Origin of the sequence: Edaphobacter bradus (assembly GCF_025685645.1) — a bacterium.
GTDB lineage: Bacteria > Acidobacteriota > Terriglobia > Terriglobales > Acidobacteriaceae > Edaphobacter > Edaphobacter bradus.
Genome location: NZ_JAGSYF010000001.1, coordinates 574,182 through 631,852, shown reverse-complemented (window position 1 = coordinate 631,852; position 57,671 = coordinate 574,182). Strand labels below are relative to the sequence as shown.

The 57,671-nt window shown below is 58.0% G+C and carries 36 protein-coding genes and 1 pseudogene (2 of these 37 cut by a window edge); 15 read left to right on the top strand and 22 right to left on the bottom strand.

The features are described 5' to 3' along the window. Window positions 1-128, bottom strand: the beginning of a protein-coding gene (locus OHL16_RS02550; protein WP_263365499.1) for a LacI family DNA-binding transcriptional regulator. Its footprint begins 892 nt before the window's first position; only the first 128 of its 1,020 coding nucleotides appear in the window; the start codon lies at window positions 126-128; its stop codon lies beyond the left edge, outside the window. Between the two features lie 289 nt (window positions 129-417). Here OHL16_RS02550 and OHL16_RS02545 point away from each other — a divergent pair, with 289 nt between their 5' ends. From OHL16_RS02545 to OHL16_RS02535, 3 genes are all read left to right on the top strand, one after another. Further along, window positions 418-3,810, top strand: coding sequence for a TonB-dependent receptor (locus OHL16_RS02545; RefSeq protein ID WP_317891023.1), 3,393 nt, complete (start codon window positions 418-420; stop codon window positions 3,808-3,810). 309 nt (window positions 3,811-4,119) lie between these two features. Continuing rightward, window positions 4,120-7,617, top strand: coding sequence for an alpha-mannosidase (locus OHL16_RS02540; protein WP_263365497.1), 3,498 nt, complete (start codon window positions 4,120-4,122; stop codon window positions 7,615-7,617). A 608-nt stretch (window positions 7,618-8,225) separates the two neighbouring features. Then, window positions 8,226-8,570 (top strand): hypothetical protein, encoded by a 345-nt coding sequence (locus OHL16_RS02535; protein ID WP_263365496.1) that lies wholly within the window; start codon window positions 8,226-8,228, stop codon window positions 8,568-8,570. Between the two features lie 20 nt (window positions 8,571-8,590). Here the strand turns inward: OHL16_RS02535 and OHL16_RS20460 are convergent. From OHL16_RS20460 to OHL16_RS02525, 3 genes and pseudogenes are all read right to left on the bottom strand, one after another. Then, window positions 8,591-8,704 (bottom strand): annotated as a pseudogene (locus OHL16_RS20460) (hypothetical protein); the annotation flags it as partial. Window positions 8,705-9,505: 801 nt separating this feature from the next. Next, window positions 9,506-10,927, bottom strand: coding sequence for an alpha-L-fucosidase (locus OHL16_RS02530; protein ID WP_263365495.1), 1,422 nt, complete (start codon window positions 10,925-10,927; stop codon window positions 9,506-9,508). Window positions 10,928-11,040: 113 nt separating this feature from the next. Then, window positions 11,041-14,526, bottom strand: a complete 3,486-nt coding sequence (locus OHL16_RS02525) for a TonB-dependent receptor (protein WP_263365494.1) — start codon at window positions 14,524-14,526, stop codon at window positions 11,041-11,043. A gap of 574 nt (window positions 14,527-15,100) precedes the next feature. On the opposite strand from OHL16_RS02525, the gene OHL16_RS02520 reads away from it, so the two are divergent. Genes OHL16_RS02520 through OHL16_RS02510 form a run of 3 tightly spaced genes read left to right on the top strand, consistent with a single transcriptional unit; the run spans window position 15,101 to window position 19,664 of the window. After that, window positions 15,101-16,909, top strand: a complete 1,809-nt coding sequence (locus OHL16_RS02520; RefSeq protein ID WP_263365493.1) for a tetratricopeptide repeat protein — start codon at window positions 15,101-15,103, stop codon at window positions 16,907-16,909. Next, entirely contained in the window at window positions 16,906-18,615 is a 1,710-nt protein-coding gene (locus OHL16_RS02515; RefSeq protein ID WP_263365492.1) for a CRTAC1 family protein, read from the top strand. Before OHL16_RS02520 ends, OHL16_RS02515 begins: the two co-directional genes overlap by 4 nt. Beyond that, on the top strand, window positions 18,612-19,664 hold the full coding sequence (locus OHL16_RS02510; RefSeq protein WP_263365491.1) for a tetratricopeptide repeat protein: 1,053 nt from the start codon (window positions 18,612-18,614) through the stop codon (window positions 19,662-19,664). The genes OHL16_RS02515 and OHL16_RS02510 overlap by 4 nt, the downstream gene beginning before the upstream one ends. 12 nt (window positions 19,665-19,676) lie before the next feature. Here the strand turns inward: OHL16_RS02510 and OHL16_RS02505 are convergent, their stop codons facing one another. Then, the gene (locus OHL16_RS02505) at window positions 19,677-21,365 is read right to left on the bottom strand and encodes a CRTAC1 family protein (RefSeq protein WP_263365490.1); all 1,689 of its coding nucleotides are present in this window, start codon (window positions 21,363-21,365) and stop codon (window positions 19,677-19,679) included. A 416-nt stretch (window positions 21,366-21,781) separates the two neighbouring features. On the opposite strand from OHL16_RS02505, the gene OHL16_RS02500 reads away from it, so the two are divergent. Then, window positions 21,782-24,343, top strand: coding sequence for a tetratricopeptide repeat protein (locus OHL16_RS02500; protein ID WP_263365489.1), 2,562 nt, complete (start codon window positions 21,782-21,784; stop codon window positions 24,341-24,343). 35 nt (window positions 24,344-24,378) lie between these two features. On the opposite strand, the gene OHL16_RS02495 is transcribed toward OHL16_RS02500, so the two are convergent. From OHL16_RS02495 to OHL16_RS02480, 4 genes are read right to left on the bottom strand one after another with little or no spacing between them, the layout of a single operon-like run. Then, window positions 24,379-25,392 carry an L-rhamnose/proton symporter RhaT gene (locus tag OHL16_RS02495; RefSeq protein WP_263365488.1) on the bottom strand — a complete coding sequence of 338 codons (1,014 nt, stop codon included), beginning with the start codon at window positions 25,390-25,392 and terminating at the stop codon, window positions 24,379-24,381. Continuing rightward, window positions 25,389-26,645 carry an enolase C-terminal domain-like protein gene (locus OHL16_RS02490; RefSeq protein ID WP_263365487.1) on the bottom strand — a complete coding sequence of 419 codons (1,257 nt, stop codon included), beginning with the start codon at window positions 26,643-26,645 and terminating at the stop codon, window positions 25,389-25,391. Before OHL16_RS02490 ends, OHL16_RS02495 begins: the two co-directional genes overlap by 4 nt. A gap of 17 nt (window positions 26,646-26,662) precedes the next feature. Beyond that, a complete protein-coding gene (locus OHL16_RS02485) occupies window positions 26,663-27,430 on the bottom strand; it encodes an SDR family NAD(P)-dependent oxidoreductase (protein ID WP_263365486.1) in 768 nt (255 codons plus the stop codon). A gap of 1 nt (window position 27,431) precedes the next feature. Continuing rightward, window positions 27,432-28,070 (bottom strand): GntR family transcriptional regulator, encoded by a 639-nt coding sequence (locus OHL16_RS02480; RefSeq protein WP_263365485.1) that lies wholly within the window; start codon window positions 28,068-28,070, stop codon window positions 27,432-27,434. 170 nt (window positions 28,071-28,240) lie between these two features. Here OHL16_RS02480 and OHL16_RS02475 point away from each other — a divergent pair, with 170 nt between their 5' ends. Further along, window positions 28,241-29,602: an alpha-L-fucosidase gene (locus tag OHL16_RS02475; RefSeq protein ID WP_263365484.1), complete on the top strand. Its 1,362-nt coding sequence runs from the start codon at window positions 28,241-28,243 to the stop codon at window positions 29,600-29,602. 136 nt (window positions 29,603-29,738) lie between these two features. Next, the gene (locus tag OHL16_RS02470; protein WP_263365483.1) at window positions 29,739-30,353 is read left to right on the top strand and encodes an SGNH/GDSL hydrolase family protein; all 615 of its coding nucleotides are present in this window, start codon (window positions 29,739-29,741) and stop codon (window positions 30,351-30,353) included. A gap of 102 nt (window positions 30,354-30,455) precedes the next feature. Here the strand turns inward: OHL16_RS02470 and OHL16_RS02465 are convergent, their stop codons facing one another. Next, window positions 30,456-31,886 (bottom strand): amidase, encoded by a 1,431-nt coding sequence (locus tag OHL16_RS02465; RefSeq protein ID WP_263365482.1) that lies wholly within the window; start codon window positions 31,884-31,886, stop codon window positions 30,456-30,458. A gap of 168 nt (window positions 31,887-32,054) precedes the next feature. On the opposite strand from OHL16_RS02465, the gene OHL16_RS02460 reads away from it, so the two are divergent. After that, complete coding sequence (locus OHL16_RS02460; RefSeq protein WP_263365481.1) at window positions 32,055-35,555, top strand: FG-GAP-like repeat-containing protein; 3,501 nt, start codon at window positions 32,055-32,057, stop codon at window positions 35,553-35,555. A gap of 315 nt (window positions 35,556-35,870) precedes the next feature. Further along, entirely contained in the window at window positions 35,871-37,502 is a 1,632-nt protein-coding gene (locus tag OHL16_RS02455; protein WP_263365480.1) for a CRTAC1 family protein, read from the top strand. 1,004 nt (window positions 37,503-38,506) lie between these two features. On the opposite strand, the gene OHL16_RS02450 is transcribed toward OHL16_RS02455, so the two are convergent. Both OHL16_RS02450 and OHL16_RS02445 read right to left on the bottom strand, forming a co-directional pair. Further along, entirely contained in the window at window positions 38,507-40,225 is a 1,719-nt protein-coding gene (locus OHL16_RS02450) for a TonB-dependent receptor (RefSeq protein ID WP_263365479.1), read from the bottom strand. A gap of 204 nt (window positions 40,226-40,429) precedes the next feature. Then, a complete protein-coding gene (locus tag OHL16_RS02445) occupies window positions 40,430-42,169 on the bottom strand; it encodes a GWxTD domain-containing protein (protein WP_396127147.1) in 1,740 nt (579 codons plus the stop codon). Window positions 42,170-42,440: 271 nt separating this feature from the next. Between OHL16_RS02445 and OHL16_RS02440 the strand changes: the two genes are divergently transcribed. The 3 genes from OHL16_RS02440 to OHL16_RS02430 all read left to right on the top strand — a co-directional run bounded on the left by OHL16_RS02440 (window position 42,441) and on the right by OHL16_RS02430 (window position 47,377). Beyond that, on the top strand, window positions 42,441-43,841 hold the full coding sequence (locus tag OHL16_RS02440; protein ID WP_263365477.1) for an efflux RND transporter periplasmic adaptor subunit: 1,401 nt from the start codon (window positions 42,441-42,443) through the stop codon (window positions 43,839-43,841). A 129-nt stretch (window positions 43,842-43,970) separates the two neighbouring features. Next, the gene (locus OHL16_RS02435) at window positions 43,971-44,732 is read left to right on the top strand and encodes an ABC transporter ATP-binding protein (RefSeq protein WP_317891022.1); all 762 of its coding nucleotides are present in this window, start codon (window positions 43,971-43,973) and stop codon (window positions 44,730-44,732) included. A gap of 65 nt (window positions 44,733-44,797) precedes the next feature. After that, window positions 44,798-47,377 carry a hypothetical protein gene (locus tag OHL16_RS02430; RefSeq protein WP_263365476.1) on the top strand — a complete coding sequence of 860 codons (2,580 nt, stop codon included), beginning with the start codon at window positions 44,798-44,800 and terminating at the stop codon, window positions 47,375-47,377. 68 nt (window positions 47,378-47,445) lie between these two features. On the opposite strand, the gene OHL16_RS02425 is transcribed toward OHL16_RS02430, so the two are convergent. From OHL16_RS02425 to OHL16_RS02400, 6 genes are all read right to left on the bottom strand, one after another. After that, a complete protein-coding gene (locus OHL16_RS02425) occupies window positions 47,446-49,047 on the bottom strand; it encodes an amino acid permease (RefSeq protein WP_263365475.1) in 1,602 nt (533 codons plus the stop codon). 17 nt (window positions 49,048-49,064) lie between these two features. Beyond that, a complete protein-coding gene (locus OHL16_RS02420; RefSeq protein ID WP_263366218.1) occupies window positions 49,065-50,588 on the bottom strand; it encodes an APC family permease in 1,524 nt (507 codons plus the stop codon). 117 nt (window positions 50,589-50,705) lie between these two features. Continuing rightward, the gene (gene thiE / locus OHL16_RS02415) at window positions 50,706-51,371 is read right to left on the bottom strand and encodes a thiamine phosphate synthase (protein ID WP_263365474.1); all 666 of its coding nucleotides are present in this window, start codon (window positions 51,369-51,371) and stop codon (window positions 50,706-50,708) included. A 40-nt stretch (window positions 51,372-51,411) separates the two neighbouring features. Then, window positions 51,412-52,770, bottom strand: a complete 1,359-nt coding sequence (gene accC, locus OHL16_RS02410) for an acetyl-CoA carboxylase biotin carboxylase subunit (protein WP_263365473.1) — start codon at window positions 52,768-52,770, stop codon at window positions 51,412-51,414. A gap of 55 nt (window positions 52,771-52,825) precedes the next feature. Beyond that, window positions 52,826-53,335, bottom strand: a complete 510-nt coding sequence (gene accB / locus OHL16_RS02405) for an acetyl-CoA carboxylase biotin carboxyl carrier protein (RefSeq protein ID WP_263366217.1) — start codon at window positions 53,333-53,335, stop codon at window positions 52,826-52,828. A gap of 36 nt (window positions 53,336-53,371) precedes the next feature. After that, entirely contained in the window at window positions 53,372-54,457 is a 1,086-nt protein-coding gene (locus OHL16_RS02400) for a M24 family metallopeptidase (protein ID WP_263365472.1), read from the bottom strand. A gap of 69 nt (window positions 54,458-54,526) precedes the next feature. Between OHL16_RS02400 and OHL16_RS02395 the strand changes: the two genes are divergently transcribed. Continuing rightward, window positions 54,527-55,402, top strand: coding sequence for a metallophosphoesterase (locus tag OHL16_RS02395; RefSeq protein WP_263365471.1), 876 nt, complete (start codon window positions 54,527-54,529; stop codon window positions 55,400-55,402). Between the two features lie 7 nt (window positions 55,403-55,409). Here OHL16_RS02395 and OHL16_RS02390 read toward each other — a convergent pair whose 3' ends face one another. The 4 genes from OHL16_RS02390 to OHL16_RS02375 form a co-directional block, all read right to left on the bottom strand. Next, window positions 55,410-55,967: a DNA-3-methyladenine glycosylase I gene (locus tag OHL16_RS02390; protein ID WP_263365470.1), complete on the bottom strand. Its 558-nt coding sequence runs from the start codon at window positions 55,965-55,967 to the stop codon at window positions 55,410-55,412. A gap of 45 nt (window positions 55,968-56,012) precedes the next feature. Then, complete coding sequence (locus OHL16_RS02385) at window positions 56,013-56,267, bottom strand: helix-turn-helix domain-containing protein (protein ID WP_263365469.1); 255 nt, start codon at window positions 56,265-56,267, stop codon at window positions 56,013-56,015. A gap of 157 nt (window positions 56,268-56,424) precedes the next feature. Next, window positions 56,425-57,468: a 6-phosphofructokinase gene (locus tag OHL16_RS02380; RefSeq protein ID WP_263365468.1), complete on the bottom strand. Its 1,044-nt coding sequence runs from the start codon at window positions 57,466-57,468 to the stop codon at window positions 56,425-56,427. Between the two features lie 109 nt (window positions 57,469-57,577). Further along, window positions 57,578-57,671, bottom strand: partial view of an MBL fold metallo-hydrolase gene (locus OHL16_RS02375; RefSeq protein WP_263365467.1) — the final stretch only. 950 nt of this gene lie beyond the right edge of the window; only the last 94 of its 1,044 coding nucleotides appear in the window; its start codon lies off the right edge, out of view; the stop codon is at window positions 57,578-57,580.

The following is a 57,671-nucleotide window of genomic DNA, read 5'->3' as shown; positions in this document are numbered from 1 at the left end:
TTCTTTGCTGTCTCTTCAGAGACATAGGGATGCCCGTTGATGGTGCGAGAGACTGTCATGGCCCCAACGCCTGCTGCGCGTGCAACATCTTGCAACGTTGCCCGTTTTGAGAGAGGCGCTCTTTTCACGTGTCCCTTTCCGAAAAGCGGTTTCTGGGAGGGCTATCATCCCAGCACATATCAAACGCTAATATTTCCGTGGAAATTTAAGCAGTTCTCATATTGACAGCGCAATACTGATGCGCGTAGACAGGTGTGCGTTGTGATAGCGCAATCATGATGCACGCACGTTGTGCACCTCTAAAGAAAAAACAAGTCAACGATCATTTGAGGTCATTTTTCATTCAAAGGAGTCGCCATGCGGAAAGCCATAACCATCAAAATATGGTGCATTTGCGCAATCCTATCGATTGCCGTATTGTTTCCGAGACACGGAATCGCTCAAACCGATACCTCATCGCTTTCAGGTACGGTCTCCGACACCTCCGGAGCCGTCGTCGCAAACGCAAAGGTCATTGCGCACAACGACGCGACCCGAACTGACAGGGATGTGGTCACCAACGAAGCGGGTAACTTCACAATTACCAATCTGGCACCGGGTAGCTACAACGTACGTGTGGAAGCTCCAGGCTTTCAGACGACGACCCTCAGTGGGGTGCAGGTTGATCCCAATATCGGCCGCCGCATTGATGTCACGATGAAAGTCGGCGACACCACCACTTTGATCACTGTGGAAGCCAGCGCCAACACCGTGCAGACGGAGAGCGGTTCAGTCGGCCAGCTGATCACGCAGGAGCAGGTGAAAAACATCCAGCTCAACGGCCGCAATCCGCTTTATCTCGCGCAGATGGAGCCAGGCGTTGTCCGTAACAACTCCATGGCGGCCTTCGCCTTCGGTCTCGACAACGGCATCAACGTCAACGGCGCGCGCTCGCAAGAAAGCGTAATCACTTTCGACGGCGCTCCGATGGTGCGCACGCGCTCAAACGGCACCAGCGTAGGCGTTGCCGACGTGGACTCCACCTCGGAAGTGCAGGTGCTGACCACCAGCTACTCGGCAGAGTATGGACGCACTTCGGGTGGACAGATCCGAATGGTTCCAAAGAGCGGGACAACCGACTTCCACGGCAGCGCCTTCGAATACTTCCGCAATAACGCACTCAATGCCAATACCTGGAGCCGTAACCTTAACAGACTAAAGCGCGGAGCATTCCGGTACAACCAGTTCGGCTGGAACCTCAATGGTCCAGTCTACATTCCCGGCCACTTCAACAAGAATCGCGACAAGCTATTCTTCCTCGTCGGACAGGAATGGGTAAAGTACAACCACGATGACACCTCCAGTTCCACCCTCAAGGTCCCCACGGCCCTCATGCGGCAAGGTAACTTCAGCGAGTTGCTCGGGCCAAACATCTTTTACAGCGGCCCCATTCAACTCGTGAATCCTACGACTGGCGTTCCCTATTCCAACAACGTCATTCCTCAAAGCCAACTCAGCCCTAACGGAATCGGCCTGCTCAACGCGTATCCGGCGGCCAATCTCACAGGAAATGCCTCCAGTAACTGGACTGATACCGCTCTCTATACCGAAAGACAACGCAAGGACAGTGTTGTCGTCGACTACATTCCCTTCGAAGCGCACCACCTGCGCTTCAGCCTTTTGGACTACAACTACGACGACTACGAGCCGCATTTCGGCAACTTCAACACCAACCCCCGCATCTTCCATCGCCCCAATCAGATCGGCGTTCTGCACTGGACTTGGACGATCAACCCGAGCATGGTCAATGACGCATATGCGTCCGGAGCCGCCGATCACGTCGACATCAACATCGACACTTCGTCGGGCCGGTACGACCGCACCAAGTACGGCATCAATTACCCGTACCTCTTCGGGTCCGCCACCAAAGTGGTTCCCAATAAGATTCCGACCATCCAGCTCCAGAACTTCGGGACGCTCGACGGCGGCCCATATCCATCGCGTTCAGGCGGTATTGTCTACGATTTCGGTGACAACATCACCAGGGTCTGGGGAAACCACACGATCAAGGCCGGCTTCCAGTGGGAGTATGCCGGCGAAAACAACTACGACCAGATCAGCGTCGATAACACCCGCCCCGGCACCACCAACAACCAGAACGGCCTCTTCACCTTTACCGACACTCGTGGCGGCAAGCCCAACCCCACATCGAACGCTGCGGTGGCAAACGTCGCCCTCGGGCTCTTCGATACCTACGGCGAGATCGGAACACGCTCCTACACCCTGTTCCGCGGCAACATGTACAGCATGTTTGGCCAGGACCAGTGGCGCGTAAATCCGAAACTCGTACTCGAGTACGGTATCCGCTACGACATCATGACGCCGTACCACGCGCTATGGGGCAACCAGGCGTTCTTCAGCCCGAAGGACTACAGCGCGTCCCTTGCTCCTGTCGTCAATCCAAACACCGGTTTCCTTACCGGTGGGGATCCCTATAACGGTGTCGTCATCCCCGGTAGCGGGTTCCCTAGCAAAGCCAAGGGCCACGTGCCTGACTCCATCCTCAACGGCAACTATCAGCGTCTCTTCCGCGGATATAACTCTGGCTATTCGCCGACGGTCTACACTGACATTCAGCCTCGTCTTGGTTTTGCCTATCAGTTCAATCCCGGCACCGTCGTACGCGCCGGAGCCGGCCGTTACGTGCAGCGCCTCGGCATCAGCGATACAGTGCACGTCGGTGGCAATGCTCCCTTCCAACCGGCATCCACGGTGACGCTAGGCAGCGTCGATAATCCTGGCGGTCTCGGCCAAAACGCTCTGCCGCTCGCCTTCACCTCTCATGCGCATACCTACCCAAGCCCTGAGGCCTGGGGATTCAATGTGACGGTTGAGCATGAGTTCACGAATGTCGCAACGTTCACCCTCAGCTACGTCGGACGCCGGGGCTATCACCTCGAGCAGCTCGCCAATATCAATCAGCTCCAGGCGGGGACGAGGCAGGCAAACCCCACCATCAAAAACGCGGATGCGCTTCGTCCGTACAAAGGCTTCTCGACCGTCATCGAAGCCGAGAACGTCGGCAGCGCGATGTATCACTCCATGCAGGCGAACCTCAAGCGCCGTCTCACCAAGGGACTGCTCTTCGGTGCTGCCTATACTTGGTCCAAGAGTCTCGACTTCGGGTCCTCCAACGGCACCAACATTCCCAACGCCTTCAGCAACAGAAACTTCTATGGCCCCAGCGACTTCGATACTCGGCACGTTCTCGTGATCAACTATGTCTGGGATATTCCCTTCGCCAACAATGCGAGCAATCTGTTTGCGCGGACAATGCTCGGCAACTGGCAATTCTCCGGAACCATCCAGGCGCAATCTGGCCGTCCGCAAACAGTCTCGCAGAACAACGACGTCGCGGGAGTTGGGCCGGGGTCTGGCAACCAGCTCTGGGTCGTTTCCCGCAGTCCGAATCTCCCCCACCAGTTCTCTCGTGCCGGAAAGACCCCCAACCAGTGGTTTGAAGGCGTGGGTTCAGGAATATGGTCGACGGCGCCGGCAGGCACCTTCGCTCCGCGCGGCATGCGTGGCCTGATCTACGGACCCGGCTTCCAGAGCTTCTCGGCTGCACTCCAGAAGGGCTTCCACATCGTCCCCAACCATGAAAACCATCAGCTGATCTTCAAGGCAGAGAGCTTCAACTACACAAACCACCCCAACTGGGATAACCCCGATGTCTCTCCAACCAGCAACACCTTCGGCCGTGTGACTCAGAAGGGAAACACCTACGCGTCTGAACGTCAGTTCCAGTTCAGCCTCCGGTACGCCTTCTAAGCGCAGCTTGGCACGCACTCGATGAGCCGCTTCCCTGTCGAAGCGGCTCATCACTTTGAAACAAAGCAATATCAACCTTGAGCTAAGAGATCCTGCAGTAGCTTTTCCCTACAGGATCTCTCTCGCGTCACATCAAGTTCAAATCACTCCGGCCACTTTGGCTGCAAATGGATGGCTATAAGCATGCGACCTGTTGAATCCCCCGCGTCTTCTTCTAGAAAAAAATCCGCCCACCGAAGCTTCCAACGTTCGGCAATCTACGCTACAGTCGCGGGCCTGCTTCTCCCCGGCGCAGTCCGCAGCCAGACCATGAAGGCCCCTGACATCACCAGAGATCCCACCCTCTACGTTGTCCCCTACGCGCACCTCGACACCCAATGGCGATGGGAGTTCCCTCAGACCATTAGCGAATATCTCCTCAAGACCATGCGCGTCAACTTCGACTACATCGATCGCTACCCGCACTACGTCTTCAACTGGACCGGGGCAAATCGCTATCGCCTTATGAAGGAGTACTTCCCCTCCGACTACGCAAAGATGAAGCAATACGTCGCCGCTGGACGTTGGTATCCGGCGGGCTCCTCCGTCGAAGAAGGAGACGTCAACCTCCCCAGCGCCGAAGGAATCTTCCGCCAGATCCTCTACGGCAACGAATACTTTCGCAAAGACTTCGGCAAAGCGAGCGCGGAATATATGCTGCCCGACTGCTTCGGATTCCCTGCATCTCTCCCCAGCATTCTCGCCCACGCCGGTGTGAAAGGATTCTCCACTCAGAAACTCAACGCACAGTGGCAGCCCGCTCCAAAGATTGGAGGGCCCGGCTCGCCTGAGCAAACGCCCGAAGGCATTCCCTTCAATGTAGGCATGTGGATCGGCCCTGACGGCAAAGGCGTCATCGCTGCTCTAAACCCCGGCGGCTACGGCAGCAACGTCTACACCGACCTCAGCAAGGAGCCCACTGAGGTCTCCGCTTCAGCGCCGCAACTCACCAGCGAAGAGCGAGCCCGCCTCACACCTCAACAGGCCGCCGCAGTCGCGAGACAGCGCCCGCAGGAACAGGATTGGGTCAAACGCATCGACGTCAACGGAAAAGTCACCGGAGTCTTCGCCGACTATCACTACGTCGGCACCGGCGACATAGGCGGAGCTACTCAGGAATCCACCGTAAAGCTGCTCGAAGCCATCGTCACAAAGAGCGAAACCACTCTGCCCTCTCCGCCTCGCGCCGCATTCGCCATGGGTGAAACCCCGACGGCAGAACCCACCGGTGCGTCAATTAAAGTCGGCGACGGCCCAGTCCACGTAGTCGAATCTGCCGCTGATCAACTCTTCAACGACATCCCTGCTGCAATGACCTCGCGCCTCCCGCAGTACAAAGGAGACCTCGAACTCATCAATCACTCCGCCGGCTCCCTGACTTCGCAGGCGTATCACAAGCGCTGGGTCCTCAGGAACGAACAACTCGCCGACGCCGCCGAAAAGACCTCCGTCGCCGCCGAATGGCTGGGAGGCCGAACCTATCCCCAGCAACGCCTCAACGATGCTTGGATGCTCGAACTGGGAGGCCACTTCCACGACACTGGAGCCGGAACAGCAACCCCGCGCTCCTATGAATTCGCATGGAACGACGACGTCATCGCAGCGAATCAGTTTGCTGGCATATTCACCAACGCCAGCGAAGCCATCGCCTCCGCACTCGACACTCAAGTCGCCGGAACCCCCGTCGTCGTCTTCAATCCTCTCAACATCACACGCGAAGACATCGTCGAAGCCGACATCGATCTGGCTGGATCGTCCAAGTCCGCCCGCGTAACCGACGCGACAGGAAAAGAAGTGCCTTCACAAGTGGAGGGCGGTAAAGTTCTCTTCCTGGCCAAGGCGCCCTCTGTCGGCTACGCAGTTTACAGCATCGCTCCCGGGCAAACGTCGAACTCCAGCTCAGAACTCAAAGTAACGGAATCCTCCCTCGAGAACGCCCGCTACCGCGTCAGGTTGAACTCCGATGGCGACGTTTCCAGCATCTACGACAAATCGCTCAACAAAGAACTCCTCTCCGCTCCAATGCGCCTCGCCATCTCCAACGACAAGCCCAAGGTCTATCCCGCATGGAATATGGACTTCGATCAGGAGCAGGCGCCTCCACGCGCTTACGTCAGCGGTCCAGCCAAAGTCCGCATCAAGGAGAACGGCCCCGTCCGTGTCTCTCTCGAAGTAACCCGCGAAACGGAAGGCTCAAAGTTCGTCCAAACAGTTAGCCTCTACGCAGGAGACCCCGGCAACCGAGTCGAATTCGGCAACGCAATCGACTGGAAGACCCTCTCCGCCAACCTCAAAGCAACCTTCCCGCTCAGCGCCTCCAACGAAATCGCCACCTACAACTGGGAGATCGGAACCATCCAGCGCCCCAACGCCAACGAGCGCCAGTTCGAAGTCGCATCGCACCGCTGGATCGACCTCGCCGATAAGAGCGGTACCTTCGGAACCACCATCCTCACCGACTACAAGAACGGCTCTGACAAACCCACCGACAACACCATCCGCCTGACCCTTATGCGCTCACCAGGGATCGAGCCTCCAGCCAACGGCCGTCCCTCTCCCTACAGCGATCAAGCCAATCAGGATTGGGGGCACCACGAGTTCGTCTTCGGACTCATCGGCCACCCCGGAGACTGGCGCTCTGCGCAAACCGATTGGCATGCCTACCGGCTCAACACGCCACTCCTCGCCTTCCAGACAGCCAAGCACAGCGGCGCACTCGGCAAGAGCTTCTCTCTCATCCACCTCAACAACTCACGGATCCGCGTGCTCGCTCTCAAGAAAGCCGAGAACAGCGACGAGATCATCCTTCGCATTGTGGAACTCGACGGCAAGCCAGCGCACGACGTACACGTCTCATTTGCTGGTCCCATCGCCTCTGCCCGTGAAGTAAACGCGCAAGAGCAACCAGCGGGAGACGCCAGCGTCAACAACGGCGTTCTCGTAACATCGTTCACTCCCTACCAACCACGAACCTTCGCTCTGTGCCTCGGCACGCCATCCACAAAACTTAGCGCAGTAAAATCCCAACCTGTCCCGCTGCAATACGACCTCGCCATCGCAAGCAACGACGACACCAAAACCACCGGCAGAGGCTTCGACGGCACCGGTAAAGCAATGCCCGCCGAAATGCTTCCCTCGAAGCTCCACTATAACAACGTAGAGTTCGAACTAGCGCCAGCCAAAACCGGTACTCCAAACGCCGTAGTCGCCAAAGGCCAAACAATCACCCTCCCTGCAGGCCACTACAACCGCGTCTACATCCTCGCCGCCGCAGCCGTCGGTGACCAGAACGGCACATTCCAACTGGGCGACAAGAACGTCAACCTCACCATCCAGAATTGGACGGGCTTTATCGGCCAATGGGACACGCGCCTCTGGAAGAATCAGCAGGAACGCGACTGGGCGACCTCAGCCAATCACGCTCAGTGGCCGCCGGATGACCTCCAGCAGCGCGAACAACGTCCCGTCGCACAGCGCTACCCGGAGGACTACGCGGGCCTCAAGCCCGGATACATCAAGCCCGCTGGCCTCGCCTGGTACGCCTCGCACCAGCACACCGCCGACGGCCTCAACCAGCCCTACCAGTACTCCTACCTCTTCGCCTACTCGATCGATCTCAACGGCAACGAGCGAACCCTGACTTTACCGAACAACGATAAGATCAGAATCCTCGCAGTCTCAGTCGCCGAGGAGAACCCCCAACTCACCCCGGCCCAGCCGCTCTTCGACACGCTCGGCCGGACCGAACCTCCTCTTCTTTTGCACTAAGTGCAAGCATGAAGTTGCGTTCGATTTATTGGTTCGAACCGTGAATGAGAAGCCCCGAAAAATTCCGGGCCTTTTTGTCTGAATTGTTTTGACGTAATGCTAGTTCGAGGGGTAGGTGCTGCACCAAAGCTCGCTCGGATTTCTATGCTAGGATAACTGTTTTGCGAATAGAGTGGCCGTCCTCGCTAAACTGCGGCTTGAGCACGCGCGCGAAGTAGCCAGCCTCGGTTTAGGACCCCTGAGCCACGAGGCGCAGATTTTCCCTTAAGCTCCTCTGTGAGGACCTTTCTCAGTGACACTGGATTTACTCGGGAGACGGAAGAATAGACTGCTCTCTCTTTCAAAGATTCCCCTGATCTGCCAATACTCGCAAGAGACGAACCTCATGGCTTCGGCAAACGAAGCCTCAGCCGTCTAACCATTATTTTTTTGAGATCTTCCCCTCGCGAAGCTTTTTCTTGCAGGTCCTTTCTAGTCGCATACGACTAAGAAGGAGGACCAATAAATGCCAACACTCAACTCACAGTGCCATTATTCTTTGGGCGCTTAGATCTACTCCAGATGCAAAACAATTTATCAGGGATGCAGTTAGTGACATAGAGATTCGCATGTTCGGCCGTATTTCCAATACGAGATCAGCGGAGATCAAGGTTTCTGTCGAAAGGCAACTGGCTTTGGAACTGCACAATCTCGCTCAGTTCGAGGACGCCGACCGAGTGCAGAACGTTCTTCCATTCATTGAAGAACCAATAATCATGTTCTCCGCCAACCAATCGGAAACTAGAGAGAACCCAAGCTTGCACCTCCATTTCTCGGTCGGATTGAATTTTGGCGAGCGCGACGAGACTTCAGATGGAAATCTAACAAAATACAGCACGACGAAGTCTTGGCGAGGCACAGGCTTAGGCGCGAACTGTACCTCGCGTCCGGGGCCGGCCGCGCGCAGGATCTGACCGAACTGCGCGTCTTGTACGCCGTTATCCGGCGTGCTGTAGTTGGTGTGGTTGAAGAGGTTGAAGAGCTCCGCTCTGAACTGGAGATTCATCCTCTCGAAAATCGGGAACGTCTTCGATGCATTAAAGTCCACATTCTTGAAGGTTGGCCCCACCAGATCATTTCGGTCCGGATGTCAATTGCTGCATAATCGCCGAGTCACTCACTGACAACGCGCTTGGGTCACCGAACAGACTTCCGCCATCTAGAGGTACACCAAACTACCTGGAGGTACCATTTTGATTGCGAGTCTCGGTCTCTTCTGCCTTCCGAACCCCTAAGAATTTGCAAGAGATTTGCAAGAGGAATTGGGCATTCTGGCACTTGTGGCACTTTCTCCACCATTTAGAATCTGTAAGTTATTGATTCCATTAGCCAATCGAGAGACCGATCCCGTCTCTGGCCACCTTTTAGAATCAACAAGCTACCGACATAAACCAGAAAGCCTCCGCATGCGGAGGCTTTTCTTATTTCTTCTAACCAATTTATTTCAACATTTACCTGGATTGACTAGTTATGGCAGAAAAAGGCTGGTTGGGACTCGTAAATTACCTAAAACATGCCGTAAATTCCACTCTAATCGCAGGAACAACGCAGGAACGTCCGAAGCGACACCATATTATTTATATGGATATGGTTGCGCGACCTGATACTCCTAAACTCCGCCTGGGCAGCCTACTACCAAGTTATCTAGGACAACCCGCTCGCCCGGCGTGCTGTGGCCTATTTTTGTCCGGCTGCTCACAGCATGCTGGAGCGGTGCGAATCACCCGCAAACGCCTCTACCTACCATTCCAGTGTACCCCTGTGTCTTCCACTCGACCAACGCACCTCCAGTCCAATAGGACTCGGGGAACGGCTCCTGCGACCCCGGAGATAGAATGAATTAATTAGATCAATCCCCGGGCTGCAGTTGAAGCACATAGGCATAGTTGCCGGGTAAGACTGACGGAAACTGCACGTGCAGGTCAGCTCCCTGCTGCGACCATTTGAGGGGTTTGCTCTCTCCTAACAGGAAGATTTGAGAGCCCGGCCTAGCCTTAACCGAACGAACCACGATGGCTGAGGATTGCGGTTTTCCCAGCAGCGTGGCGTACAGGTTCGCGTCTTTCCGGGTGAAGCGGACGCCGATCCCCTGATCCGTTTCGCCCGCAGAACGGGTCCAGGGCCGCGTCCCGTAGATAGCATCGCCATTCTGTTTAAGCCAGGCACCCAAAGCTTGCAGCCGTTCCATCTGCACCGGCGGAATCGTCCCATCGGCCTCCGGCCCCACATCGAGCAGCAGGTTGCCATTCTTGCTCACGATATCCACGAGCAGACTGATGAGTTCAGCCGGAGCAATCGTCTCGGCCTCGCCTTCGGCTCGATTGTAGCCAAAGGATTGGCCCAGGCCACGGCACTCCTCCCACTTCGTCGGGCTGATCTCATCGAGCTTAGCGTATTCGGGTGAGGTGAAATCGGAGTGCTTGACGCCATACCTATCATCCACGACACCGTCTGGCACGGCGTTGTAGTAGTCCGCCATGATCTTCAACGGATGACCGGTCTTCGGCCAATCGATGTCGTTCCAGAGAACTGAGGGGTGATAGCGATTGATCAGCTCTTCGATCTGGGCGTCCGCATATCTGCCGTAGGCAATACTTTCAGGTTTGACCGTCTCATAGTCCGAAGGGTCAAGAATCGGACCGCGATTGAAGGTCCAGTCGTATCCTCCCGAGTAGTAGAGTCCCATCCGCATCCCCGCCTTGCGGACCGATTCTGTAAGGTCCTTGACGAGATCCCGGGACGCGTGCAGATTCCTCTGATTAGGATTCTCCACCTCACTGGGCCACAGGGTGAAGCCATCGTGATGCTTGGTCGTCAGCACAACATACCTCGCCCCAGCGTCCTTGTAGGCCTTGGCCATCTGGTCCGCATCCCACTTCTGCGTCTCCTTGTCGAAGATGGGAGCGAAGTCGTAGTAACTGAAGTTGGCGCCAAAGTGCTCTCGATGATAGGCCGCGGTGGGCGAGCCAGGGACACGCATGACGTTGTAATACCACTCGGCGTAAGGATTGTTTTTGATGTAATCGGACGAAGCGAAGTCGTGGTTGGGGTGCTGCAGCGGTGCCCAACCCGGCACCGAATACAGTCCCCAATGAACGAATATCCCGAGCTTCGCGTCGGCGTACCACTGCGGAAGGGGATGGCTATTGAGAGAGCTCAGCGCCGGCTCATAATGTTGCTTACCGGACGACTGCGCACCGCCCGCGACACTGGTAAAAAACAGGCTGCCGGCCACTATCCCGCATCTCCAGGCTGCACTACGATTGAGCATCGGCCCCATCCTTCTAAACACATTCGTTAGTTTAACTTAGGGAACTTAAGAGGGCCTGCCTCCATGTTGTTGGAAGGCAGGCCCTCTATCAGTCAGAGACCAGTTAAAAGTGCCTAGAAGATGAACTTTCCGCCTAGTTGTAGTTGTCTGGCTGTGCTTGAGGTACTGTTAATCAACCCGAAACGCGTTCCATTATTCAAGTCGCTATTGGGTGTACCCAAGGTTGGATGGTTGAACAGGTTGAACGCCTCAAGCCGGAACTCGAATCTTGTTTCTTCCCATGCTGGGAACTGGCGGAAGATCGACGCGTCCATATTGATATAGTGCGCGGAACGCAACGAGTTTCGACCAGCAGTGCCGAAGGTATATTGCGCCGGAGCCGTGTAAGCCGCGGGATTGAATCCATCGCCCTTGGGAACATTCTTGTGAGGATCACCCACGAGATTGGCATGTTCATATCCAGACCACCCAACGTTCCCAGTGTTCGCGATGTCACTGCTGATGGTGGGAGTGTATGGAAGGCCGGACCGGACCGTGAGGAAATTGTTGAGCTGCCAACTCCCAAGGAGATAGTCCGCCCAGCCGCTGCCCGTGGACCAGCGATGTCCCTTACCGACTGGAATCTGGAAGATCGTGTTTTCCGTCAGGACGTGGGTGAGATCCGTACCAGACACTGAGCGGCTTCCGAATTTGTTGGGATGATAGGGGTCAACCGGAGAACCACCTTCTGCACCGAACCATCCATCGCCACCGGCGTTGATCGACTTGGAATAGGTGTAGCCGACGGAATAGGACAGTCCACTTGAGTAACGCTTATCCAACTGAAACTGCGCAGCGTTGTAGGAAGAGGTCCCGGTGCTGCGGTCGTAGAAAGTCGGCGCAATATAGGGGTACAGGGACCGTGTCCGCGGATCGCCCGGTCCAGGTGTCAAGGCGGTGTTGTAGTAGCCGCCTGTAACCACCCGATGATCACCGGAGCCTACGTAGTTGGCCGTGATGGCTGTGGACGAGTTGAGCTGACGCTGGATACCGACGTTCCACTGCTCCGAGTAAGCGTTCTTGATATTGGGATCGTAGAACCACTGCACCTGGTCGAATGGGGTGGCGGCCGGGAAGAGCCCGCCTCCCACACTGCCAAACGGATTCTGCACGGTCCGGTTCGGAGTGGGTGAAGCCGAAGTTGGCTGGTTCAGGCCGTTAGCGAGCAACTGACCGATATCGGGCCAGGAACCTTCGATGTTCTGCGCCATCTGGGACACAGCAGCCCAGTTGTCATAGACGATGCCGTAACCGCCATGAAGCACCGTCTTTTCTCCCAGGCGATAGGAGAAACCGAGGCGCGGCCCCCAGTTGCCGGTGAAGTTGTGAGCGATCTTGCCGCGCGGATCGACGACCACGTGAGCGGGGAGTTGACCGCTGGGGTCTGGGATGCAGGGCGCGTAGCCTCTGGCTGCACAGGTTGGTGGAAGCTTCTGCAGAACATAGGTTCCGTTGGCGAAGTTCATGTCGCCGGTCTCGATTCCTCCATTCTGACCGATGGTGTCGTTGGTACCATACGGAGGAAGGAAGGAGTAGTCGTAGCGAAGGCCGTAGTTGACAGTGAGCTTTGACGTCGCCTTCCAGGAATCCTGGAGAAAGAAGTCCATCACACCACCCGGCCGGGTCTTTTCGTTTACATTGCGGCGGTTGGCTCCGTCCGGAACGCCCAACAGGAATGAAGCTACCGGGTCACCTGTCGCTATCGGGTGACCGCTTGCATCCAGCACTTCCTCTTGGCTCGCGGTCTGCTGTGCCAGGAAGTGCAGACCGATCTGCCCGAGGGGGGCTTCGAAAGTATTGCTAATGAAGCCACCGCCAAAACGAATTTCATGATTGCCTAAAATCTTGGTGAGGACGCCGCTGACCTGATGGCTGTCTGTGGCCTTCGGTGTAAGGTTAATGCTCTCGCCACCATCCGAATAACCATTGATTCCCGTCCCGGGAAGCAAGTTTCCACCTCCATTTGCAGCAAAGCCGCCAGCAAATGCAGAGCTAAATCCGACCGTAGTGAAGATGTCGTTGATCGACTTGGTCCAGTGGTTGGTGGAGTCGGACCGGACAGTCGTTCGAGCGTACTGCAACTGCAGAATAAGGCTTGGCCCAAAGACGTGCACGTAGCTACCTCCCCAGTTACGGGCGGGGACGGAGTTTGCGCCCTGCAGCCCCGGAAGTCCGCCTGACTTGCTCACCACGTTGTTGATCATGCTATAGCGGAACCACGCGGAGTCCTTTTTGCCAAAGTTCTGGTCTACACGGGCAGTGAACTCGTTCTCGGTTTGCACCAGCGGGGTATTGTCAACGGCATTCGTTCCTTTTACAAGGGGGCCGGCCGTGGGATACACGAACTTGGCAAAGGCCACCATACGCTGATCGATCCTACTTGCCGGTATCTGGTTTCCCGGGAAGGGATCACGAAGGTACTGGCCTGGATGTGCAGGGTCGGGTCTGGTAGAGTACGGATCGTAGATTTGGTTGGCACCAGTCTCATCGCCGGCCAGCTGTGCCGCTGTCGGCACCAATATGTTATTGGCAGCCACTTCATTGTATCGAAATCCTTGGTAGGCCACGAAGAAGAATGTCTTGTCCTTCCCGTTGTAAACCTTCGGAATCCAGACGGGGCCCCCCAAGGATCCGCCAAACTGGTTCTGATGGAAGGTTGGCTTTTTACCGGGCAGAGAATTGCTTGGGTTGTTAGGATCCGGGATCCTCTTCAGAAAAGTTGCACGGGCATCGAGCGCGTCATTGCGGAAGTACTCCCAAGCCGACCCATGGAAGGCGTTGGTGCCGGTCTTGCTGACGACATTGACCACGCCACCCAGGACTGAACCATATTCGGGGCTGTCGGTGTGGGAGACGACCTTGAGCTCCTGAATTGCATCGATGATGGGAGGAACCGCGTAGGTGCTCAGAATGCTGCCAAAGTTATTGAGGCCGTCTGTCAGGAAGAAGTTGCTGCGGTTCGTCTGTCCATTGACTGCAGGAAAACTGAACGACGAGCCCTCTGCGACCGGCGCGGAGAATCCGCCCCCGCCCTGGCTGCCGTTTTGACCTGTGCTGACCGGAACGACGCCTGGCGTCAACGAAAGCAACGAGGTAAAGTTGCGACCATTCGTGGGTAACTCGTTTATCTGCTTGGTGGCGAGCACCGTGCCCAAGTTCGAACTGGTTGCATCAAGCTGTTCTGCCTGCGCTTCAACGGTAACGACGCTCGATTCAGTGCCGACGGCGAGCGTGAAGTCGATTGTTCCCGTCTGGCCTACGGCCAGCAGGAACGCAGAGACTTTCTTTGTCTCGAACCCCTTTGCGGACGCCTGGACGGTGTACTTACCCGGCGTGAGACTGGTGAAGACGTACTCGCCGGCGTTGTTGGACAGGGTTGTGTGGTCCACCGCGGTGTCCACCGCGGTCAGCGTAACCCTTGCATTGGGCACCATCGCTCCAGTCGAGTCGCGAACCACTCCGTTGAGGGCCGCGGTGGAGAGTTGGGCAAACATCTGCGCCGAGAACAGCAGAACAACGCAGCTCAACAGACCCGCGCTTCGAAACACTTTTTTCGCCATTCTCATGCGTCCCCGATTTATTCGTTCCACGTCCAGCCTCCCTAAAGTCTTTCCTATCCGCATGTTTTCCGTGCCAAACATCCCAGAACAGTATTCTCCGTCAAAGCTGTTTTTTCCTTTACTTTCACGCTAACTGGACTCGGATGCCCTTGTAGTCCCCTAGCCTGCCGTTGTCAAGAATAAAAATCAACTTTCATGACAACCCCGGATCTCCAAAGTCTCTTTCCTATCTGCAATGTTTTTCGTGTCGAACATTCCAGAACAGGATTCTCCGTCAAACGTTTGTTCGTTACTTTCACGCTAACTGGATTCGGATGCCACTTGTAATCTCCCTAACATGCTGTTGTCAAGAATAAAAATCAACTTTCATGATGACCATGATCTCCAACCAAAGGAGGAGTGCCGCTTCCTTCTGTTCTTGGCTGCCAGCCAGCCTCTCATTTTGTTCTTGGCTGCCAGTTACTGTATCTCCATGTCCTCCGAATGAATCCCCCGGCGCGCTGTCGTGAAACGGTGTGGGAGAATGTTTCGAGTTCGCATCTGCGTCTGGCTGAAGCGAACACACAGCAGGTATATGAAGACTGAACAGCGACGGTTGCAAAAGTACGCAGGATGGATGCTGTGCAGCGTCTCAACCCTCCTGCTGCTGGAAGGCTTCGGCCAAACCCAGAAAGCGGCCCCTGCCGTAAAGCAACGCCAAGGGGCAGCCATCCAGCTCCCGGCCACCCCGGACGGCGATGGCTACGTGGGGTCAGCAAGCTGTTCCCGGTGTCATCTCGGAATTTACAAGCAGTTTTCGCGGACGAGCATGGGCCGGTCCATGTCTCCGATCACTCCAGAGCTCTTGCAGACTCTGCCCGTCTCGGCCGACCTCTACGATGACAAGTTGGACCGGCACTTTGAAGTGCATTCCAGGGATGGAAAGCTGTACCAGAGCGAGTACCAGACGGATGCGGGTGGGAAGGAGATATTTCGGGACTCGCACGAGGTCGATTGGATCATTGGAGCAGGAGCCAACGGCTTCGGAGCTCTGTTGCAGCGCGACAACTATCTCTTCCAGGCACCCCTGTCCTTCTATTCCAAACCAGGCACTTGGGGGCCGTCCCCGGGGTACGAGTTCGGAGATTACGGCTTCAACCGCCCTATCCTCGCCGGTTGCATCTCCTGCCACAGCGGCCGCCCGCGGCCGGTCGCCGCAACCAATGGACGCTTTGAAACCCCGCCGTTTACCGAGATGGCCATCGGCTGTGAAAACTGTCACGGGCCAGGAGCGGCGCACATTCGCGCGATGGATTCGGGAGACTCACCCGAGAGGGGCCAGGGCCACTCTATCGTAAATCCCGCCAGGCTCAGCATGGATCTGGCGAACAACATCTGCATGTCGTGCCATCAAACCGGCAATGTGCGCGTCTTCAAACAGGGCAAGACGTATCAAGACTTCAGGCCGGGCACGCCACTGGACGATGTCCTCTCGATCCTGATGGTTCCTCCAACCCGGGAGTCACCCCCGCAGGCCGATCATCTTGAGCACTTCTACTCGATGTCTTTGAGCAAGTGTTATCGGGCCAGCGCAGGCCGCATGGGATGCATCACCTGCCACAATCCGCATGTGGAGCCCTCGCGGGAAGAGGCGCCGGCGTACTTCAACGCAAGATGCCTGACCTGCCACACTCAACAGAGCTGCAAAGGGTCCCATGCCGCACGCGAGCGCAGCAAGCCCGTAGATAACTGCATCGGCTGCCATATGCCGAAGCGTGATGTGCAGGTGATTTCGCACTCAAGCGTCACTAGCCACAGGATTCTCGCCCGACCTGACGAAGGCTTTCCGGAAACCGCCTTACATCAGACCACCCCGGCTTTACCGGATCTGATTCATCTCAACCCTATACCCGGCAGGAAAGATGATGTCGTCCCACCGCTCACCCTCTTGCAGGCCTATGGCGAGCTTGCCGCGAGTAAACCGGAGTATGTTGCTCCTTATCTCAAGGTCCTCGCACAACTGGAGCAGACCGATCCCGACAAGGCCATAGTGCAGGCTGCTCTGGGTCGCAGAGATCTCAAGAGTGGCAAGCTGCAGGAAGCGGCCGACCATCTGCATCGCGCGTTGCAGCTCGGACCTCCACAGGCCACGGTCTATGGTGATCTTGCCGAGGTCATGACAAAATTGGGCCGCGCCGAGGAGGGGCTCGCCCTGCTGCAGAAGGCAACGGTGCTCGATCCCTTCAATCCGGTGCTGCAGAGGGCGCTGGTTGTGCGCCTCATCAATATGAAGCAATACTCGAACGCTCTCGCCGCAATGGAGCACTACCTGGAGATATTTCCTCAGGATTCCTATATGCGGAAGATGCTGGGTCTCGCTAAAGGAGAACCTTCACAGAAATGATCAACCGCAGTCTGCAGCGAGTCCGTTTCCAACCATCCACCTGCGCCGTTACAACTGGGCTGCTGCTGGCCTTGTGTACTCAAGGCCTGTTCGCCCAGAACGAGGCCGAGATTCGCTTTGAAAATCGCCAGCCGCAGTCAGGCGTCGATTTCGTTCTGAACAACGGAACCACCAGCGATAAGCCGATCATCGACAGCATTCCGGGCGGGGTCGCTCTGCTGGATTATGACAACGACGGCTACCTCGACATCTTTTTCACCAACGGCGCACAGATCCCCACTCTCTCCAAAGAGGGGCCTAGCTTCTATAACCGGCTCTATCACAACAATCACGACGGGACATTTACCGATGTAACCGACCGTGCCGGCTTGCGCGGCGCAGGCTACAGCATGGGTGCGGCTGCAGCGGACTTTGACAATGATGGATGGACCGATCTCTATGTCACCGGGATCAATCGGAACATCCTGTACCGCAACAATCACGACGGGACATTTACCGATGTAACCCAGCGCGCTGGCGTCTCCGGAGTTACGCCCGAAGGCAAGAAACTGTTGGCGGTCTCCTCCGCGTGGATTGATTACGACAACGATGGCCGCCTCGATCTCTTTGTAACGAACTATCTGGACTGGTCGCCTGAGACTTCCAAGGTCTGTGGCGCACCCGGCAAGCGCCTGTCATGCCCGCCATCGCTCTACCCCGGCCAGCCGAACATCCTCTATCACAACAACGGCGATGGTACCTTCACCGATGTCTCAACGGCGACCGGCATCGCCAGTCAGATCGGCAAAGGCATGGGCGTAGCCATCGCGGATTACGATGGAGATGGATGGATGGATATCTTCGTCGGGAACGATAACGAGAGAAACTTCCTGTTCAGGAACCGTAAGGGCAAGGGCTTCGACGAAATCGGCGTTGAGGCCGGCGTGGCCTACACGGATGATGGCCTTCCCCTCTCGAGCATGGGCGTCGATTTTCGTGACTATCGCAACGACGGCCGTCCCAGCCTCTTCATCACCGCTCTCGGTGGCGAGACCTTCCCCCTGTACCGGAACGAAGGGAATGGTTTCTTCAGGATGGACACCTATCCCGCCCGGATCGGCTTCCCCACATTCAAGATGAGCGGCTGGGGAGCTGGTATCTATGACTTCAACAACGATGGTTTCAAGGACCTGTTCAGCGCGAACTCGCATGTAAGTGAGAACGCCGATCTCGACCCGCAGCAGCACTACCGGCAGGCCAACGCCGTCTTTCAGAACTTGCAGAACGGCACTTTTCAGGACGTAAGCGCACAGGCAGGCGCTGCTCTATCCCTACGGGCAGCCCATCGCGGTTGTGCCTTCGGCGATTTGAATAACGATGGCAGGATCGATGTCGTCGTCTCGGCGATCGGAGGTCCAGCCGAGCTCCTCTACAACACATCCGCAAGCGGCAACCATTGGCTGCTGATTCAGACCATCGGAGTCAAGAGTAACCGCGATGGCATCGGCACGCAGATCAAGCTCATCTCGCAGTCCGGCGTCGTGCAGTATAACCAAGTGACGACCGCCGGAAGCTATGCGAGTTCCTCGGACAAGCGGGTCCACTTCGGCCTCGGTCATGACAAGCTGGTGAAGGAGATCGAACTCCGCTGGCCGAGCGGGACGATCCAGGTTCTGCACAACGTGAAGGCGGATCAGATTCTTAAGGTGACCGAGGGCGCGTCATGAAAGCGATCTGGTTCTATCTTCTGTGGATGGCAGTCGCCTTGCCTGCTGCCTTCGCGGATACCTGCAGCGGGGCGGAGTCTCAGATCAAGACCATCTCAAGGGATCTCGCACGCAATGCGGTCACTGCTGCCGAGAGTCTGCTGGCTCCGCTCCAGGGCGCTTATCCCGATTGCGCTCAACTCCTGCTTGCGCGTGCACGGATCAAGGCGGCGCAAGGATCCGCCGCAGAGGCGCAAGATCTGTTCCTGCGCTACCTAGAACAAGTGCCGGACGATTCCACCGGCATGGCGTACTTCGCCCGTTTCCTCATCGATCAGGCCGAGTACCAGAGGGCCGATGATCTCTCGGCCGGCGCGCTTGATCGTAGTCCCAGCGATCCTGCCGCGCTGGCGGTGCGTGGTCAGATTCTGGATATGAAGCGGCAGTCCCAGCTAGGCCTAGAACTGCTCAAAAGGTCCTGCGAGCTTGATCCCGACGATGCCGACGCACAGTTTCAACTCGGAGCTCTGTACGATCGCGCCAAGCGTCCCGCCGAAGCAGTAAAGCATTTTCAGAAGGCAGTGGATCTCGATCCCGGGTACGCTCCTGCATGGGATTACCTCGCTCTGAACCTGGAACCGCTCGGTGAAATGGATCGCGCCGACGCCGCCTATAAAAAAGGTCTTGCGGTTAACCAGGATGGACCACAATTCGACGCATTTCTCGATTACAACTACGGTCGCTTTCTGGCCAAGCGTAACCAACTCGTCGAGAGCAAGCGGCATCTCGACCGCGCAGTGGAACTCGTGCCTGATTTCCGCGCCACCTGGTACGACCGCGCGAAGCTCAACCTGCGGCTGGGCAACTATCCGGAGGCGCGAACGGATGCCGAGAAGGCTGCCAGCCTCACCGCACAGATTGGCGGCATCATTGATCTCCAGATCTATGCGCTGCTGGAACAGATCTACCGGCGGCTGGGTGAAACGGAGCTGGCGGAGAAGTATGCTGTTCTGACTCGGGAGACTCCTCCACCTGTGCGCAAGGGATACGAACAGGCCCCACCACAATGAATCGGCGGTTGGCTACTTTTTGGAAAGCGTGTAGGGCTGCTTGCGGACGATGCCCTTGCCCTCTTGAACCGTAACGATCTGCCCAGCACCGACCTTCGGAAAGGTCTCGGTCTTGCCGCTGAGCCAGCGGACCGTGAGCTCCGCCTCGGACGACTTGCCTAGACCAAAGTGCAGGCGCAGGTCGCTCTGCGACATAAACGAGCCACCGCTGCGGACCTCGTCGATCTGTTTATGCCCTCCGGCGCTCAACGTAACCCGTGCGCCGATCGCATCCCGGCCAGTAGCGGTCAGCGCCCGTACCGTTAGAGAACTCCCGCTCACAGGGGCAACGTTTTTGAGCAGCGTGGGCGCCTCTCCCATGTTCACGATAACGATCTCCTGCTCGCCGTCGTTGTCCAGGTCTCCCACTGCGAGACCGCGCGACGAGTGCTCGTCGGATATACCCGGTCCGCCCGCCCCGGAGAGGTCGAAGAACTGGCCGTCTCTCCGGTTCCAATAGAGGAGCCGCTGCTGCTTGAAACGCTCGCCCGTGTGTCCGTCTTCCACCTCGGGATACACGTGCCCGTTGGCGACGATCAGGTCAGGCCACCCATCATTGTCGATGTCGAGAAACGCGGTTCCCCATCCCAGATAACGCGTGTTCACCGCGAGACCGCTATCGATCGTCGCATCCACGAAATTGTTGTCGCCCTCGCTGCGATAGAGCGTATGTGTGTCGTCTGCGAAGTTGGTCTTGAAGATGTCCAGTTGACCGTCATGATTGAAGTCTCCAGCACTCACTCCCATTCCAGCCTGTTCGCGGCCATCTTCGTTGTAAGCTACACCGGCCTTCGCAGCGATCTCCTCAAAGCCCTTCCCGCCCAGATTATGGTAGTAAAGGCTTGCGGTCGAGTCGCAAGCCACGTAGATATCCGGCCAGCCGTCGTTGTCGAAGTCCCCCGTCAGTACGGTGAAGCCATAGTAGTTCTTCGGGGTCGTCACATGGAGTTGATCGGAGACGTCCTTGAAATGGCCGTGCCCATCGTTCTCGTACAGCGAGACCGTCTCTGCCGGCAGTCCCCGAGGACCGCACAACACCGGCAGGCCTTTCCACCGGCACTGCGACTTATCTCCAGGCCGCGGCGTCTTGGCCGGATCGAATTCGATATAGTGCGCCACTACCAGATCAAGAAAACCATCCCGATTGAAGTCAATGAAGGCACAACCCGTGCTCCATCGCCGCTGCTCGGTTGCCAGTCCCCTCTCCTTCGCCTCGTCACGAAACGTTCCATTGCCGAGGTTATGGTAGAGAGCGTTCTGCCCCCATTGCGTGACAAACAGGTCGACGTTTCCGGAGTTATCTACATCGCCCGCGCACACCCCTTGCCCCCAACCCGTGTGTGCCAGCCCTGCCTTCGCCGTAACATCTTCGAATTTCAATCCACCGAGGTTGTGGTAGAGATAGTGCGTCGGAGCTTGACCATCGTCCAGCCGCCCGCCGTTCACGACAAAGATGTCCGGGAGACCATCGTTGTCATAGTCGATGATCGCGACACCGGTCCCAGTGGTCTCAATGATGTACTGTTTGCCCTTCTCCGCACCGGAGATGTTGACGCCCTTTAATCCCGCAGGGGCCGCGATGTCCTGATACCGCACAACAGGCGCCTTCATTCCCGGAGGCAACGGTTTGGCGGGAGTAGATTTCCCATTACCCGTCGCCATTCCCATCCCTTGCGCATGAGCAATACTGCTCCCGCACCAACCCAGCAGCAGGCCGGCGCACAAGAGAACAAGAGAGAGACTGGCATAGCGGGCAAAAGAGCAATTCCTGATCACCTCGCGGATTTTAGCATCCTCAATTGCAGGCCGCAGTTTGCATCTCGCTCATGCTGCGGAGTCGCAACGATGGCGGCCCACGAGCGGAACGGCAGTAACAGAGACCCTTGTTGTTTGTGCTAGACTTCTGACCGAGCGACGCCCCGCGACTGCGAACGACCGCAAGGCAGGCGTTACGGCTCCCCGTCAGACAGAGAAATTTTCTCGCGAGATTAACCACGTGGCTGCGTGATTACCGCAGCCAGTCGCGGTGAACTCGGAGGCGGGTATCACTGACGTGGGGCGCACCAATGCTTGCAGCAATGATTGCTCGCTTTACCTCTTCCGGTATATTTCGTTCCACCGTAACTGTCCTGTGTTGCTGCGGCTACGCCATCGCTCAATCACGGACGCCGCATTGCAAAGGTCCGGCCGAGTTGGAGCGCGCCATCGCCGCGCATCCTTCAGCGGCTGCCTACGATGCGCTCGGCGCTTACTTTGGGCAGCAACAGCGGTTCTCTTGCGCCCTCTCCGCCTTCCGCTCTGCGCTCCATCTTGCCCCCGGGTCGTGGGAGGCTCACTATGATCTCGCGATTGCCCTCCTGCAACACGGCGATGCGGAACAAGCAGTGCGGGAACTTCGGACCGCGTCAGGTCTGAAGCCGGGAACCCCACGTATACAGCTCGCGCTTGGAGTCGCACTCAATCAGTCGAACCAGCCCGACGCCGCCATCGATGCATTCAAGGCCGTTCTGAAGATCGATGCAAAATCCATACCTGCCCTGGACGGTCTAACCAAGGCGCTGATTGCGGAGAAGAGATACTCGGCGGCCATTGCCTATCTGAAGGATGCACCACCTGACGAAGTGTTGGCATTGAATCTCGCCATCGCCTACTCAAAGAACGGAAATCTCGAGGAAGCGCTGCAAACCCTCTCTGCAATCGTGAAAGATCACCCAGACTACGCGCAGGCGCACGTAAACCTCGCTATCCTCTATACCCAGCAGAGCCGCTACCGCGATGCGGCCGACGAGTTTCAGCAGGCGCTGCGGCTTGATCCGACAGATGATGTTGCTCGTGCCTCTTACATCAAAGCATTGATCATTCTCGCGCAGCTCGATACCGCACTGCCGCTGGCTGAAGACTACCTTCGCCGCAAGCCCAACGATTTCGAGGCTCTCTATCTTGTGGGAGCTGTAGACCGTGAACTCGGTAGATATACCGAGGCGGAAAGGACGCTATCCAAGGCCGTAGCGCTTCAGCCGGATCACTATGACGCCCATTACGATTTAGGCTTTGTTCTGGCTAAGCTCGATAAGTTTGCTGAAGCGCGAGTGCAGTTTGAAAGGGCGCTGCAACTCAATCCCGGCTCCAGCGAAGCCCGGTTTCAGCTCGCCTCTGTCCTGCGCTCCCTCGGCCAGAAAGATCAGGCCAACGAAGAGTTGAAAGTCTTCCAGCAGAAGAAAGCAGAGACCGTAAAGCAGGACGTAGCCGGCGTCAAAGTCAACCAGGCTAATCAATATCTGGTCACAGGTGAGGTGCAGAAGGCCCTTGAACTCTACCGTGAAGCTCTTGCCGAAGATGCGAACAATTCACGCACCTACTACGATTACGCGCTGGCTCTTGATCGAGCGGGAGATCTTGCTGCCGAGCGCGACGCTCTCGCCAAGTCGATCGCTTTAGACCCTGCATTCGCTCCCGCCCACAATCAGCTTGGGCTGCTCAGCCTGCAGGCAGGGCAGATGGCGGATGCCGAGCAGCAGCTCAAACTCGCCATTTCGCTCGACCCGCAGTACTCCGAGGCGCAGGGCAATCTGGGCGTCCTGTATGGCCAGCAGGGAAATAATCAGGAAGCAGAACGCCTTTTCCGGCAGGCGACGGAGAACAATCCCAAATACACCCGGGCCTTTGTGAATCTCGGACTCGTCCTGGCAAGTCAGGCACGCTTTGCAGAAGCGGAAGAGGTGCTGCATCACGCGGTGCAACTCGAGTCCAACAACACCTCCGCTCTCACCGCCGATGCAATGGTATTGACCCGTCTCAACCGCCACGCCGAGGCCATCGCCTCCTTTCGCAAGGTGATCGAACTCAATCCTCAGGCTGCGGAGGCTCATCTGAATCTGGGAATTGCCTTGGCAGATCAGTTCAATCTGAACGATGCTCTCGCCGAGTTCTCTGAGGCGGTGCGCCTTGCTCCTGATAGTGCAGTCGCCCACTACAACCGAGGCAGAGTCCTGCTCGATCTCCAGCGCAATCAGGAGGCAAAGCCGGAGCTGGAGGCAGCAACGAAGCTTGACTCGAGGTCGACAGAATCCTGGTATCTCTTGGGTCTGATTGCCCGGCAATCCGGAGATACCGAGACGGCCATCGGGCAGTTTTCACAGGCCGTCGCCTTGAAGCCCGATTACGCCGAGGCGCGGTACATGCTCGGCCGCGAACTGCTGCACAAGGGGGATAGTGCCGGCGCAACTCAGCAATGGCGCAAGGCCATTGAGATTCAGCCCGATTATGGCGAGGCCCTCTATAATCTCGCCCGTCTGCTTGCCAAATCCGACCCCGAGGATGCGAAGCGCCTACAGACCCGATTCGATGATCTGCAGACACAGAAGCACCTCATGGATCGCGCCCAGACGCTGGGCAACTTTGCCTTGGCCTCGGCGGAGGCTCACGATTGGCCGCAAGCGATCGCCCAGTTGAAGGAGGGCATTGAGCTCTGCAAAGACTGTAGTGCGCTGCCGCTGCTTCACAAGGATCTTGGGCTCATCTACTGCCGCTCCGGTGAACTGAAGAACGGACGCGCCGAGTTACTCGTAGCACAGAAGCTTTCGCCTGCCGACCCGGATGTGGCAAAGGCGCTCCAGATATTGGACTCAATGCAGAAGTAGCAATTTCGCTGCAGACAGTGGAATTGATATCGTACCTACCGGTTGCCAAGCGCGAGCAGGATCGTCGCGCCCGTCAAACACGTCAGTCCCACCCCCAGGAGCGTTATCGCCCACCCTGGTGCCTTCCTCCATTCACCCGCCAGAACTCCCGACAATGTCGCAGTCATAATCATGAATATCTGAAAGAGCCCCCATCCGATGGACGTTCCGAATGCTCCCAGATAGCTCGCGCTCATGCCGTACAGCGCAAACGCCCCCATCCACAGGATCCCCATCAGCGACGACCAGAAAAAGTCCTGTCCAGGCAAACGAAACGATTGCCACGTCCCGTTCTTCGAGAGTAGATAGAAACAGTACGCGATGTTCGGAATAAATCCGCCCGCCAGCGCAATCGGCCACACGGCATAGCCCGCGTGTACTGCGGTGACCCCAAGCCGGATTGCCTCCTTCGCAATATCCTGCCCGAACGCAAACGAGTAGTTCAGCATCGGTGCCATGATCCCGCAGATCAGTGCAAGCAGGATCGCGGCAGCGTACCCTTGGCGCGATGGCGTATTCGCCGCAACGGACGATCCGTGCTCTCTTATCTGCCCGCCCCAAGCCGTAAAGAACATCCCCGCCACCATGATGATGACGCCGCTGAAGATGTAGTACGCCGCGTGTCCGATCGCGGACGCATTCTGCTGGAGCAGCAGCGGGACCAGCGTTCCCAACACCGCTCCCAACCCAACGATGATCGCGTACGCCACTCCTAGTCCCAGACGCTTTACTGAGATGCCGAACAATATCTGCGCAACGCCCCAACCCGCTCCAAGCAACAGGGGAACGGCCAGCCGTCCCATCCCTAGCCCGCGATAAATATCCAACAAGTGGTCCACCAGAACGACCGCGAGCGCCCACGGCAGGACCAGCAGCGAGACCACGCTAAAGATCAGCCAAACATTCTCCCATTTCCACGACCGCGTAAACTTCATAGGCAACATACAGTTGCCTGACATCAGCCCGGCGATCATGGTCAGGGTAACGCCATACAAGAGATGTTCCGTCACTTAGCTCTTCCGCAGGAAACTGGTTTGAGATCGCAGGAGGCGCCAGGTTCCTGTGGTGTCTTGTAAACCCCGCCGCTCACCTGCGCAGGCAACACAAAGTGAGAGCGCAGGTGCGGAATGTGCTCAAGCAGCAACGCCTCATGTCCCATCGCGATATGGTTGAAGAGCACCAGGTGTTGATGCAGTTGGCCCATATCGCCTACGTGCGGTGCGATCGGCAGCCCAAACTTCTTCGCCACCAGACTCACCGTGAGAAACTCGCTCACTCCCGCCAATCGCGTGCAGTCGGCCTGAACGTAATGCACTGCCGAAGACTGCATGAAATTCTTGAAGACCACGCGGTTCGGTATGTGCTCTCCCGTTGCGACCTTCACTGGCGCTATCGCATGCGCCAGCATGGCATGACCATGTATGTCGTCAGGATGGGTGGGCTCTTCAATCCAAAGCGGCCGGACCTTCGCGAGCTCCCTGCAGCGGCGAAGCGCCACCGGCAGGCTCCAGCGCTGGTTCGCATCGAGCATCAATGTTCCCGCGTCTCCAACGCACTCCCGCAGCATCGCTGCACGGCGCAGGTCACGCTCCGCGTCGGAGGAACCCACCTTTAGCTTGAACGCGTTAAATCCCTGGTCGATCGCTCGCAGCGTGAGTTCACGCACCTTATCGTCGTCATACGCCATCCATCCCACTGAGGTGTCATACCCTGGATAGCCATTCGCAAGAATGTGTTCCCGCTCCGGACGGGTGGCCAGTTTGTTGCGCAACAGCTCAAGCACGTCCTGCGCGCTCATCTCATCTTCCACATAGCTCAGATCCAGCAGCCGAACCACCTCTTCCGGCTTCAGGTCAAGCAGCAGTTTCCAAAGCGGAACCCCACGGCTTTTCGCCCATAGATCGAAACAGGCGTTGGTAATGGAGGCCAGCGCCAGATGAACCACGCCCTTGTGCGGACCAAGCCAACGCAGAGACGGATCGTTGCCCAAACGCCGGGCCATGCTCCCGAAGTCGGCCATCAACTCTTCGATCTCCAGGCCTGCAAGCGGTCGCGCGAGCATTTCAATCGCCTCGCACACCAGCCGGTTGCCCTCTCCCAGCGTGAGCGCGATCCCTGTCCCGCAGAGGCCGTGATCGCTCCCCAGCAGGGTCACTGCCATGCAGTATTCAGGATCCGTGTGGACAGCATCCGTCCCCGCCCCTGCGGGTAGCTTGTATCTCGCATCGTGAGTTGAGATTTTGTTGATTGTGTAACTCGGCATCGCCTCTCCGGTTGGCGTTATCTTCTGTAGCCCAACTCAGCTCCGCCGCTCACCGGCAGAATGCACCCGGTCATAAACCGTGCTTTGGCTGAGAGTAAGAACACTGCGGCGTCAGCAATCACGTCACCGCGCGGGCAGTAGCCCAGAGGGTGGATCTCATCCAGGTATCGCCGGATACTGTCCGGTTCCGGCTGCTCGGCGCACCACCGCTCCAGCATCGGCGTCCATACGCCAGCCGGACAGATTGCATTGACCCTAATCGGATGGCGCGCATAATCCGCCGCCATCGCCTTGGTCAACGAGATCATCGCGCCCTTACTTGCCACGTAAGCTGCGTGGTCTGTCTGCCCGATCAGCCCCACCATGCTCGCAGTATTCAAAATGCAGCCCTGGCTTGCCACCAGAGCTTCGAATGCAAACCTTGTCGTCCAGTAAACGGATTTCACGTTCGTCCGCTGCAGATCGTCCCACTCCTGCTCCGTGGTCTCGTGCAGCGGTTTCGAAGGACTCGCTATGCCGGCGTTATTGTGGACCGCATCGATGCGCCCGAACTGGCTCACCACAGCCGCTATCGTGCTACGGACCGCTTCTCCATCGGAGACATCCGCACCAAGCGCGATGCTGCCGCCGCCGAGCTCAGCCGCCGTTCGCTGTGCCGCGTCCAAGTCGCGGTCAACAATCGCGACCGTCGCACCTTCGCGTCCATAGGCAAGCGCGCACTCGCGGCCAATCCCGTCCGCGCCTCCCGTAAGCACAATCACCTTCCCCGTCAGTTCATCCGCCATATCAGGCGCGCCTTTCCCAGTTGCCGTAGGCCGCCTTGCCAAAGCGCGCCATCGCCCTCTTCACATACTGCTCGGCAACCTCACCCTCGCCCTCGCGCAGCAGGTCTACGATTCGCTGGTGCGCTTCCAGGTCCTTGTCCCACACCGTCGTCTGCTGCCCGCTGACAGTCACCCGCATGCGCACGAAGGCGAAGAACGGCAGCAGGATGCGGCGTGCGTGCTCAATGACATAAGGATTCTGCGAGAGCCTGCAGAGCTCCAGATGAAACTGCAGATCGCAGTCCAAAAGCCGCTCGCGGTTCCCTGCCAGGGCCGCCTCCCGCATATTGTGTACAGCTGCCTGCAGGCTCCCGAAATCCGGCTGTGCCACTGCCGCCAGCCGCGCTGCCAGACCCTCGATCGCGCCTCGCAGGTCGTAGAGATGTGCCACATCCCCTTCGCTCAGGTTGATCACCCGCGCGCTCCGCCCGGACTCCTTGGTGATGAACCCATCCTGCGTCAGAATGTTGATCGCCTCCCGTATCGAGCCCTGCGCCACGCCAAACTTCATCGCCCACTTGCCTTCCACAATTCGCTCCCCGGGAGCCAGGGAGCCTGTCACGATCTCTCGCCGCAGCCAGTCGGCCAGGTTGGTCTTCACCAAACCATTCGTTGTTAGTGATGAAGGCGTCGACATAATTTGAGTACTTAAATTATTGCGTCCCTCACAATAGGCCCACGCGCTCGCCGCTGTCAATCAAAAGAAAATATGGCAATTTCTTAATTTATCTTGACATCACTGTTTTCGCTGTCATAGGGTTTTCGCCAGATATGAGCGCTTATATTTACCCCCGTAGGCAGTTTCTCCAACTTGCCCTCGCCGCCTCCGCCTCACCTCTCTTACCCACCGCGGCATTTGCATCCATCTTTGAGGACGACCGGACAGCTTGGTACCGCAACGCCAAGTTCGGCATGTTCATCCACTGGGGACCTTACTCCCTGGCTAGTGTCGAGGCCTCCTGGCCCATCATGAGGCCCAAGGCAGGCGGCATTACCGAAGCGGAGTACCGCGCCCTTCCACAGCGCTTCAATCCAACCAAATTCGACCCGCAGTCGTTCGTCGATCTGGCTCGAAGTGCAGGCCAGCAGTACATGGTCTTCACCACCAAGCACCACGACGGCTTTTGCATGTTCGACTCCGCGTACACCGAACACAAGATCACCAGAACTCCATACGGAAAAGACATCGTGGCGCAATTGGCTACGGCAGCAAAGCACTCGGGTATGCCGCTCGGGTTCTATTACTCGCCGCCCGACCTCTACCACCCCGGTTTCCGTGACACATCGAAGTTGGTGAAGGAGAACTGGGAAGGCGAGCCCGAACGCCCAGAGTGGCCACTCTACCTTGACTACATGGAATTGCAACTTACCGAGTTACTTACCAACTATGGCCCGGCTGCCTTGGTCTGGTTCGATGGTCTCAACGACCAGAAAAAGTACAACGGCGCCCACGTTCTGAATCTCATTCACAGGCTGCAGCCACGCACGCTGGTCAACGATCGTATCGGAGTACCGGGAGACTATCAGACCCCAGAACAGTTCATCCCCAACGCGATTCCCACCCGCGACGTTGTGATCACCGGCGTCGACCCCAGCGTCGAGAAGAAGTTGAAGCCCACCGTGCCCAAACCCGAGGACTTCCAGCTTTGGGAGACCTGCATGACCATCAACGACACATGGGCTTACAACATGCACGACACCAACTACAAGTCTGCCCAGTTCCTCATTCGAAGCCTGGTCGAGGTGGCGAGCCGGGGCGGCAACTTCCTCCTCAACGTAGGCCCGCAGCCTGACGGTGTCATTCAGCCGGAGTTCCAGCAACGCCTTCGCGCTATCGGCGATTGGCTCGCTGTCAATAGCGATTCCATCTACGGGACCACCTACGGCCCTGTGCAGGGCATCAAGGGTCTACGTACCACTGCGAAGGAAAATACTATCTTCGTCCACGTCTTCGACTGGCCCGCCTCATCCTTGGAGTTGAAAGGTGTCGATCCTAAGATCCTCTCCGCGCATCTGGTCGCGACCGGACAGACCTTGAAGGTCCTGCAGACCGAAGGCAGATTGCAGATTGACCTTCCTGCACACGAGCCCGACGCAAACGTCAGCGTCATCGCCCTCAGAACTTCAGCATAGCGACGGAGAAATAGTGACACAGTCTCGCTGTAGGCACCAATGCTCTAGCCGAACACGTCTGCCGCTCTATAACGTAATGCTTGCCCTTGTTGCAAGCATATTTTGGATGTCGGGACCTGCTAGTATCCTAGCGCAGATGTCCTCTTCGATCCCGGAGGAGATCGAGTGGACGTGGGAGGTTCGCCCACCGCATCCCAACCCCAAGCTCCCGAACGTTCTTCTCCTCGGAGACTCCATTACGCGGAATTACTTTCCGCAGGTAACGAAGGATCTTGAGGGCATCGCCAACGTCTACCTCATGGCATCGTCTACCTCTGTCGGTGATCCTCGCCTGCCCAGCCAGATCGCGGAGTTCTCAGCGATGGAACATGTACCGTTTCGTGTGGTCCACTTCAACAACGGTATGCATGGATGGGGCTACACTGAGGCACAGTTCGAGTCTGGCTTTCCCGTCTTCCTTGGTGCCATCCAGGCACTTTCCGGGAATGGCAGGCTGATATGGGCCACTATCACCCCAGTCAGGCAAGAGGTGACCAGCGGTGCCACCAATCCTCGCATCGACGCCAGAAACGCGATCGCTAAAACATTCGTCGAAGCCCGGAAGATTTCCGTAGACGACCAGCAAGCTCTTATGGGCCGCCACCTTGATCTCTACGAAGACGACGTGCACTTCAACAAGACCGGCTCAGCGATCATGGGCGACCAGGCCGCTGCGATCATCAAGCAGGCTCTGCAAGCGCCGACAAACTGACATCTCGAGGTTTGCGTTAAGCAACTCACTTCCGCACTGAGCGAGCGCTGCACTATGAGCAGTACCTCATCTAGATTCGTTTCCGCTCATTCAGAAGCGCTCCTACCTAGGTAGTGAATTGGGGTGACAGGCGGTTGGCGGCACTTGGTAGCCAAAATCCTGATCCAGCATTTCTGCGACGGCGAGCACCACCTCATCCCTATATGGCAGGCTCGCAATTTGGACGCCTATCGGCAAGCCCTCCGGTGATCTGCCTACCGGAACAACCGCTGCAGGCGCAGCCAGAAGATTGAACCACTGCGTAAATCGCATAGCGCTGAAATACTCCACCTTGCAGCCTTCCACGAACCATTCTCGCTCTCCATGCCTGAATGCGGGAATGCTGCACACGGGCGAGAGCAGAACGGAGTAGGGCGAAAGCTCTTCAAGTAGCCGCGCGCGAACCTGATCGCATCGAGTCCACGCCTCGATCAGCTCTTCTCCGCTTAGAAGCGGCTCACTTCGAGCCGTATCCAGGAAGTAGCGGAACGTGGCGCTTAGCTCTGTTTCTCGCCCTTGTATTAGTGGCTCCAGAAGCATGCGTCCGCACCGTATAAAGAATTTCCACCAGAGTAGACGTGCCTCTTCGAGCATCCTGGATTGAAATGGCCTGATCTGGAAACCTCTTTCCTCAAGCGCTATGACCGCGGAACGTACGGCGTTCCGGGTCTCTATCGTCACCGGTATGAATCCGTCGTCTTCGAGTACGGCGATCGGCTGGGAACGAAGCCGCTCGTCCGCGATTGGTCGCAATGAGACTAGAGCGCCTGCCGGATCGGCGATGTCTTGGCCGGAGAGTATTTGAAAGAACAGACTGACGTCGCGAACAGTTCTGGCCATCGGTCCTACGGCTCCAAGCATAGAGAAAGGCCCGACACATGGAGGAAGGTGCCCCTTACCCGGGATACGCCCGGGCGTTGGCTTCAGTGAGCAAATTCCAGTGAAGTGGGCGGGTTCGCGTACTGATCCTCCGCTATCGCTACCGATGCCGCCCGCTGATATTCCCGCAGCAATCGCCGCTGCTTCGCCACCGCTGGAGCCCCCTGCTGAATGCCCGAGGCTCCATGGATTCACAGTCGCTCCGTAGAGCAGATTGTCAGTCTCGTAGGCCATCAGGAATTCAGGGCAGTTCGTCGTTCCCAGTAAGACCGCTCCAGCCTGGCGCATGCGCTGGACGACAAGGGCGTCCTCTTCCGGGATGAATCCGCGATTGAGAATACTGCCTATCTCGCATCGGTGACCAGCCGTTGCAATTGAAGACTTCACAGTCATGGGGAGGCCCAGTAGCGGGCTGCTGCGTGTGTGGGATTGCTGGTCGGCCTGCCGCGCTGCGCGCAGGACCCTATCGGGATCAAAGTCGGCAAAAGCGTGGAGAAGCGGGTCCAGCCGCTCAATTTCGCGGACGTGCTCTTGTGCAAGCTCAAAAGAGGAGATGCTACGCTGCTGCAACATGGCAAGCAGATCGACGGCCGGCTTAATGGTTAGTTCACTCACTCGTTGCTCTTACGTTCGTCCGACCTGCATGTGAACCACATTTCATATCGCCTTTTGACAGTATCAAGAAGTGGGAAGCCATTCATAGAGGGAAGTATAGATGTTCATCAAATCGCGGTGCCGACGGAATTGCTCCCCAGCCACTGCGCTATACTCGCACACACAATCATGTGTGCTCATTTAGTGCGGCCTGCCGCCACGCCATCGCTCGGGTTGGCCTACAGCCTCCTCTTCTGCCTATTATTCACGGGTTGGACTGCATATCCCGCCAGCACACCTCACGGCACAGACGACAGTGCCCGGCTCAATAATCTCGGCGTCGCTTACCTGAACCAGCAACTTGGTGAGCAAGCCCTGGCGCACTTCAAGGATGCGATCGCCATCAATGATTCATTGGCTGTTCCACATTTGAACGCCGGCATAGCGCTTCTTTCTCTACAACGCTTAAACGAGGCGAGGGTCGAACTGGTTCGGGCCGCAAGTCTCGACCCAAGCAATCCACGAATCTCGTACAACCTTGGGCTCCTTTATCGAGAGCTGGGTAGCAGCGATGAAAGCATTCAGGAGTTCGAGCATGTACTCAAGATTGATCCCTCTGCCGCAGACGCACATTACTTTCTTGGCTCCCTTTACTTTGAACGCAAGGAATACCCTCGTGCTATCGAGGAGTACCTTGCAGCACTCCATCTGAATGCGATGCACGCGTCTGCGGAGTTCGGCCTTGCGCGAGCCTTGCAGCGATCCGGAAACGTCGATGAGGCTCGAGAACACTTGAAACGCTTCGAGCACCTGACTCACGAGAAGCTCGCACCCGTCCTTGCCCGAACATACGGTGATCAGGGCGCATATTCGCTGGCCGAGGAGATCAAGTCCAATCTGTCTCCAGTGGGAGCAATGATCCCTCTGTCCTTCACTCGAATGCCGCTGCCTGCCTCCTCAAATGAATCCTCTATTCACTCCGGCGCGCATCCAGAGTTAAGCGGAGGTATGTGCGTCATCGACATGGAGGGCCGCGGGCGGCCTGACCTGATCGTACTGAATGAGGGGGCGAACGCTGTAACCTTCTACCATCACCTCCCTGATGGGGGCTTCGAGCCTGCCCCCGGGCGGAACCTTGGACTTGGTGCGGAAGGGAGAGCGGTGGCATGTGCCGTCGGTGATTTCGATAACGATGGTCACCCGGATGTGGCGCTTGCCATGAGCGATCGTTTGATCCTCTATCGTAGTCTTGGGAACGGGCACTTTGCGGACGTGACGGAGAAAGCGCAGCTTCGGCAGCTCAACGCCCCAGCTGGTCTCACCTTTGTTGACTACGACCACGACGGCGATGTCGATTTGTTCGTAACCGGGTCCGCACGCGCTTCCGACAAATCAGGATCCGCGAACGTTCTATGGCGCAACAATGGCGACCAGACTTTCACGGAGTGGACTACCGAGACGGGGCTCGGCGGGCAAAGCAGCACCACGACAGCAATGTTATCCGATCTCAATAATGACCGCGCCGTCGATCTCGCCGTGGCAGGGCAGGATGGTGTGATGCTTTATATGAACCCTCGGGAGGGGCACTTTCTCCCGGCTCCTTTGTATCCGAAGTCTGCTCTTCCTCCGGCTCTTGGTCTAACGATCCTCGATTTCAATAAAGATGGCTGGATGGATATTGCTGTTACCCATGCGGGAGCACCTGGCATCACTCTCTGGAAGAACATCGCCGGCAATCACTTCGAGAGAGTGGCTCTCCCTCTACGCGATATAAAGCGAGCCTGGGGAATCACCTCCATCGATGTAGACAACGACGGATGGATAGACCTGGCAGCTGTCGTGGAAACGTCACACGGAACTGAAGTCCGCGTCTTTAGAAATACAGGAACAGGATCCTTCGAGGATGTTAGCGAACGCTTGGGCCTAGGCAAGCTCAAAACACAGGGTGCTCGTTCCATTGTTGCTGTCGATCTCGATGGCGACGGCGACGCGGACCTGATTGTCTCAACACTCGACGGGCCTCCGCTCCTTCTACGAAACGACGGAGGCAATCGTAATCACTCCATCCAGATAGTCCTCCATGGCAACGCAGACAACAAATCTGCGATTGGAACGAAGGTCGAAGTCTTTGCCGGAGGACTTTGGCAGAAGTGGGAGGTTGCCGGTGCGAGCGGCTTTCTCACTCAGGGCGCGACGAGCATCCTCGCAGGCCTGGGCGAAGCGAAGCAACCAGATATTGTGCGGACGCTTTGGCCCACCGGTGTTCCGCAGGATGAGATCAATCTAGCGGCAAAAGGATCACTGGATCTTACAGAGACCGATCGCAGAGGCAGTTCCTGTCCGGTGCTCTTCGCGTGGGACGGTACCCGATACCAATTCATCAGCGATACGATTGGCGCAGCCGTGATCGGTCACTGGATATCTCCTAACGCGAGAAATATTCCAGACCCGGATGAGTGGATTAAGGTAGATGGCTCGCAGTTGAAGTCGCAAAATGGCTACCTCAGCCTGCGGCTTGGCGAACCCATGGAAGAGGTCAACTTCGTTGATCAGGTGCGCCTTCTTGCAATAGACCACCCTGCCGATTCTGTGGTCTTCCCGAATGAGCGCTTCAAGGATGACCCACCATTTCCCGAGCGGAAGACAATCTTCTCGCGCGCCGGTCACCCGCCATCCGGCGCGTGGGACAATGACGGGAAAGATGTTCTGGCGCTGTTACGCAGCCACGATCATGAGTACGTGCGCGACTTCACCAATCTGTCCTACGCTGGATTTGCAAATACACATAGCCTCACTCTCGACCTTGGCGAGTGGGACGAATCAAAGCCCTTGCGGCTGCTGATGACTGGCTTCATTGAATACTTCAGTGCTTCGTCTCTCTACTCCGCTTGGCAGTCGGGGCTCACGCCCATCTCGCCTTACGTTGAAGCTCAGATGGCCGATGGCACATGGAAACGCGTCATCGACGACATGGGCTTCCCTGCAGGTCTGCCGAGGACTATCATCACAGACCTGACCGGCAGAATACCCAGCAAGGCGAGGCGTATCCGAATCACCACGAATCTCCAGATCTACTGGGACCAGATCCTCGTATCGAATGAAGATGACCACCCCGAACTCGTGAAGGAGACGGAACTGCCCATCGCTTCGGCTTCTCTCGCCTTTCGCGGGTATCCGAGACAGGTGGATGGGAAGACTCCGGGTGACCTGACCTACTACTATGACCAGGCGAGCGTCGCTGGCCCTTTTGCGCGTCAGCGTGGTTCCTACACACACTACGGCGACGTAACTCCGTTAGTTACCGCGCTGGACAATCAATTTGTCATCTTCGGAAGCGGCGAAGACATCGACCTGGAATTTCGCGACTCCCAACTGCCTGCTCTCCCTGCGGGTTGGAAGAGAGACTATTTTTTCTACGCAAATGGATACGTCAAAGACATGGACTTCTACGAGGCCATGCCCTTCACGGTCTCCGCGATGCCATTTCATGGAATGAGCAGCTACCCATATTCAAGCCCCGAGCACATCCCGGACGACGCAGGCTATCTTGAATATCAATTGTTTTGGAACGATCGTTTCGAACCAAGTAATCCGCAGCAGCAGTTCCGCTTCGACTACAAGCCCCGTCACGCAATCCCGGATTTGCCCCCAGCATGCTGCACCAGCACAACGCATGGAGCAGATCGCTGAGAAGAGTCAGCTAACATGCTGAACAGGCTTCCATCTTTAGTTCCTCGACTGGTACGGTGTTCGATGCGAAACAGAATCTCTTCCCATTCACTAGTCCGCGCTCTCGTCAGCTGCCTTCTACATTTTTGTTTCTTAACGCTCAGTGTCACAGCTTTAGCTCGGACGGAACCTGCAAATGGCGCAAAGTCGAAGAACATTTCGGAGCCGCGCCAACCTGCCTCCACGCAGGGTCGCTTTATCGATATCACGACCAAGAGCCACCTTGCTTTTGTAGGACAAGCATCGCACACGTCAAAGAAATATCTTCTCGAAACAATGGGATCCGGAGTCGCCCTTCTCGACTACGACAACGATGGGCTTCTAGATGTCTTTTTCGTCAACGGAGCCCCGCTAGCCGATCCCACACCGAACGGAACTATTCCGCAAAAGACCGCCCCTAAATATTGGAACCGCCTATTTCATCAAAAGAAGGATGGCACTTTTGAAGATGTTACCGAGAATGCTGGCCTGCAAGGTTTTGGCTATGGCATGGGTGTTGCAGCGGCGGATTACGATAACGACGGTTATGAAGATCTTTACGTAACGGCTTACGGTGGGAACCGTCTCTATCACAATAATGGCGATGGAACCTTTACAGATGTAACCGACAAATCCGGTACAGGCGGCAGCGGATGGTCCACCTCCGCTGCCTGGGTCGATCTAGACAATGACGGACTTCTCGATCTCGTTGTCTTACGCTATTTGCGGTGGGATTTCGATGACGTCTGGTGTGGAGAACACCGTGAAGGTTATCGCGCTTACTGTCACCCAGACATCTTCCCTGCAGTTTCCCCTCTCGTCTACCATAACGACGGCAACGGGCGTTTCACGGAAGTCGCGGCCAAAACGGGTCTCGACAAACCTGGCAAGGGGCTCGGTATTGCGATCGCAGACTTCGACCGCGACGGTAAGATCGACGTAGCGGTGTCCAATGACTCTATGCTCGAGTTTCTCTACCGCAATAAAGGTGATGGCACATTTGAAGAGGTCGGCCTGACTGCAGAGATTGCAGTTGACGGCGACGGAAGGACCTACGCCGGAATGGGAGTTGACTTTCAGGATTACGACAATGATGGTCTGCCCGATCTAGTCATCACCAACCTTGCCAACCAGAAATATGCCCTTTATCACAACAGCGGAGACTCCAGCTTCACCTACGACAGCTACATGAGTGGCATAGGGGGCATGACCCTATTGCACTCTGGTTGGGGGATTCGATTTCTCGACTATGACAATGATGGGCTCAAGGATCTGCTCATCGCCCAGGGGCATGATTTAGACACAATTGAACTGAACTTCCCCCAACTCAGGTACAAGGAGCCGATGCTTCTGGCGCATAACACCGGAAAGGGATTTGTAGACGTCTCCGCGCAGTCGGGGAACGTCTTCCACCAGGCCTGGGTGGCACGCGGGATGGCCGTCGGAGATGTAGACAATGATGGGCGCCTCGATGCCGTCGTCACGACCAACGATGGCCCCGCCTATTTACTGCACAATGAAACACTTACCGGAAATCACTGGCTTACCTTGCTGCTCGTCGGCCATCGTAGCAATCGCGACGGAATTGGCGCTGTGATTACGGTCAACACCTCCGCTGGCCCGCAGTATGTCACGGTTACGACCGCAGGCGGTTATCTGTCTTCTAACGACAAACGCGCTCACTTCGGTCTCGGGGCGGATACTGTAGTGAAGTCGATTGAAATCCATTGGCCTAGCGGCATTATCCAGAGGCTGAATGACGTTCGTGCTGATCAAATCCTTACAGTCGATGAGCCTGCAACTGCCCCCCCTAAAGCCCTCCTGAAGGAGTTTTGGTGCAGCTCTTTTGCTTGGGGGGATTGTGGTGTTTTGTTGAGGGTTTTGGCGAAAATGAGGGAAGGACGTGGTGTTTTGGTGGTCAATTTGTGATGGCTGTGTTTTCGGGTAGGAGAGATGTGACACGGATTCCGGATTTATTTTGGGGGATTTCCATTTTGGGAATTGGCTTGCTGCGGGGCGGGTGCCGCTAGTTGCAGACGAAGTGGATCATGAATGGTAGAACTTCTTCAAACATCCTATTGCGTGCTGGCCGGTGAGCAAGCTGTCGTAGAAGAGGTTCGTCCGCTTCTGCAGCCCATGTGCCGCGAAGCAATTGGAGTGCCCGGCTTGAATTGTGCCAGTGAATAAGAGACACACTGGAACGAGGAGAGCAAATGGCGATAGGCAAGCGGTATCAGCCCGAGCAGGTGGTGAGCTGATGCATTCCCTGATGGGATACTTTGGCAGCGAACAGTTCCGGAAAGAAGATCATCTTCGAGGAGCAACGGCCTCCAAGGCCAACCACTCTCACCAGATCGGGCCGGTTTTGCTCTTGAGCTCTCTGCCAGCCACATGTCGAACTCGATGCCGTCAACAAGATATTCGGAATCCAGGACTCCGCGGAGGCGCTCTGCATGTGGAGGACAACGAGCCCTCTGAAACAGCTCGTACATGACGAAGGTACACATCCCGACCCCGAGTCCGGGCACGTTACTAGATCAATCTCGAAACAGGATTTGTTGAACAGATCTCGCCCGCGAGAGGTCATTTCTTTCCTCCGCAGCGAAGCACCTGGTCGAATCCGTTCCCGGAGCATTTTCGGTCGAAAAATACCCGAATAGTGGGGTGCGATTTCCACAGCCATAACAGCGTCCCAGTACCGCGAAACGTCTCGGTTATCTTCTCTGCGGCGCCGGGCGTTGCTTCAGGTCAGGTCGCAGAAGGTGTCCGTCAGGTTGGTGGTGATCGCGGTGTTCCCCGTATCAATGGCGACAGCCGAAGCCGTTACCTCGACGGTCTCACCCACATCACCTACCTGAGGCGCGCATCCAGGTCGCACTAAACCATTGTTTTAACTGTTAGGGCCTCAGGCGGAGCAACCGAGAGAGTCAGCCTTAGAAGTTGAAGGCGAGTCCGGCCTGAATGGTTCTTGGTGTCTGGGCAAGATAGAGTACATTGCCGTCGCTCGACAAGAATGGCCTATATCCTTGGGCGAGCAGGTTTGAGACATCTACGGTGGCCTCCAGTCCGGCCGGCAGCAGAGAGCCGCACCGCACGGGCTGGCGAACAATGAAGCTCAGGTAGGCCTGATCGCTAAACGCTGCAAAGGGATTTACGGCTGTCACCAGCTTTTCGGGCTGCCAGCGATAGCTCGCCCGTACTCGCGTTCCGCTGCCGACAACTCGTCCCTTGACGGCGATCACCGCCGCCTGCGAGAGCCTGGGCCTCAGATCGGTCGAGAGCGTCTGCAAGGACAGCGTCCTGTCTTCGCCAGCCGAGAGAGCAGTCCCCGTCGTGTACTCCAGCGCAAGCCACAGTCCTGAAGCAATCGGCTCAGTCACCATCAGGTTGAATCCCTGGGTAGAGTATCCTCTGCCCAGGGTGCGGAAGGTGTCGGTTGCGCTGTCCGTCAAGACCCCCACCGAGGCTGCCCCTGGCCCCCCCGCGCTCGTAAGGTCGGCAACGCTTAGCTGACCAGTTCCCGCGACCGCAGCATGGCCTATGTGATCCTGGTAATAGGCGGCTTCGACAGTTCCCCGCCCTGTCTTGCGGCCGAGCGCCCATTCCTGATGCAACCCGCTCTCAACCTGCATCTTGCCCTGGGAGGCGACGGCAACCGGAAGATCCAGTTCAATCGAATCGAGTCCGGCAAAGCTCTGCAGGTCGCGCGAGGTTGCCATACGATACCCCACCGACCACGTGTCCGTGGGGTGCGCAGTAATCTTCAGGAACGGCCGCGAAGCCATGGCATTGCCAGTCGTCCGAACGACGTAGACCAAGCCGCCAACCTCGAGGTCAACCATATCTCCAAGTTCGGTCTTCTGAGCGCTGGCCAGTTGGATTGCCTGAAGGCTGACCGCCCCCGCCGATCCTGTTATCTCAGGATGGAACTGGTAACTCACTACTGTTCGGCCGGCTCCTACAAAGCCCAACTGACGCTGGTACCCCGCCTGGAAGTCAGTGGACGGGGCCCGATTCGGCGCGCCTGTGGCGGTTCCAATGTCTGACCGGACGGTCATGTCGGACCCATCGGGCAAGATACGGTCCACCAACAGTACGTTGTGCACTCCCCCGCTGCCGAAGCCGCCGTCGCCGGCCATCACAGTTGCGCGGGCGCGATCGACATGGTTTGCTGACTCGGCGGCGCTCGAGGAGACGAGGACTAGCTGTCCGTCGTCACCGACCATCCGGAGAATCGGTCGGTTTGCCGCCGAGCGCAGCGTCCATTTCCAGTCATCGCTCGGCTCATCTGCCTTGCGCCTCTCGGCCGGCAACCATGAGGCGGCGTCGTAGATAGCACTCAGCGTCAGGTTTACGATCGCCCTGGCTCCGGGTCCCAACTGAAGATTGTCGCGCAGCGCCGGCACAAACAATGCCGCTGTCGCCCGCACCTCATACTTGCCAGGTACCAGGTTGGAGATCAGATAACGGCCGTGAAGATCAGTAAACGCCGTGCCCACCATCACGGAGTCGTTCGTGAGCACCTGAACCAAGGCGCCCATCTGGGCTACACCCTGTGAGTCCCGCACAATGCCCGAGACTGCCGCAGCCGGAGAAGCGGCCCAACCGGAGGCGGCGGCCGTCAGCATCAGCGACAGGATCGAGATTTTCAACTGAGTTCGCAGCACAGTTTTTGCACCTGGGCGTCCACGGTTGCTCCACAAGGAACGCGCCCTGCAAAAATGGGGTAACGCGTAAAAGGCTCGCCTGGGTAGGCCATCGCATACCTGAATCTGCGTGACCCTTCGCCACTGAATGGCTCACCTAAATCTCTACAGCTAAAATCCACAGCCTTATCGGCTCACCTAAATTTACACCTAATCTACATTAAATGGAGCAGATTCTGCGATCTGTTGCTTACTGATACCGTCATTTACCTTAATCGTGATCTTATACTTTCCAGGCTGAAGGCTCGCCAGCGGCATCGTCCTTTCCAGCGTTACCTGGTCTGCATTCGGATTGGTCTTGCCCGTCTGCTCTTCCGTCTGTAGAAGCGTCGTATTCGTTGCTAAATCAATCACTTGGTATTCGATCGTCGCATCGTTGTGCTTGCTCTTTTCGTCGATACCGAGGTTGTAGACCTGCATCCAGAAATTCAAATTCTGCCCGCGGTGGAACGTCACCGGCACAGCGACCCCGGTGGGCACCCGTGGCCGGATACGGGTATTGCCGATGACGAAGTTTCCGGCGCCGATGTCCTTCGACGGCACGCGCTCCATCTGGTCAGCCAGAATCAGCGAGGACGCTGCCAGACGGTCATCGTCATACTTCGGAACATTCATACTTCTCTTCCACGTTCCGATATGGTCGGGATTGTTGACGTCCTTAATGACGATGTCGATCTTATAGAGACCCGGGCGCAGCGGAAGCGCTTTCCAGTAAACCGAGACGTTGTTCTGTGTCCGAGCCAGCAGCTCGCTCGGAACTGGCACGGAGACAGTGTCCTCGAAGGTCTGGACTGCTTTGTGATTCAGGTTTGAAATACGCCCGAGGATGTTTACCGTTCCTGTCGAGACGCCATCTTTAGTGTTGAATGTGATATCGCGATTTCTAATCTGCAGCGTGACAGGCACCAGAACCGTATCGTTCGTCACCTTCACATAATCGGTCCGGACGTCGAAAAGGAACGGTGGTCCGGTGAGGATCTTCGAAGACACCATGTACGCCTCAAGATCCTTGAACTTGATCTCGGGCGCCGCCATCAGCTTCGCGTATTGATTCAGGCGGTCAAACTGCTTGCTCTGGTTCTGCTGCGACATCGGTCCCGCGCCGAGTTGCTCCAGTCCGCCGCCGGTGAACCGGTCGGCCTTCGTGGACTGCCCCATCTGCTCTGAGAGCGTCGCGCCGGCGCCGGGTACATGCTTCAGTGCGTCTTTCTCCGAGCGGTCGATCGTCATGTGGTAGTCGCCGCACATGCACGAGTCCACAAATTCGATATCGATGTTGTCGCCGATGCCCTGGATATACCGGTAGTGCCATACCTCGAACGGGAATGTAGAGGTATTGCCGCCGCCCTCTTCAATCGGCCGCTCGTAGCTTCCGCCGCTGGGATGCGAGTCGATGCTGTCCGGCTTGCCGAAAGCGATATAGATGTGGCCACGATCGGTCTTCCATCCTGGCTTGCCCGCAGCAAAGTGCTCGTTGGTATAGGCGATGCGGCGGTAGTGCTCGTCCCGGAACTCATTCTCAGGGGAGTCCGGATTCGGGTTCCGGCGCTGCCAGAACGCCTCTATGAACTGGTCCCGCTCCTCATCGTTGCTCAGGCTCTTAAAGGCCTGCAGCTCCTGGTCGGTGATGATCCAACGTGCGTCCTCATCCACCCATTTCTTGTACTCACCGTGGAGCTCGCCCCTGAGCGCCTTCTGCTGGGCAAACCGTTCCTTGTCGCTGAGCTGGCGCTTCAGCGGATCAGGCTTCTCGGTGGTCGGCTGGCTCTGCGTTACCCCGTCGGCGGAGGTCGCGGGAGGAGCGGCGTCCTGAGCGCGCAGCGCGCACGTCCCTGTCATCGTCAGAGCAACAAAAGCCAAACCAGAAAGGAAGTGCGGGGACGTCTTCATAAATGCGGGTGGGTGCTCCTGATACCAGCCAATATTGTAGTGCCGGTTTCCTGTTGTTACAAGTTGACTAAAGCCTGCTTTCGCCCCTGCTACGATTCCCAGAAACAATGACATCCCCGGCAGCCAATCCGCCGAAAATCCGAGGTACACTGGGCACGACTTTAGAAACTGCAGTGGAACCTGTACCGTCTTACCGACGTAGTTACTCTCCGAGGGATCGAAATTACGGATGCGCGGCCCGGCACGCCCTGGCAGCGCAGAGAAAGCGTCCATGAGCAGAAAGAAAATCCTTCTTATCGTCCTTGGCATTCTGATCCTGGGTGGAATCATTGCGGGTACCATCCTCCGTAGCCAGTCCTCCGTCACCAAGGTCGCGACTGGTAAGGTCGTGCGGCAGGACCTTGTCTCCATCGTCAACGGCACAGGCCAGATCAAGCCCAAGACCTACGTCAACGTCGGGGCGACAGCTTTTGGACGTATCACGCACCTTTATGTCAAAGAAGGCGACCACGTAAAGGCCGGTCAGCTGGTTGCTACGGTTGAGAGCGAGCAGCCTGCCTCCGCCGTCGCGGCCCAGCGCGCCACCATCGCCTCCTCAAAGACAGACGTCGAATCTTCCGCCGCCGCCGAGCGCACCGCCGAAGCCAACGTAGAGCAGGCCAAGGCAGATCTCGAGCAGAAGAAATTCGACTACGACCGGGCCAAGGCGCTCTATGGAGCTCAACTGATCGCCAAGCAGGACTTCGACGCCAAGAAGGCCGCCTATGACGTCTCGGCTGCGACGCTGCAGCAGCGCATCGCCGCCGTGGCGCAGACAAAGGCGCAGACCGCCTCGGCCCGCGGGCACGTCGAACAGGCCGTCGCGACCCTTCGCGGAAATGACTACAATCTTGGCCTGACCCAGAGCCGGGCCCCCTTCGACGCGCTCGTCACCAATGTGCCGGTTCGCGAGGGAGAGACGGTCGTGGTCGGCATCCAGAACGCCGAAGGCTCGACCCTGATGACCCTCGCCGACATGAGCGTGATCACGGCCGAGGTCAAGGTCGACGAGACCGACATCGTCAACGTAGCCCTCAATCAACCAGTCGACGTAACCGTCGACGCCCTTCCCGGCCGTGTCTTCAAAGGCCACGTCACCGAAGTGGGAGACCAGGCGCTGCTGCGCACCACCGGCATCGCCACCAGCCAGTCCACCACTGGAACCGAAGAGGCCAAGGACTTCAAGGTCGTCGTCACGCTCGACCAGCCCTCGGATGACCTCCGCCCGGGTCTCTCAGCGACTGCCAAAGTCACGACAGCCCACCGCGCCAATGCCCTGACGATCCCCATCCAGGCACTCGTCCAGCGCAACCCTGACTTGGAAAAGACTCTCGCAGCCAACGGCGGCAAGCTTCCCTCGGGAACCGCTCAGGCTGCCACTACCCCCCCAGCTAAGTCGCAACTTGTGCAGGGAGTCTACATCCTGAAGACGGACCACAAGAAGCTCCGCGCGGTCTTCGTACCAGTCACCACCGGGGTCACAGGAGCTACGGACATCGAGGTGCTCAGCGGCCTGCAACCAGGCGACGAGATTGTGACCGGCCGCTATAAGATTCTGCGTGCCCTTAAGAGCGGTACACTCGTCAAACGGGACAACACGCCTGAGGGCGGCTCGGAAGCGGATAAGTCGTAAACTGTCTCTGTCTGCAGACCGGAGAAATCCGGCCAAATTCAATCAGGTGCAGATCATGGTTCGTGCCATGGGAACCATCCTGCGCTAGCTAACGTACCACTCTGCAACGTGCACGTACCGGAGAACCGGATGGCTATCGAAACAGCAGTCGTCGAACCCAGCATCAGCAGCAGCGCTTCTGGCCCTCAACCCGGCGAGGTCATCGTCACCGACAATCTCTGGAAGACCTACGAGATGGGCGACCAGCAGGTCCACGCGCTTCGGGGCGTCAACCTGCGCATCCGTCACAACGAGTACGTCGCCATCATGGGCCCCTCGGGCTCAGGCAAGTCCACGCTGATGAACCTGATCGGCTGTCTCGATTCGCCGTCGCAAGGCAAGTACTGGCTCAACGGACACGATGTCTCCAAGCTGAACGACGACGAGCTTGCCCGCATCCGCAACAAGGAGATTGGGTTCGTCTTCCAGACCTTTAATCTTCTCGCCCGGGCCACCGCACTCCATAACGTCGAGCTCCCGCTCATCTATAACGGCACTCCGGCCGCCGCACGCACTGAGCGCGCTAAGGCGGTCCTTGAATCGGTCGACCTCGGCAGCCGAATGTTTCACAAACCCAACGAGCTCTCTGGCGGTCAACGCCAGCGCGTCGCCATCGCCCGCGCTCTGGTCAACAACCCCTCTATCATCCTCGCCGACGAGCCCACCGGAAACCTCGACTCTAAGACTGGCGAGGAGATCATGGCACTCTTCGACGAACTTCACGCCAAGGGCAACACAATCGTCCTCGTCACCCACGAGGCCGACATCGCCGAATACGCCCATCGCGTCGTCACTATCCGCGACGGCGTCATTGCAAGCGACCACGTCTCGACTCGTATCCGCAACCAGTAGCAAGGCTTACACCTCGCGCCCGGGTTGCACCCGCTCGCGGCGTTCAAGCCGTCTAAGATGGAATGATGGCAAAGATATCGGGCCGCATCCGCGCCACCTGCACACTGCTTGCAATCTTCTCCGTCTGCACCCTTCTTTTCGCGCAGGGTACGGGCCGCTTCGATCTCGCCGGCCCCAAGCTCCAGGTTCGTGTCGCCCGCGGGGGCAAGGTCCTACCTATCGCCTCGGTCCCGAATCTACAGCCCGGCGACCGGCTCTGGCTCTATCCAGACCTGCCGCCCACACAATCGGTCCACTACCTGCTGGTCGCGGTCTTTCTGCGTGGAACAACCAACCCTCCACCTGATAACTGGTTCTACAAAATCGAAACGTGGAACAGAAAGGTTCGCGTCGAGGGTGCCTACATCACCGTTCCCGACGAAGCCCAGCAGGCGATCCTCTTCCTCGCTCCAGAGACCGGTGGTGACTTCGCAGCACTGCGCTCAGCCGTGCAGGGACGCCCCGGAGTCTTCGTCCGCGCCTCCCAGGACCTCTCCGAGGCAGGCTTTGAGCAGGCACGCATCGAAAAATATCTTTCTTCCATAAAGCTTGCTCCGCCGGGAGATTCCAAGGCGCTGCTCAATCACTCAAACCTGCTCGCCCGGACGCTCAACCTCAAGCCCAACGAGGAGTGCTTCACCCGCCCCGTCGATCAACAGTACAGCTGCCTCACCCAGACAGGCTCTCAGACCCTTCTCGATGACGGCCACGGGCAAAGCGTCGTCTCGATCCTCACCAACGGATCAGGCTCGGACCTGATCAACGCCGCCTCCTCCACGTCGCTCGCAGGCGGAGGTGTCTATAGCGCCTACGTCGGTGCCGTCGTCGATCTCGTAAGGCTCACCAGCGGATTGCACACCGCTCACTACCAGTACATCCCGGCGATTGCCTTTCCTGAGGCCGAGGAGCTCAATCTGCGCCTCAACGTCGCTCCGTCCTTCCACAATCCCAAGTCAGTCATTGTGATCGGCCTGCCTTCGATTCAGGCCGCGCTTCCACCGCCCCTGCGCCCGGCGGATACCAAACACGTCACCTGCCTACTCAAGCCCTCAGTTGTACTTCCGGTTGAAGGTGCGCCCCTGGTCTTCTCGACGGCCTTCGCCCACGATCTCGTCCTCCACATCAACAGTGGAACACCCCATCCGGACATTCCTCTGACGGCCGATGCTTTTCAGGGCGGCCTCGTCCTCGCCACAGGGCCCGTCCGCAGAGATCTGTACTTCAGCGGAGCCGGCGAGGGGGAGGAAAAATCCCATCCCGCGAAGACGGCACCTGCCCAGGCTCAGGCGACCCCTGCCAAGCCTGACTCGGCCAGCGAGATTACCGGAACCATCAAGGGCTACTGGGGGTTCGATCCCTTTATCGGACCCACTCTACGGCTGCAGGACGTCCCGGGCCATGGTTGGAAGCTCGCTGCCGACGATCTCCTCATCGCCGGACGCGAGAACCACCTATCGCTCTCGTCCTCCGGCACCGCCTGCATTCAATCGATCAGCCTCGAGACAGCTCCAGGCAATCAGATTGATGCGCAGTGGAGGCCGTCCGAAAAGCCCAATGTCGTCGATGTCACTCTCTCGCTCAAATCCTTCGACCCGGGCGCGCTGCATCTCAACGTCCGCCAGTACGGAGACTTCGAGGCTGTGGCGGTCGCGGCGCAGACCTACTCCGAACCGGCAAAGCTCGCCTCGCTCACGCTCCACGCCGGCGATACCTCCGCCTTTCTGACCGGAACCAGCCTCGATCAGGTACAGCATCTCAACCTTGAAAACCTCGTGTTCACGCCATCCGCGCTCACGGAGCTCCCTGCCTCCGCGCACGATGACGACCACCAAGAGAGCCTTACCCTCACGCTGCCGCCCGACGCGGCCGCTCCCAGGTTCCCTGCCGGCGAAAAGTACGTCGCCCACGTCGCGCTGAAGGACGGCCGCACGCTCAGCCTGCCCGTCACGCTTGCTCCCGCGCGTCCCGTCGTCACCCTTCTCAGCAAGAACATCAGCCAGCAGGCCGACTCGCCCATCCATCTTGCAAACCCCAACGATCTTCCTGTCGACCAGCAGGTAAACTTTTCTCTGCGTTCTTTACCCCCGTTTCCCCGCACTGGACAGATCGAGGTCGCCACAGCGGATGACGCGCTCCACACCTACCTCAGTGTTGCCAACGGTGGCCTGGTGCTGCAGAATCCCCATACCCTGCTCGGCACGCTCGACCCGATGAAGACATTCGGAACCTCCACCTTTGGCCCGCTCCATCTCCGCGCCGTCTCACCCGACGGCACCACCGGCGACTGGCTGCCTCTCGCGACTCTCGTCCGCCTACCGTCCCTGCGAGACATCCAGTGCGCGGCTGACGCTAGTGCCCCCTGCACTCTTACCGGAACCAGTCTCTATCTGGTTGAGTCCATCGACATCACCCCGGCTTTCTCAAATCCTGTTGCCGTCCCAGAAGGCTTCGTCGGCACAACCCTCACCATGCCTCACCCCGGCACGACGGGCTTCTACCTCAAGCTTCGCGACGACCCCACCGCAGCGAACACCGTCACCATGCCGGTCCTTGTCCAGAAACCCCCAGCCCCTGCAACTGCCGCGACGCGTGTTTCAGCTCCCTGAGCTTTCTTTGCAAAAGAAGAGAGGCCCTCTACTGGAGGGCCTCTCTTCCTTTGAAGCTCTGTGGTTCCTCAGTGTGCCACTGGCTCACCAGCACGTTCACGCACCTTGCTGTGCTTCACGCCATAGGTGAAGTAGACAACCAGCCCGATGATGAGCCAGATGATCAACCGGGCCCAGTTCAGCCAGCCAAGCTTAATCATCATATAGCCGTTGAACAGGATTCCCAGGATAGGCACCAACGGAACCAAGGGCGTACGGAACGGCCGTTCCCGGTCCGGGTCCGTCTTGCGCAGCAAAATAATCGAAGTGCAGACAATGACAAACGCCAGCAACGTGCCGATGTTCACCATCTTGCCGATGTCGTCGATAGGAGTGACCGCTCCTACTACGCCTGCCAATATGCCAACAAGAAACGTATTCTTGAACGGCGTGCGAAACCGCGGGTGAATCTCGGCAAAAAACTTCTTCGGCAACAGGCCATCGCTCGCCATGGCGTAGAGCACACGCGTCTGCCCCAGCAACATCACCAGCATCACAGAGGTCAGGCCAGCCAACGCGCCGACCACGATAACGTCGCTCGCCCACCCCAGTCCGCGATCAAGAAATGCGCGCGCGATCGGCGCTTCAATGTTCACCGACTGCCACGGCACCATGCCCGTCAGCACCGCTGCAACTCCAATGTAGAGCGCAGTGCAGATCAGCAGAGAAGCGATAATGCCGATTGGCAGATCGCGCTGAGGGTTCTTCGCCTCCTGCGCCGTCGTCGACACCGCGTCGAAGCCGATATATGCAAAGAAGATGTACGCTGCGCCTGCACCAATTCCGCTCAATCCATAGGGAGCGAAGGAGTGCCAATTGCTGCCCCAGTTGCCCGGATGCACAAACTTCGCACCAAGCCCAAGCACAAACAGCACGACAGCAACCTTAATGACAACAATCGTTGAGTTGAACTTCGCAGACTCTTTGATTCCGATCGCCAGCACCGTCGTCACAACCAGTGCGATCAGAAAGGCCGGAAGGTTGATGCCGATCTCGTGACCAAACAGCACTGGCGCGCCCAGCAGCTGATGCGCCCGCGCCATCATCTCGGCAGTCGGCGTCGCCTGCAGCACGCTGACCTGGTTGATGTACTGCTGCGTGCCGGGAACCAGCGAACTATAGTTCGCCGCCATCACATCGCGCGTAACGTGCTCAAGCGCCTTTCGCAGACCGGTCCAGTGGTCATAGGCAAGCCATAGGGGGAAGTCGATATGAAACACATTCATCAGTTCGACGAAGTTGTTCGACCAGCCCGAGCTCACCGTGCTCGCGCCCATCGCGTACTCCAGCGTCAGGTCCCAACCGATGATCCAGGCAATCAGTTCGCCCAGCGTCGCATAGGCATACGTGTATGCCGACCCGGCCAGCGGAATCATTGCCGCAAACTCCGCATAGCAGAGACCGGCAAAGGCGCAACCCAGTCCGCTCAGCACAAACGAGAGCATCAGTCCCGGGCCTGCATAGTGCGCGCCAAGGCCAGCCAGCACAAAGATACCCGCGCCAATCACTGCGCCAATCCCAAGCGCCGTCAGCTGGAACGGCCCCAGCGCGCGCTCGAGTGTCTCTGCGCCCTCGGCGTGAGCCTCGGCAAACAGCACATCCATTGATTTTCTGGCAAACAACATCGACATCGTTCTATGGTTCTCCTTCAAATCCCTGTCGTCTCTGCTCTAGCCGCGTCCATCGTTGCTGCGGTTCCCTGCCGTTTCCATACCAGATAAACCGGCACGCCAAGCAGAACGATTATCAGTCCCGGCCACGTATATTGGGGCTTGTAACGCAAGAGTACAACACAAATCCATACCGCCATAACGATATAAAGCCCGGGCAAAAACGGATACCCAAAGGCGCAGTATGGACGCGCAGCCTCAGGCCGTGTCCTTCGCAGCACAAACAAGCCCGCAATCGTAAGAATGTAAAAGATCAGCACGGCAAAGATCACATAATCCAGCAGTTGCCCATAGCTTCCCGAGATGCACAGCAGGCATGTCCACACACATTGCACCCACAATGAGTTCACCGGCGTCCCCCCTCCAGAGCCAGCCCGCTCACTCAGCCTTCCAACGCTCTTGAAGAACAGTCCATCCCGGCTCATCGCATAGTAGACGCGCGCGCCGGCCAGCAGCATCCCGTTCGCACAGCCAAACGTCGAGATCAGAATCGCCGCAGCCATCAGCTTCGCGCCATAGCCGGTAAAGGCGCGTTCCATCACCGCCGTCGCCACACGGTCTTCCGCAGCAAACTGAATTCCCCGCCCCGCAATCGTTGCCGCGTGAGGATCCCCAGCCAGCGGAAGCACGCTCAGGTACACGAAGTTGCAGAGAACATACAGCAGCAGCACGACGCCGGTCCCGATCGCTAGAGAAAGCGGGAGATTGCGCTTCGGATTTCGGATCTCGCCCGCCGTGAAGGTGACGTTGTTCCACGCATCCGCGCTGAATAGCGAACCCACTTGCACAATCGCCACAATCGTAAGTAGTCCGACGTACTCCCTACCCCCCATCTGCGCCACATGCAGTGTGTGCCATCCCGCGCCAGCCCAGAAGTTATGCCAGCCTGTGCCAAAGTTCGCAGCTACAGCCGCAGGATCGCGGACCACGATCCCCACCAGCACCACCGCAGCCAATGCCAGCACCTTCGCGGAGGTGAACAGATTCTGGACCGCCGCGCCCATCTTAACGCCCCGCGTATTCAGCACGGTAAGGAACACGATCACGACAATCGCCACAAGATTCGCGGTATTGAGACCGAGGTCCATATTCCCCAGCACCATTGGTCCCACATGCCACGCTGGAACATGCCCGATGTGCCACAGCCAGTGGTGCGCGCTCACGCTCGGGAAGAAGACCCCGAGGAACTTTCCAAATGCCACTCCCACCGCGGCAATCGTTCCTGTCTGAATCACCAGAAACAGCGTCCACCCGTATAGAAATCCCCACAGCGGCCCCAACGCCTCGCGCAGGTACACATACTGTCCGCCGGCCTTCGGCATCATCGCCGCCAGTTCGCCGTAGCTCAGCGCCCCGATGATGGTCATCACCGCCGTCACCAGCCACGCGGCAATCAATAGCGCCGGCGAGCCCAGCAGCCGCGACATGTCGGCCGAGACGATGAAGATGCCTGACCCGATCATCGAGCCCATTACGATCGCTGTGGCCGAGAACAAACCCATCCCCTGCACAAACTGCGGCGCAGTGGAAGCAAACCGGTCTTCATCCCGCCCCTTGAGCGAAGCCGAAGCGGCGGAACCTTTAACTGTCTTTTCCAAGTGAGTCACGTTCCGTCTTTTCTACCGCAAAATCTTCAGAAAGTCTCTTGCTACCTCTTCGACCGTCCTTCCGTCAACGAGGAGAGCGCTGATCACCGCCACTGAATCGGCCCCAGCCTCAATCACGCTCGGCGCATTCTGCATCGTGATGCCGCCGATCGCCACCAGGGGACGCTTCGTCAAGGCCCGCGCGCGCCGCACCCCCTCAAGCCCTACCACCGGCTCGGCATCCGCCTTGGTGCCCGTCGCAAAGACGGGACCAATCGCGATGTAGTCCGCGCACGCGGCCTCAGCCGCGCTTACCTGCTCGTCGTTATGCGTGGAGCAACCGACGATCCCCCCCTGCACAAGCTGCTCCCTGACTTTCTCGACCGACGTATCTCCCTGCCCTACGTGTACTGCGTTCCAATCCGCGAGCATCGCCAGCACCGGATCGTCGTTCAGCACCAGAAGGCAATCCACTCCCAGGAAGACATCCGCGATGATCCTCGCATTGCGCAGAATGTGCGCCGGCCCGCCCGCCTTGTCGCGATACTGCAGCAGCCTCACGCCGGCGTCCCGCAGTTCTTCGGCGAAATGGCTCACCTCAAGCCCGCGACCAGTCAGCGTCCCCGCATCCATGATCGGATACAGCCGGGGCAGCTTCAGACTCCGCGTTGAGCCCGTTCCTTTCGCAGCCTTTGCCACACCGCTCCCTTCGCGACGGTATCCATGCCTGGACGGTCAGCTACTGGCTCTCCTTCTGCTTCTCAAGAAAGCGCTCCATGAACTTCGTGTCGAATCTGCCCGCGCGGAACTCCTCATCGGCAAAGATTCGCTGGTGCATCGGAATCGAGGTATGAATCCCCTGCACCACAAACTGGCTCAAGGCCCGCTGCATCCGGTTCATCGCCTCTTCGCGATCCTTACCATGACAGATGAGCTTCGCGATCATCGAGTCGTAGTACGGCGGAACCACGCCTTCAGCATACTGCGCCGTATCCACGCGAACGCCATTGCCTCCCGGAACATTGAACACCGAAATCTTGCCCGCGCTCGGAGTGAACTTCTCCGGATGCTCCGCATTGATTCGGCACTCGATCGCGTGGCCCCGAATCTCCACCGGACCCGGAACGATCGAGCTCAGCTTCTCGCCCGCCGCAATCCGAAGCTGTGCCTTCACCAGGTCGATACCCGTCACCATCTCGGTCACGCAATGCTCCACCTGGATGCGCGTGTTCATCTCGATGAAGTAGATCTTCCCGTCCTCATCCATCAGGAACTCGATCGTGCCCGCGTTCCAGTAGCCGATATTTTCCAGCGACTTCTTAATCGTCTTGCCCAGTTCCTCGCGCAGCTTCGGGGTCACCTGCAGGCTCGGAGCCTCCTCGATCAGCTTCTGGTGCCGCCGCTGAATCGAGCACTCGCGCTCCCCGAGCGAGAGCACATTCCCATGCTCATCAGCCAGCACCTGGAATTCGATGTGCCGTGGCCGCTCGATGAACTTCTCCATGTACAGATCGCCATTGCCGAACGCGGCCGCCGCCTCGGTCGACGCCTGGTTGAACAGCCCGGGAAGTTCTTCCGGACTGCGACAGATGCGCATGCCGCGCCCACCGCCTCCGGCCACCGCCTTCAGAATCACCGGGTAACCGACCTCCTTGGCCCACTCCAGCGCCTCGCCCTCGTTCGCGATCACGCCATCCGACCCCGGCAGGATCGGCACCTTGGCCTTCTTCATCGTCTGCCGCGCTGTGGACTTCTCGCCCATCATCCGCGTCACCTCTGGAGGAGGCCCGATGAACTTGATGTTAGACGCCCGGCAGACCTCGGCGAAGTTCGCGTTCTCGCTCAGCAGACCATAGCCCGGATGAATCGCATCCACATCCGCTATCTCCGCGGCCGAGATCACCGCCGGAACATTCAGATAGCTCTCCGCACTCCGCGGGGGCCCGATGCAGATCGCCTCATCGGCAAACTTCACATGCAGCGAGTTTCTGTCCGCCTCGCTGTATACCGCAACCGTGCGGATGCCCAGCTCCTTGCACGCGCTGATAACGCGCAGCGCGATCTCCCCACGGTTTGCAATCAAAACCTTTCGAAACATAGATAGAACCAGATGCCTTCCGTTGAATCTTCTCTAACGAATCGTCAATAACTCATTACCGGGGTTTGATCGCAAACAACGGCGCCCCGTACTCCACCGGCTGCCCGCTGGTCGCGATCCGCTTCACGATTTCGCCGGCGACATCGGCCTCGATCTCGTTCATCAACTTCATCGCCTCAACAATGCAGAGCACCTGGCCCACCTCGACCTGATCGCCTACCTGCACAAACGGCGGGGCCCCAGGAGCCGGCGACTCATAGAACGTCCCGACAATCGGCGACTTCACCTCGTGCAGCCCCGCACCCGCCGCAGCTTCAGTAGCCGCCGCCGGCGCCCCAGCGGCAACCGCTGCCGCAGGCGCCGCCGCCGCGTGAGCCACCGGAGCCGAAGCCATCAGCCGGCTCAACTGCGCCAGATCCACTCCTCTCGGCGCTGCAAGCGCAGGATCACCCGCAAACTTGATCCTCACCTTCAGGTCAGCCTGCTCCATGTCGAACTCGGCGATATCGTTCGCCTTCAGGAATTCAACCAGCTCGCGAAGTTCATTCAACTTATTTGCGTCCATCATCTCTCCTGTGCCTGTCACGGCACTTCTTTTTGCTTACAGCTCAATCCAGGCCTTCACGCTTGGCGTCAAGATCTCGCCACCGGCCTCCGTTACCAGCACCATATCCTCGATGCGGACCCCGAACCTCCCCGGCATATACACACCCGGTTCGATCGTGATCACCATGCCCGGCTCGAGCGCCTGCGTCTGCTTCGCCGCAAGCTTCGGACCCTCATGAATCTCTAACCCCACGCCGTGACCGGTCGAGTGGGTGAAGTACTTGTCCAATCCGGCCCTCCGCAGCACGCTTCGCGCCGCTTCATCGACATCGCCGGTGGTCACGCCCGGAGCCACAGCTGCCACCGCAGCCTCCTGCGCTTCCAGAACCGCATCATACACGTCCCTCTCGCCTTCGAGCGCCTTGCCAAAATGCACGGTCCGTGTCATATCGCTCATGTAGCCGTCCAGAACCACGCCAAAATCCATGGTCACAAAGCCCTGCTTCGGCAGCTTCGCCTTCGAGGCCCGTCCGTGTGGCAGCGCGCTGCGCTCTCCGCTGGCGACGATCGTCTCAAACGACATCGCCTCGGCCCCGGAGAGGCGCGCTGCGTGCTCCAGCTCTGCGGCGGCTTCAATCTCCGTCAGCCCCGGCCGCAGGAGCTCCAGCATCCGGTCGAACAACCCGCAGCCCAGATTCGCCGCAGCTCGCAGCCGCACAATCTCGTCTGCGTCCTTTACCTCACGCAGTCTTGTTATGAGCGACCCCACCGGCGCAAACAGCCCCCGCCGCACCTTCCCCGAGACCGCCTTGCGCATCGACTCAAGCGCCGCAACGGTCGTATTCGCCGCGTCAAAGCCACACCGCTTTACCCCGGCGGCCTCAATCCACTCGCACGCCGCTGGCAGCACAGGCTTCTTCGCAATCACCACCCGTGTCCCCGCCGCCTCAGCCTTCGCCTGCGCGGTGTACCTGCCGTCGGTGAACAGCACAGCCCGTTCACCCGCCAGCACTAAGGCCGCATTCGAGCCTGTAAATCCCGATAAATACCGCACATCCGGCAGATGGGTAACCAGCAATCCATCCACCCCCGCGGCCTTTGCTGCCGCTGCCACTTTTCTCTTCCTTATGCTGAAACTCATCTCTCTGATTCTACTCAACTCCAACCGCGTAATCTGGCCTCGCATCACTGCGACCCGGTATCATGAAGTATGCCCGGTTCCCGAGGCGACAATCGGTCGCTCTTCTCGCGTCGTCAGTTCATCCTCGGCTCCGGCGTCGCCGCGGCAGGCATGGTGCTGTACTCGGGCGAGATCGCCCGCCACGAGTTGGACACTGTTCGCCAGACGATCCCCATCGCCAATCTTCCCGCCCCATTCCACGACTTCCGAATCGTCCAGCTCAGCGACATCCACCTTGACGAGTTCACCGAGCCCTTCTTCCTCGAGCGCGTCGTCAAACACATCAACGCTCTCAAACCCGACCTCGTCCTCCTCACCGGAGACTTCATCACCCGGGGCTCACTCACCTTCCTCAGCTCCCGCCACGCTGCCCACCGCTGCGCCGAGATCCTCAGCACCCTTACCGCCCCCCAGGTCTACGCCGTTCTCGGCAACCACGACGTCGCTGTGGACGCCTCCCTCGTCATCGGCGCTCTCGGCAGCTTCCGTATCCCTGTCCTCGTCAACCAGCACGTCCCTATTGAGCGCAACGATGCCCGTCTCTGGCTCTGCGGAGCCGAAGACCCCGGCACGAGCCACCCCGATCTCGATCTCACTGTTCCCGCGAAGCCCGACGGCCCCGTCATCCTCATGGCCCATGAGCCCGACTACGCCGACACAGTCGTCGAGCACCCGCGCGGCCCGCTCGTCGATCTCATGCTCGCCGGACACTCCCACGGCGGCCAGATCCGTCTCCCCTTCGCCGGTGCGCTTATCCTTCCACCTATGGGCCAGAAGTACGTCGAGGGCCACTTCCGCTTCAACCAGATGCAGCTCTACGTCAACCGCGGCCTCGGCACCGTAGGTCTGCCCTTCCGCCTCAACTGCCCACCCGAAGTCACAGTCCTCACCCTGCAACCGGCCTGAACATTCTCTAAGCCTGATGTCTGCGGAAGCATTTAGGAGAATGATCGTCAACGACGCCCGTAGCCTGCATCCACGCGTGGACGATCACGGGCCCGACAAACTTGAATCCTCTCTTCTTCAAGGCCTTCGACATCTCCTCCGAGAGCGGCGTCTTCGCATGAACGATACCCGTTTTGTTCCGAATCGGTTTTCCACCCGCCATGCCCCACACAAAAACCGAGAAGTCCTCGCCCTCATCCCGCATCTTCAGGTAGGCGCGAGCCCCGCCGATGGTAGCCTCGATCTTCGCTCGCGACCGAACAATCCCGGAATCGGCCAGAAGCCGCTTCACATCGGCCTCGCTCATTCGGGCAACAGCTTCAGGGTCGAATCCGTGAAACGCCTCACGAAAGGCCTCACGCTTACGCAGGATCGTCAACCAGGACAAGCCCGCCTGAAATCCATCCAGCATCAGCTTCTCCCATAGGGAACGGCTGTCGTACTCGGGAACTCCCCATTCTTCGTCGTGATACGACCGGAGCAGCGGATCACTCTCCGCCCAGGAGCAACGAATAATCACTTTCATGATTCATTTGATTCGGCCGAGCCCATACGGCATCAACTAAATCGTTCAGCGAGCCCGTCCAGCCGGCTTCTTCTGCTTCGGGGCCACCACCGCCGGAGCCTGTGGCTTCACTCCACTCTTCTCATCCATCCACGCGTCCAGCAGCGACTTCTTGAACCGCCAGCGGTTCCCCAGCTTGAACGCCGGGATGAATCCCTCCGACGCATAGCGGTACAGCGTATCGCCGCTGATGCCCAGATACTCCGACGCCTGCCGGATATCCATCACCTCGCGAGCTGCAGCCTGCGTCATGCCAGCCATCGGAATGATCTCCTGATCCAAAGAAAGAAACGGGCGAAAAACCGGGAAGAGCCTACCAAACCCGGCACACTCTTTGTATTCCCTTTTCTCCGCCCGTTCAATAGGAAATCTAGGCTATTTACCAGTAAATAACTGATAACCAACCGCTAAACATAGCTCACGAAGCGCTCTTCGGAGGCTGCAGGCTGGCCATCACGTCCAGGAGATCCTGCCCGACGGTCCGGGTTTTCGCAATCGCATCGGCCAATGGAATATCCGAGATCTCCGTCCCCTTCAGCACCACCAGCCTCCCAAACTTCCCCTCGTGAACAAGATCGATTGCCTTCACGCCATACCTCGAAGCCAGCACCCTGTCGTAAGCCGAAGGCGTCCCGCCACGCTGGGTATGCCCCAGATTCACGCTGCGCGTCTCAAACTTGGTCCGCTTCTCGATCTCCTCGGCCAGAGCCTGCCCGATCCCGCTCAACCGCACGTGGCCGAACGAGTCCACGCTCTTCCCCTGGGTCGCCTGCTCGCCCTCGGGAAACATCGCTCCCTCGGCCACTACGACGATTCCGAACTTCTTCCCGTGATCGTGCCGATACTTCAGCAGCCGGCAGACCTCTTCGATGTCGATCGGAACCTCTGGAACCAGAATCGCATCAGCCCCTCCCGCAATCCCAGCCGTAATCGAAATCCATCCCGCGTCGCGGCCCATCACCTCGCACACCAGCACGCGGTTGTGCGCTTCCGCGGTCGAGTGCAGCCGGTCCACAGCCTCGGTCGCAATCGTCACAGCCGTATCAAACCCGAAGCAGGCATCCGTGCCGCTCAAGTCGTTATCGATCGTCTTCGGAACTCCGACGCACTTCACCCCCTTTTCGCTCAGCGCAAGGCTGATCGACTGCGTATCGTCACCGCCCAGCGCAATCAGCGCATCCAGCTTGTGCCTGCCGATCACCTCAAGACACTTCTCAAGGCCGCCCGGGATCTTCTTCACGTTCGTCCGCGAAGACCGCAGAATCGTCCCACCCTTCTGCAGAATTCCCGACGTCGTCTCCAGCGTCAGCGGCATGGTCACATCGTCGATAACCCCGCGCCAGCCCTCCATGAACCCGACAAACTCATCCCTGTAGTGATAGATTCCCTTGCGAACCACGGCGCGAATGACCGCATTCAATCCCGGGCAATCGCCGCCGCCAGTCAATATTCCGATGCGCATTCCTGTCTCCTTTGCACGACGGCAGAATCATACCCCACACTCCATCTTCCACCCTCGGCGTTGCCTCGCATTGCCTGCTATTTCTATTTCCCACGCTCTGGTCCCTGCATTACCGCCACCAATCCGACCTCACTTCAACCCCTTTCACGACCTCCGTCGGATACCCCGGCTCCGGAGCCCAGAGCCTGACACTCTTCTCATTC

Bases quoted from the DNA above. Each gene is read 5' to 3' on its own strand.
- OHL16_RS02540 (WP_263365497.1), top strand. From the start codon at position 4,120: ATGAAGGCCCCTGACATCACCAGAGATCCCACCCTCTACGTTGTCCCC.
- OHL16_RS02535 (WP_263365496.1), top strand. From the start codon at position 8,226: ATGTTCGGCCGTATTTCCAATACGAGATCAGCGGAGATCAAGGTTTCT.
- OHL16_RS02530 (WP_263365495.1), bottom strand. From the start codon at position 10,927: ATGCTCAATCGTAGTGCAGCCTGGAGATGCGGGATAGTGGCCGGCAGC.
- OHL16_RS02525 (WP_263365494.1), bottom strand. From the start codon at position 14,526: ATGGCGAAAAAAGTGTTTCGAAGCGCGGGTCTGTTGAGCTGCGTTGTT.
- OHL16_RS02520 (WP_263365493.1), top strand. From the start codon at position 15,101: ATGAAGACTGAACAGCGACGGTTGCAAAAGTACGCAGGATGGATGCTG.
- OHL16_RS02515 (WP_263365492.1), top strand. From the start codon at position 16,906: ATGATCAACCGCAGTCTGCAGCGAGTCCGTTTCCAACCATCCACCTGC.
- OHL16_RS02510 (WP_263365491.1), top strand. From the start codon at position 18,612: ATGAAAGCGATCTGGTTCTATCTTCTGTGGATGGCAGTCGCCTTGCCT.
- OHL16_RS02505 (WP_263365490.1), bottom strand. From the start codon at position 21,365: ATGGCGACGGGTAATGGGAAATCTACTCCCGCCAAACCGTTGCCTCCG.
- OHL16_RS02500 (WP_263365489.1), top strand. From the start codon at position 21,782: ATGATTGCTCGCTTTACCTCTTCCGGTATATTTCGTTCCACCGTAACT.
- OHL16_RS02490 (WP_263365487.1), bottom strand. From the start codon at position 26,645: ATGCCGAGTTACACAATCAACAAAATCTCAACTCACGATGCGAGATAC.
- OHL16_RS02485 (WP_263365486.1), bottom strand. From the start codon at position 27,430: ATGGCGGATGAACTGACGGGGAAGGTGATTGTGCTTACGGGAGGCGCG.
- OHL16_RS02475 (WP_263365484.1), top strand. From the start codon at position 28,241: ATGAGCGCTTATATTTACCCCCGTAGGCAGTTTCTCCAACTTGCCCTC.
- OHL16_RS02470 (WP_263365483.1), top strand. From the start codon at position 29,739: ATGTCCTCTTCGATCCCGGAGGAGATCGAGTGGACGTGGGAGGTTCGC.
- OHL16_RS02460 (WP_263365481.1), top strand. From the start codon at position 32,055: ATGTGTGCTCATTTAGTGCGGCCTGCCGCCACGCCATCGCTCGGGTTG.
- OHL16_RS02455 (WP_263365480.1), top strand. From the start codon at position 35,871: ATGGGATCCGGAGTCGCCCTTCTCGACTACGACAACGATGGGCTTCTA.
- OHL16_RS02445 (WP_396127147.1), bottom strand. From the start codon at position 42,169: ATGAAGACGTCCCCGCACTTCCTTTCTGGTTTGGCTTTTGTTGCTCTG.
- OHL16_RS02440 (WP_263365477.1), top strand. From the start codon at position 42,441: ATGAGCAGAAAGAAAATCCTTCTTATCGTCCTTGGCATTCTGATCCTG.
- OHL16_RS02435 (WP_317891022.1), top strand. From the start codon at position 43,971: ATGGCTATCGAAACAGCAGTCGTCGAACCCAGCATCAGCAGCAGCGCT.
- OHL16_RS02430 (WP_263365476.1), top strand. From the start codon at position 44,798: ATGGCAAAGATATCGGGCCGCATCCGCGCCACCTGCACACTGCTTGCA.
- OHL16_RS02425 (WP_263365475.1), bottom strand. From the start codon at position 49,047: ATGTCGATGTTGTTTGCCAGAAAATCAATGGATGTGCTGTTTGCCGAG.
- OHL16_RS02420 (WP_263366218.1), bottom strand. From the start codon at position 50,588: ATGGGTTTGTTCTCGGCCACAGCGATCGTAATGGGCTCGATGATCGGG.
- accC (WP_263365473.1), bottom strand. From the start codon at position 52,770: ATGTTTCGAAAGGTTTTGATTGCAAACCGTGGGGAGATCGCGCTGCGC.
- accB (WP_263366217.1), bottom strand. From the start codon at position 53,335: ATGGACGCAAATAAGTTGAATGAACTTCGCGAGCTGGTTGAATTCCTG.
- OHL16_RS02400 (WP_263365472.1), bottom strand. From the start codon at position 54,457: ATGAGTTTCAGCATAAGGAAGAGAAAAGTGGCAGCGGCAGCAAAGGCC.
- OHL16_RS02395 (WP_263365471.1), top strand. From the start codon at position 54,527: ATGCCCGGTTCCCGAGGCGACAATCGGTCGCTCTTCTCGCGTCGTCAG.
- OHL16_RS02390 (WP_263365470.1), bottom strand. From the start codon at position 55,967: ATGAAAGTGATTATTCGTTGCTCCTGGGCGGAGAGTGATCCGCTGCTC.
- OHL16_RS02385 (WP_263365469.1), bottom strand. From the start codon at position 56,267: ATGGCTGGCATGACGCAGGCTGCAGCTCGCGAGGTGATGGATATCCGG.
- OHL16_RS02380 (WP_263365468.1), bottom strand. From the start codon at position 57,468: ATGCGCATCGGAATATTGACTGGCGGCGGCGATTGCCCGGGATTGAAT.